Genomic DNA, 54,623 nt, shown 5'->3' with positions numbered 1-54,623 from the left:
GGTGCCGAAGTGGATCGGTCCGGCCTCGAGGGGCAGGGGGGCGGAGGCCATGGGCGGCGCGGAGGCGATGGAGGGGCAGGCCGGTCGTAGCAGGCCGGCCGCTCCGGATGGCCGCGGCGGGTGCCGGCCTGATGGCAGGCCACCGGTCCCCCTAGCCTGCACCCCATGCCCCAGACCCCGGACGCCGCCTCCCCCGGATCCCCCGTCCTCACCGACCGCCTGCTGCGCAGCTGGGTGCGCTGCCGGCGGCGGGCCTGGCTCGATCTCCACGGTGCACCCAGGGAGCGGCTGTGGAGTGCCCACCGCGCCCTGGCCCTCGATGACCAGCTGCGCAGCTTCCAGAGCCTGCTGCCCCAGCGCCCCGGCCATGGAGAGGCCGCCTGCCGCGACGGGGCGCCCGGTGTGGTGGGGCTCAGGCTCGCGGGAACCGGCCCCCGGGGCCTGCGCCTGGAGGCCCACCCGAGCCTGCTGGAACGGGTCGAGGAGCCCAGCCGCTGGGGGGCCCACGGCTACCGGCCGGTGCTGGCCCGCCAGGGCCGGCGCCTCACCCGGGAGCACCGCCTGCAGCTGGCCCTGTGGGGGCGGCTACTGGAGGAGCACCAGCGGGCCCCCGTGCCCCATGGGCTGGTGGTGGCCGGCGCCGACCGGGGGCTGGAGCGGGAACGACTCGCCCTCGGCCCTTCCCTGCAGCGCCAGCTCGACGAGAGCCTGGAGCGCCTGGCCCTCGACCTGGCCCGCAGCGAGCCGCCGCCCCTGGTCAGCGACCGCAAGAAATGCACCCTCTGCAGCTGGCGAGGGGCCTGCGATCGGGTCGCGGCTGCCGAGGGCCACCTCAGCGAGGTGAGCGGCATCGGCGGCAAGCGCCGCGAGCTGCTGCTGGAGCTGGGCATCACCAGCCTCGACCAGTTGGCGGCCGCCGATCCGGAGCGGCTGGCCGAGGACCTGGCCGTCCACAGCGAGCAGCACCGGGAGGTGGCCCCCCGGCTGGTGGCCCAGGCCAGGGTGCAGCGGGAGGGCAGCCCCCAGCGCAGCGGCGAGGGGGCCGGCCCCGCCCTGCCGGAGCTCGCGACGGCCCCCGGGGTGCTGCTCTACGACATCGAATCCGACCCCGATGCCCGCGACGACTTCCTCCACGGCCTGGTGCGGCTGGAGCGCGGCGCGGACGGCCATTGGCCCGGGGCGCCGGGGCCGGGGGAGAGCCTGGGGAGCTACCAGCCCCTGCTCGCCCTGCAGGAGCACGGCGAGGCCCTGCTCTGGCGGCGGCTGAGCACGCTGCTGGCCCGCTATCCCGACTGGCCCGTGCTGCACTACGGCGAGACCGAGTCGGTCGCCCTGCTGCGGCTGGCCGAGCGCCAGGGGGCCAGCGAGCGGGAGCGGGAACGGTTGCGGGCCCGGCTGGTGGACGTGCACCAGCGGCTGCGGCGCCACTGGCTGCTGCCGGTCAACAGCTACGGGCTCAAGGCCGTCGCCGGCTGGCGGGGTTTCAGCTGGAGCCAGAAGGGGGTCGACGGCGCCCGCTGCCTTCTGTGGTGGCGCCAGTGGCGGGAAGGCTCCGGCGGTCCGCGGCGCCCCAGCCGGCGGGCCCTGGGCCGCAAGCTCCAGCGGATCTTCCGTTACAACCAGGACGACAGCCTGGCCACCTGGGCGGTGGTCCGCTGGCTGCTGGATCAGGACGCGGCCTTGCCCCCCGGCCCCACCGGCGGCGGCTGAAACGCCTCCGGCAGCGAAAGGCACAGGGGCACCCCAGGGGCCGCCCCGGCCAGCAGCTGGCTCTCCTCCAGCCAGGCCTTGCGCACCAGGGCCAGGCCGATCCAGCCCCCGTCACCGGGGAGTTCCAGGCTGGAGGTGATCAGGCCGGCGCGGCCCCCGGCCCCGTCCAGCAGGGGCGTGCCCGCAGCCACGGCATCGGCGGGAACAGCCCCTTCCGGGACAGCCGTGGCCCACCAGCGGCGCAGCTGCTGCTTCACCCCGTCGTAGGTGGCCAGCTTGGCCAGGGTCTCCTGGCCCACGTAGCAGCCCTTGTTCAGGCTCACCCGCCCCGCCAGGCCCAACTCGAAGGGGTTCACCTCCTCGTTGATCTCCCCCGGCGCCGCCGGCAGACCCTGCCGGAGCCGCCAGCGTTCCGCCTCCAGCGGCTCCAGGGGGCGCCGTGCGGCCAGGGCGGGGGGCAAGGGGGCCTCGGCGGGCAGCAGCAGGGCCTCCCCCAGCCGCCAGCCCGGCGATCCCTCCAGCGGGGCCCAGGTGCCGGCCGGCAGGGCCTCCGGTTCCGGTGCCCCCAGCGGCTGGTGCAGGACGGCCGCCGTCACCGGACCCAGCCGCACCTTGTCGGCGGGGAACAGCACCCGGTCGAGGGCGGTGCGCACAGCCGCCGGATCCCCGTCGACGATCACCAGCCAGGCCCCGGCGGCGTCCACCAGCACCTCCGCCACCGCCCGCAGCCGGGCCGTGGGGCTGATGCAGCAGGTGCCGAGCCACTGGCCCGGGCGAGCCCCCTCCAGGGCCTGGCTGGTCTGGCCGTGCAGCACCCGCAGGGTGTCTGGGCCGTCGAGCCGCAGCAGCCCCACCGGCCGCGACCAGCGGCTCCCCTGCGGTGGCGTCCAGTGCCAGGGATCGGCCGCAGCCGGCGTCGGGTCGGGGGAGGGGGCCATGGCGGAGCGGGTGGCGGGGGTCAGCCTGTCGTGGGGTCAGCCTGCCGCGCCGTCCAGCCCGGCGGCCGTGGCAGCCACCTCCTCGAGCAGGAACAGGCTGCGCAGGTCGAGGCCCGCTTCCTCCATCGCCTCGGCTCCCCCCTCCTGGCGATCGACGATCGCCACCACCCGCTCCACGGCGTAGCCCGCCTCCTGCAGCTGGGCCACGGCCTTGAGGGCCGAGCCGCCGGTGGTGACCACGTCCTCCAGGACCGTGATCCGGCTCCCGGCCGGCGGCAGGGGGCCTTCGAGCCAGGCGCCGGTGCCATGGCCCTTGGCTTCCTTGCGCACGATCAGCGCATCGAGGTCGCGGCCGGCCAGGGCGGCCTGCAGGGCCACGGCGCTCACCAGGGGATCGGCCCCCAGGGTGAGCCCCGCCACTGCGGCGGCTTCGCCCTCCACCTGCTCCAGCATCAGGCGGCCCAGCAGGGCCAGGCCGATGCCGCTCAGGCTCACCGGCTTGCAGTTGACGTAATGCGGGCTGCGGCGGCCCGAGGCCAGGGTGAAGTCGCCCAGCCGGTAGGCACGCTCCGCCAGCAGGGCGAGCAGGGCGGAACGCTGTTGGCTGGGGCTGGAGGGCAGGGTGACCATCGACGTTGGGGGGGCGGCGTTGGGGGGGCGGCGTCGCAGAGGCGGCCGGTGCGGAAGCCCATGGATGGGCGAGAGCGTCAGAGGTCGCTAACCTGCGCTCACATCGCCCGGGAGCTGGGCCCGTAGACCCCATGACACCACCGATCCTGGCAGTGCCTGCCCCCCTCGCTGCGGGCCTCACCGCCCTGCTCCCCTTGGCCGTGCTGGCCCCCGCCCTGGCCGGGCCCGTGCTCTGCACCACGACCCTCGAAGCCCCCATGCCCGGCTCGGTCGGCACCGGGCCGGTGGAGGTCACCCGCTGCGGCGTGACGCGCTCCGCCCCCGAGCTGATGGAGCAGCGCTTCTACAGCTTCTCGGCCCCCTTCGCCCAGGGCGTCAACCTGCTGCACCAGATCACCGATCCCCTCGGCCTTTCGATCCCCGGCCGGGACGGCGGCAGGATCGTCGCCTTCGGCTTCCCCGACCAGAACATCGTCTGGGACGGCACCGCCATCGAGAACACCGCCTCGGTGATGCTCTCCGAGCAGAGCGGCCTGATGCCCCAGCGCACCGCCGACATCACCAACGGCTTCAGCACCAGCCTCGGGACGGGGGCCGCCACCCCCACCTACGTCCGGCCGCCCGCCGGCACCACCTGGACCCCGCCGATCCGGGGCCTCTGGTGAGGCCCTCGCCCGAGACGGCGCCGTCCCCGGGGGTCTAGCAATCTGGTGAATGCAGCGAACTCATAATTCGCCTTAGGCGAGTTCGATCCTCGCGACCCCCATCCCCTCACTCGCCCCACATCCGCAGCAGGTTGGTGTAGCTGCGGGTGAGCAGGTCGAAGATCTCGTCCTTGCCCTGCTTCTGGTAGAGGGAACGACGGGCGGTATCGAGTTCGAACAGGAGTTCGCGCCGGTCGCTGCGGCGGACCCGGCTCTGGATCCAGCCCAGGGCCACCAGCCGCTCGCCCCGGGTCACGGGATCGACCCGATGCAGCAGGGAGCTCGGATACACCAGGGCATGGCCGGCCGGCAGGCGCAGGGCGCTCTCGCCCCCCGGATCCTCCAGCACCAGCGCGCCGCCGTCGTACTGCTCGGGTTCGCTCAGGAACAGGGTGAAGGAGAGGTCGGAGCGGCCGCCGACCATGAAGGCATTGTCGACGTGGCGGCCGTAGCCCTCACCGACGCCGCAGCGGCTGAAGCGCAGGCTGTGCAGCCGCACCGGCAGGGCCGCCGCCTGCAGCAGCGGATGCTGTAGCAGGTGGTCGCTGAGGGCGGAAGCGAGGGTCTGGTTCAGGGAGGATGCCGGCTCCAGCTGGCGGTTGCGCTTCACCTCCCGGGCGTGCCATCCGGCCGTTTCGGCCCCGTCTCTCCAGGGGGCGTCCTCCGCCAGCAGGGCCAGGCGCAGCTCGCCGACCTGGCCGCTGCTCAGCAAAGGTTCAAGACGGAACTGCATCCTTCGGCACTCCGCTGCCCCAGAATTCTCGCCCCATCCATCACGGTGCAGGCCATGGCCCGATCGAGCATTGCCCTGTTCCTCGTCACCACCGGACTGATCACGGCCACCATGGGCTGCGCCCAGTCCCCCGGGTCGAAGGACCAGGAGGGCGGCGAGAACGGCGTCAGCGCACCGGCCCCGGAACGGCCGGCCGCCGGGGCACCGGAGGGGGCCGACAGGGACGGCGACCGGGATGGTGACGGTGACGCCGGCGAGGGAGGAGAGGGGGGTGAGGGCGGCGAAGGCTGAGCCGGGCGGCGGGGCCTAACCTTCAGCCACGACACCCCACCGATGCGCTTCCTGGTCCTGGCGATCCTGTTGGCCCTGCTGGCCTTCTTCGCTGCCGGGGAGCTTGCGCTGATCCGTCTCCGGCCCAGCCGCGTCCAGCAGCTCGAGGAGGCTGACGAGCCCGGCGCCCGTTCCGTCGCCCGGCTCCAGCACCGCATGCGCAGCGTCCTGGTGGCCACCCAGCTGGGCGTGGTGCTGGCGCTGCTGGCCATGGGCTGGCTGGCCAGGGGTCTGGCGGAGCAGGTGGCCGGCTGGATGGGCTCGGGGGAGCAGGCCTGGATCGATGCCGGGGTCTTCCTGGTGCTGGCCCTGCTGGCCACCCTCCTGGGCGGTCTGGTGCCCAAGGCCTGGGTGCTGCACCGTCCCGAGGGCTCGGCCCTGCGGCTGGCACCCCTGCTGGAGTCGCTCACCCGCACCCTGGCACCGTTGCTGCTGCTGATCGAGCGCTTCAGCGGTGGTCTGCTGCGGCTGCTGGGGCTGCCGCGCAACTGGGATGAGCTGGTGCCGGTGCTGTCGGCCGGGGAGCTGGAGACACTGATCGAGAGCGGCAGTGTCACCGGCCTGATGCCCGACGAGCGCAGCATCCTTGAGGGGGTCTTCTCCCTGCGGGACACCCTGGTGCGGGAGGTGATGATGCCGCGCTCCGGCATGGTCACCCTGCCGCTGGATGTCACCTTCGCGCAGATGATGGAAGCGGTGCATGCCAGCCAGCACGCCCGCTTCCCGGTGATCGGCAGCTCCCTCGACGACGTGCGCGGCATGCTCGACCTGCGGCGGCTGGCCGAGCCGATCGCCCGGGGCCTCCTCCACCCCGATACGGCCTTGGCCCCCTGGATCCTGCCGGTGGCGCAGGTGCAGGAAAGTGCGTCCCTGGCGGATCTTCTGCCGCTGATCCGCAGCGGCCAGCCCCTGCTGGTGGTGGTGGATGAGCACGGCGGCACCGAGGGGCTGGTCACCGTGGCCGACCTCACCGGCGAGATCGTCGGCGAGGACGACAACCCCCTGGAAACGGCCCAGGACCTGCTGCCCCTCGTCGACGGCACCTGGTCGGCGGCCGGGGATCTGGAGATCGTCGAACTCAATCGCCAGCTGGGCCTGCAGCTGCCCGAAGCGGACGGCCACCACACCCTGGCCGGCTTCGTGCTGGAGCGGCTGCAGCACATCCCCTCCCCCGGGGAAGGGCTGCGCTGGCAGGGCGTCCGCATCGACGTGCTCACCATGGACGGCCCCCGCATCGAGCGGGTTCAGATCACCCTCGCCAGCACGGACGGAACCTGATCATCGATAATGCGCCCACCTGCTCCGCCCCTGCCATGAACCCAGTGCGCGTGGGTGTCATCGGCATCGGCAACATGGGCTGGCACCACGCCCGGGTGCTGAGCCTGCTGCGCGATGCCGAACTGGTGGGCGTCGCCGACCCCGATGAGGCCCGCGGCCGGCTGGCGGTGGAGCAGTTCGACTGCCGCTGGTTCCCCGCCTACGAGGAGCTGCTCGGCGAGGTGGAGGCCGTCTGCATCGCCGTACCCACGCTCCTGCACCACCGGGTCGGCATGGCCTGTCTGCAGGCGGGGGTGCACGTGCTGATCGAGAAGCCGATCGCGGCGACCCAGGAGGAGGCCGCCGACCTGATCGGCGCCGCGGAGGCGGCGGGCCGCCTGCTGCAGGTGGGCCACATCGAGCGGTTCAACCCCGCTTTCCGGGAGCTGCTGCGGGTGGTGGCCAACGAGGAGGTGGTGGTGCTCGAGGCCCGGCGCCACAGCCCCAACGCCGACCGGGCCAATGACGTCTCGGTGGTGCTGGATCTGATGATCCACGACATCGACCTGGTGCTCGAGCTGGCCGCCTCCCCGGTGGTGCGGCTGGCGGCGGCCGGCGGCCGCAGCTCGGATGGCCCGATCGACTACGTCAATGCCACCCTCGGCTTCGCCAATGGCGTGGTGGCCAGCCTCACGGCCAGCAAGATGGCCCACCGCAAGATCCGCAGCCTCAGTGCCCACTGCCGCAGCAGCCTGATGGAGACGGATTTCCTCAACCGCAATCTGCGCATCCACCGCCGCTCCCACGAATCGGTCAGCGCCGACCACGGCGAGCTGCTCTACCGCAACGACGGCTTCATCGAAGAGGTGAGCACCACCTCGATCGAGCCCCTCTACGCCGAACTCGAGCACTTCCTCCAGTGCGTGCGCGGCCGGGAGACGCCGGCCGTGGATGGCCTGCAGGCCTCCCGGGCCCTGCAGCTGGCCGACCTGATCGAGCAGTGCGTCGAGCAGCCCAACCTCTGCATGGCCCTGGAAGCCCCGATCTAGACACCCGCCGCCGGGATCATCGCGGCAGGGGCCGCGTCCCTGTCGGCCAGCTCCTGCAGGGCCAGCAGCTGCCAGCGGCGGCAGTCGGCCGGGGAGGAGCGGTAGAAGAGATCCCAGGCCTCCGCCTTGTGGGGGCCGTAGGCCTCGCTCGGCACCTCGGGATGGCGCTGCTGCCAGCCCACCCGCACGGCGTGGCCGATCACCACGTCCAGGGCAAGATCGTCGTCGAACTGGACCTGGGGGTTGGCGGCCACGAAAGCCATCAGGGTGAGCAGGGTCTCGATGCAGAGCCGGCGGTACTCCGGCGCTTCGATCTTGCTGAGCAGGTGCTCCACCAGGATCGCGAAGTTCTTCTCCCCCGGCGTCTTCTCGCGCAGCAGGGGAGCGCTCTCCAGCCGGTTGCGCCGCTCCAGCTTGTCGCCGATCACCAGGCCCCGGCAATGGTGCAGCAGGTCCCAGATGCCGGGATAGAAGTCCTTCGGCACCCGCTGCAGGGCCCCGAGCCGCATGCGGTGCTGCAGCCAGCTGCCGTCCTTGGGCAGTTCCGCCAAGGGGTCGGGCACCTCCCAGCGCACCCGCCCGCGCAGGTGCAGCTGCTCCTTGCGCTGCAGGGAGGCGCGGGCGTGCTCCACGTCGGCCAGCACGGCCCGCAGCCGGCGGCGGATGGCATGGGGCGGCAGGGCGCAGAGGGCCTCGAAGGCCTCGCTGGGGCTGAGGTTGGCCTCCCCCGCCAGTTCGCCGGTGAGCAGCAGCAGGAACTGCCCGAGCTGCAGGGTGAGGCTGCCGCTGAGCAGATCCACGTCGGAGCGGGCCAGGGCGTCGATGGCCAGCAGCAGCTCCTGCTGCAGCATCCATTCCCGGCCGTCCTCACCGCTGAAGCGCCGCACCATCGCCGCGATCGCCAGGCTGCCCTCCGGATGGCTCAGCAGCGAATCGCGCGTGTAGTTGCGGCCCACCACCACCTGCTTCTGGCGCAGCAGCAGGTCGGTGAGGGCATCCTCCAGCTGGGGGTGCACCAGACCCATGGCACCGGCCGCCCGGCGCACCACGCTCCAGTCGGCGTCGGCCAGGCCGCGGCGGTAGACCTCCTCCAGCAGCACCATCAGCCGCACCCCGGGGCCGCTGCGCGGGCCCTGCAGGCGGGCATTGGGGCCGAGCCGGCGGCTCAGCAGCTCCAGCACCTCGGCCTGCTCCTCCAGGGAGCGGCTGGCCCAGAGCCTGTCCACCAGATGGGCCAGGGGCACGTCCTCCAGCTCCTGCTCCTGGCGGGCGGTGAGCGGCTGGTGGCTGGCGCTGGGCGGCAGCAGGGTGTGGCCGTCCGGCACCAGATCGCAGGCCGCCAGCGCCTGGGGCGGCAGGTCGACCAGGCTGGCCAGCGGCACCAGCTCCTCCAGCGACACCAGGCGTACCGGCACCGAGCCCAGCTGGCCCTGCTGCAGATCGCGGCCCAGGCTGAGGAAGGCGTCGGGGTCGCGGCGGAAGGGGCCGGCGGCGACCGGCACGAGCAGCACCGGGGCGCCGGAGCCCCGCCAGTGGCGCTGCAGCACCCGCACTTCGGTGGCCACCGTGTCCACCAGCACCTGGGCATCGTCGGCCAGATAGAAGGTGTCCTCCTCCAGGACCGCCGGCAGGAAGCCGATCAGCTCGCCGTCGTGGCGGTAGAGCCGGGCGGTGGCCTGGGTCTCCATGCGCACCGGCGGGTGACCCGATAGGCCCAGGCGGCCGTTGGCGCCCACCGTCGCCAGGCGCCGGGCCAGCTCGCGGGAACTGGCCACCCGCAGGGGGGCCGCCCCGTCCGAGGGCCGCCGCACCGGCAGGCCGGCCTCCGCGAGGGCCGCGGCAATGGCGTCGTCGGCCGGAGCCAGGGCCACCAGCACCTCCTCGGCCCCCGGCGGGCTGGGGTGGCGGCGCCCGCAGGGATCGAGATCCTCGGCGGTGATCAGGCCGTGCAGCAGCAGATCCGACAGCCAGGTGAGGCTCTGGGTCCAGAGCAGGGGGACGTTCTCGTTGGGGACACGGATCTGGGTGCCGGGCTGGCGCCGCTCGGCCTCGATCAGCCGCTCCGGCACCAGGTAGAGCTCCGGCAGCAGCGCCTCCCCGTCGACCGTCACGCTCAGCTCCTGGAGCTGCTCCCGCCAGCGGCGGGCTTCCTCCCAGCGGCCCTCGCAGCAGGCGGTGATCAGCTCGTAGGCCAGGAACAGGGGCCACTCGCACTCGATGTGCTCGAACTGGGCCAGTTCCTCCCGCTCGTAGTGGAGCCGGGTCACGTCCTCCAGCACCGTCTGGTGGCCGTCGCGCCGGAAGCGCTTGTAGCCGTAGGACCCGGCCAGCTCGCTGCGGATCTTCTCGCGGGTGCGCGCCACCAGCGCCGGATCCTCCACGGCCCAGGCGGGGTAGCCGATCACCGACAGGCAGGCGCTGTCGGCCTCCTTGCTGGCCGACTCCCGCGGCAGCAGGCCGCGCAGGGCACGCCGCAGCCGCACGATGGCGTCATGGGGGATGGTCAGGCAGCTGCTGCCGTCGCCGTGGGGGCCGTAGAGGTCCAGACCCACGAGGGTCTCCAGGGCGGCCTTCACCAGGCCGATCGAGCTGGCGTTCCGCTCCGGCTGGCCGTGGTTGCCCTTGTCGCCCCGCTCCCAGATGCCGTAGTCGGCCACCCGGTAGGCCCGGGCCACGTAGTAGACGAGGTTCTGGAGGAAATCGCGCTCGTGGCTGGTCTGCACGATCACCAGGCCCGAGCGGGTGAGCTGGGCGAGCTGCAGCAGGAACAGGGCCGTGGCGTCGAGCTGCAGATGGCCCCAGCCGTCGTCGGCCACCACCGGATCCCCCGTGGCGGTGTCGAACTTGGCGTGGATGGCGTCGAGGCGCTCGAGGCTGGTCTTGAAGCGCTCCACCTTCGCCGACTGGCGCATCATCGAGCGCATCAGCCCCCGCATCAGCTGCAGCACCCGCTGCTCGAGTTCGAAGCTGCGGCGGCAGGGTCCCGCCAGGCGCCGGTGGGCCAGGGACAGGCCCCAGACGCACTGGATGGAGTAGACGCAGTCCCGCACCCAGGCGTCGCCGTAGTTGCCGTGCACGGTGCTGGCGGTGCTGGCGGGCAGCAGACCGGTGATCGGATGCTGGCGCCGCAGGACGACGTGCTCGATGCCGCGGTCGAGCCGTTCGAGGAGCTCCCGGGCCTCCGCCGCGTCGGTGGGAGGGGCGGGCGGATCGCTCACGCCCCTGTCGCCATTGCTCGCCGTGCTCATCATGGTCGCGTCAGGACAGGGCGTGCCGGTGGCGGCGGCCGTGGAACCAGGCCATAGATTCTCCCCGCCGTCGTTCCTTCCCATGGCAGCCCTCGCGACCACGCCGGTCCGTGCCCGCGTCCTGGGCATCCCTGTGAATGTAAGCAACGACGTCTTCCGGGACGCCGTGGACCTGCACGCGGCCGGCGGCGGCCAGATCGTCACCCTCAATGCGGAGATGACCATGGCGGCCCGGGCGGACCCCGCCCTGGGGGCGGCGATCGAGGCGGCCCGGATGGTGATCCCCGATGGGGCCGGTGTGGTGTGGGCCCTGGGGCGCCAGTCGCACCGGGTGCGCCGCGCCCCGGGCATCGAGCTGGCCCGCCGCCTGCTCGACCATGCGGCCACCCATGGCTGGCGTGTGGCGCTGGTGGGGGCGAGTCCGGCGGTGATGGATCAGCTGCGCGACCGCCTGCTCCACGACCTTCCCGGGCTGAAGCTCGTCTTCAGCGTCCACGGCTACCAGAGCGAGGAGGCCTGGCCAGGGCTGGAGCGCCAGCTGCTGCAGTGCCGCCCCGATCTGGTGCTGGTGGCCCTGGGGGTGCCGCGCCAGGAGACCTGGATCCAGGCGATGCCCGAACCCCGCAGCGGCCTCTGGATGGGGGTGGGCGGCAGCTTCGACATCTGGGCCGGCACCAAAAAGCGGGCCCCCACCTGGATGGGGGCCCTGCATATCGAGTGGCTGTACCGCCTGATCAAGGAACCCAGCCGCTGGCGGCGGATGCTCTCACTGCCGGCCTTCGCCTGGGCGGTTCTGCGCGAGCGCCGCTGAACGGCTGGATTGCAGGAACGCCGCTGATCAGCGGAAGCCGACCGAGGCCTGCCAGACGAAGGCCAGCAGCAGGAAGAACAGGGGAATGATCGGCAGGATGTCCACCAGGGGGCCGAAGGCCTGGTAGGCCTCGGGCAGCTGGGCGAGGGTGTGGGGGGCGGAGCCGGCCAGCAGGGAGAGAGCCATGCCTGGAGGAAAAACCATTGCTATGGCCGGAACCTACCACGTGTGAGCGGCCGGGGAGCCGGGCTCCCAGGGAGCGAAATCCTCTGCAAAACAGCCTTCGCTGATCGCCCGCGCCATGGCCGACGTGAAACGCAGCAGGGTGGTGAGGTTGTGCAGGCTCAGCAGGGTGCGGCCCAGCAGTTCGTCGCTGCGGAACAGGTGGTGCAGGTAGCTGCGGCTGTGGTGCCGGCAGGCCAGACAGCCGCAGCTGGGATCCAGCGGGCCGTGGTCGTGGCGGAAGCGGGCGTTGCGCAGGTTCCAGCGCTCGCCCCCCACCAGGGCGGTGCCGTGCCGGCCCAGCCGGGTGGGCAGCACGCAGTCGAACAGGTCGAAGCCGTTGGCGACCGCGATCGCCATCTCCCGCAGGCTGCCCACCCCCATCAGGTAGTGGGGACGCTCCTGCGGCAGCAGGGGACCCACCTGGCGCACCACCCGGTGCATCTCCTCGGCGGGTTCGCCCACGCTCACCCCCCCCACGGCGATGCCGGGCAGGTCCATCGACGCCACCAGCCGCGCCGAGGCCTCGCGAAGATGGGGGAAGCAGCCCCCCTGCACGATCCCGAACAGGGCCTGGTCGCCGCCGCCGTGGCAGGCGACGCAGCGCTCCAGCCAGCGGTGGGTGCGCCGGCAGGCCTCGGCCACCGCCGCCTCCGTGGCGGGGTAGGGCGGGCACTGGTCGAAGGCCATCGCCACATCGGCCCCCAGGGCCCGCTGGATGGCCATCGAGCGCTCCGGGGTCAGGTCGATCCTTGAGCCGTCCCGGGGAGAGCGGAACACCACGCCGTCGTCGTCGATCCGGTTGATGGCATCAAGGCTGAACACCTGGAAGCCGCCCGAGTCGGTCAGGAGAGGGCCCTCCCAGCCCATGAAGCGGTGCAGCCCACCGGCCTCCGCCACCACCGTTTCTCCCGGCTGCAGATGCAGGTGGAAGGTGTTGGCCAGCACCATCTCGGCCCCGGTCTCCCCCAGCTGGGGCGTGCTGACCCCCTTGACGGTGGCGGCGGTGCCCACCGGCATGAACCGGGGGGTGTGGACGGTGCCGTGGGGGGTGGTGAAGCAGCCGCAGCGGGCCCGGGTGCGCGGGCAGCGGGCGGTGATCGTGAAGTCGAAGGCGATGAGGCCGCGGCGGCTCAGCGCAGACGCTAGGCGCCGCTGCTGCGACGCTGGCCGGGGTTCACGCCGCCACCCCCACCGCCGCCGCCCTGCCCATGCCCCGCCTCAGCGCTCCACCGTGGCTGCGGGATCTGGCCGGGGCCTGGATCTTCTATTCGGTGCTGCCGGCCTGGCCGGCGCCGGCGCCCCGGTTCGAGCGGATCGCCCGCTTCGCCCCCTGGATCGGCGCCGTGCTCGGTGCGCTCCAGGGCCTGCTCTGGTGGGCCCTTCAGGGGCGGGTGCCCCTGCTGGCCCAGGTCGTGCTGGTGCTGGCGCTCGGTCTGTGGCTGAGCGGCGGCCTGCACATGGACGGCGTGATGGACAGCGCCGATGGTCTGGCGGCGGGGGACCGCTGCCTGGAGGCGATGGCCGACAGCCGGGTGGGGGCGAGCGGCGTGCAGGCCCTTGTGCTGGTGCTGCTGCTGCGGGCCGGGGCCCTGGCGATGCTGGGGCCGGCGGCGCCGATGGCACTGGTGTGGGCCGCGGTCGGCGGGCGGGTGGCGCCCCTGCCCGCCATGGCCTGGTTCCCCTACCTGCGGCCGGGCGGCAGCGCCGGGTTCCATCGCGACCACGGGGCCGGCCTGGCGGTGGAACTGCGGCCCGCCCTGCTGCTGCTGCCGCCCCTGCTGCTGCTGCCCTGGCCGGGCCTGGCGACCTGGCCCGTGCCCGCCGGAGTGGTGGCCCTGATTCCGGCCCTGGTGGTGCCCCTGGTCCTGGGCCGGCGCCTCGGCGGCCACAGCGGCGACAGCTACGGGGCCTGCGTGGAGTGGAGCGAATCGCTGGGGCTGCTGTTCATTGCCGCGGTGCTGACGGCCTGGGCAGGCTGAGCCGGAAGGCGTTGCCCTGCTCCGGCAGCGCCCCATCCAGCTTCCGGGGCGGCACCACGAGCGCCAGCTCGCCCCCCAGGCTGCGGGCCAGATCACGGCCGAGGGCCAGGCCCAGGCCGGTGCCGGGCAGGTCCTGCCCCCGGGTTCCCCGCACCCCCCGCCCGAAGATCGCCTCCCGTTCGTCGCCGGCAATGGCCGGCCCCCCGTCCCAGACCGTGAGCTGGAGCCCCCCGGCGTCGCTGGTCCAGTGCAGGCCCACGGCGGCGCCCGGGGGGCTGTAGCGGAAGGCGTTCTCCAGCAGGTTGGCCAGGATCTCCGCCACGGCTCCACTGTCGCCGCTCCAGTCCGGCAGGGTCAGGGGACCGTGCCACTCGCGCCCCTGCAGGGTCGCGGTGGCGGCCGCCCGCTGCAGCAGCGGCTCGAGCGGTCCGGCCAGGGGCTGGCCCTCGGGGCCGCTCAGCAGGGGCGGCAGCAGCAGGGGCTGGGGGGAGACGGGGGCGGCGAGCCGTCCCTCCGGATGGACCAGGGCGCTGATGGCTTCGACATAACGGTTGATCTGGCGCTCCTCGGCCAGCAGGCCCTGCACCAGGGAACGGTCGTTGTGGTCGGGCCCGAGGCGCCGCAGCAGCAGCTGGCCGAAGGTGCGCAGGGCCGTGAGCGGGTTGCGCAGCTGGTGCAGCAGCAGGCCCAGCTGCTCTTCGCGCTCCGCGAGTCGCTGCCGCAGCTCCCCGCCCTCCAGATCCAGCCGCAGGGCCTCGGTGAGGGCCAGGGCCACGGCCTGGAGCCGCTGGGCCAGCGGCTCCGGCCAGGGGTTGCGGGCGGCCTCCACCTGCAGGGCACCGAGCAGGCGCTGGCCGTCCCGCAGGGGCAGCCAGCGCCGCTGCTCCGCCGGCACGCGCAGGCGGCTGACACTGTCCACCGCCGGCAGGGCCCGCTCGTCCGGGGGCCAGTGGCCGACCGGCAGCAGGGTGGGCTGGCCCGTTTCCCCCTGCTGGGTGACGTAGACCACCAGGGAGCGGACCTCGGGGCAGTCGATGAACTGTCCCAGCTGGAACCCCACCAGGGCCAGAAACCGTTCCGAGACAGGCATCACCGGCTGCGGACCGGATCCGTCCGGAAATTTTTCAGGAGAGGCGTGTCGAAACGCAAAAAAAGTTTTAAGATCTTGGTAACGACCACTACTTCGCGGTCCTCGGACGGGCGGAAAGTTGCAGTCGTAACGGCCAGCGTTGCGCTTTGCCCGCAACCAAGGCTACAGCAGAGGCAGCTGCGCACCGCCTCTGTCCCGGCCATGACCTCCTCCGGGAGCCGGCCGGCGTTACTGACGGTGATCCTCTCCGACCAGCCCCAGGTCGACAGTCGTATGGACGTGGACCCGCCACCTCTGGGTGGTCGGTCCTCCCTTTCGTTCGTCGCCGGCCCCCGCCGCCGTCGCGCGTCTGCAGCCCCCCCCCCCAACTCCACCTTTCGGTCTCCCTTCACCGGGATCCATGCCATGTCCAAGAAGCGCAAGCGGATCAGTCGCCGTCGTCTCGCAGGTCAGCGGGTCCTCGCCCATGTCCCGACCTTCAACCTCGAAACCGGCTCCCACAAACCGGTGACGGCAGCCCGCCGCTACATCGCCGAAACGGAGCTGACGGCTCCGGCGATCCTCAACGTGCGCCGCAACGAGCACACCACCGACCGCTTCTTCTGGGGGGAGAAGGGCCTGTTCAGCGCCCAGTACGCCGAAGAGAACCACTTCCTGTTCCCGTCCCTGCGCCTGATCGTCGACACCATCGGCGAGGAGGTGCTCTTCGAGGGCCTCGAGTCCCTCGCCTCCGACGACTGGGAGGAGATGGAGGAGTACGAGTACGCCTTCGTCTGATTCCCTCCCGGCGGCTTCTGGTCAGCGTCCCTGCCAGCCCCTGACCAGGAACTCCCGCATCGGGGCGATCAGCTCGGCATCGATGCTGTGACCGCCTGGGAAGGCGATCCGTTGCACCGATCCCCCGGCCTCGGCGAGCGATCGCTCCAGAGCCACACTGGCCGCGAACGGCACCACCGGATCCTGCTCGCCATGGGTGAGCAGGATTGCCGTGCATGGTGTCTGTGGCTGCCAGTCGGGATGGGGGTAGCCGCTGCAGGCCACGAGCCCCGCCAACGGCAGGGGATCGCCGTCGTCCGGGCCGCCGCCGGTGGCCACGTCGATGGCCATGGCCGCCCCCTGGGAGAACCCCAGCAGACAGGTGTGCTCGAGCGGCACCGACGTGCCCAGGGCCAGCAGCCGCTGGCGCAGGGCCCGACGGGCTTCGGGCAGCTGGGGCCACTCGGGCTGCTGCAGGTCGTACCACTGGCGGCCCAGGCCGGCCGGATGGGGCAGGGGGGCCCGCAGGGCCACCACGCTCAGGCCGATGCTGGCCGGATCGGCGCCCAGCAGCACCGGCCCCAGATCGAGCAGGTCATCGGCATCGGCCCCCCAGCCGTGCAGCAGCACCAGCCGGCTGGCGGCCTGGCGCGGGCCGGCGAACAGGGCGGTGCTGTCGTCTTCGCCGGGCGGCAGGTCGGCGAGGGGATCCGTGGGCACGGTGGGGGTCGGCGATTGCTGCGTAGGTTGGCTCCTCCCCCGCCCTTTCCGCCGTCATGGCTCCCACGGCCCTTCTGAGCGTGTCCGACAAGCGGGACCTGGTGCCGCTGGCGGAGGGGCTGCTGGCTCAGGGCTATGGGCTGCTCTCCAGTGGCGGCACGGCCGCGGCCCTGGCCGCCGCCGGCCTGCCGGTGACCAAGGTGGCGGAGCACACCGGCGCCCCGGAGATCCTCGGCGGCCGGGTCAAGACCCTCCATCCCCGCATCCACGGCGGCATCCTGGCCCGCCGGGATGACCCGTCCCACCAGGCTGACCTCGAGGCCCAGGGGATCACCACGATCGATGTGGTGGTGGTCAATCTCTATCCCTTCCGCGCCACCGTGGCCGACCCCGCCGTGAGCTGGGAGACGGCCATCGAGACCATCGACATCGGCGGCCCGGCCATGGTGCGGGCCGCCGCCAAGAACCACGCCGATGTGGCGGTACTCACCGATCCCGACCAGTACCCGGGCTTCCTGGAGGCCCTGGCGGCCGGCCAGGTCGACGCCACCCTGCGGCGCCGGCTGGCCCTGGCGGCCTTCGCCCACACCGCCGGCTACGACGCCGCCATCGCCGCCTGGATCGACGGGCGCCTGGCCGACGGGTCGGGGCAGCCCCTGCGGCTGGAGCTGCCCCTGCGGCAGGTGCTCCGTTACGGCGAGAACCCCCACCAGGGGGCCCGCTGGTTCGGCGAGTCGGGCGTGGGCTGGGGGGCGGCCCGCCAGCTCCAGGGCAAGGAGCTCAGCTACAACAACCTGATCGACCTGGAGGCGGCCCTCACCACGGTGGCGGCCTTCGGCTATGGCCCCGGCGCCGAGCCGGCGGCGGTGGTGATCAAGCACACCAACCCCTGTGGCGTCGCCATCGGCGCCGATACCGCCGAGGCCCTGCTGCGGGCCCTCGATGCCGACCGGGTCTCCGCCTTCGGGGGCATCGTCGCCCTCAACGGGCCGGTGGATCTGGCGGCCGCCGAGCACCTGGCGGGGCTGTTCCTGGAATGCGTGGTGGCGCCGTCCTTTGCCGAAGAGGCCCGCCAGAGGCTGGCGGCGAAAGCCAACCTGCGCCTGCTGGAGCTCGACCCCGCCGCCGTGGCCGGGGCCGCCGGAGCCCTGCAGCTGCGCAGCGTGCTGGGGGGGGTGCTGGCCCAGCAGGCCGATGACGGCCCCGCCGATCCCGACAGCTGGGAGGTGGTGAGCGAGCGCCAGCCCAGCGCCCAGGAATGGCGGGATCTGCGCTTCGCCTGGCAGGTGGTGCGCCATGTGCGCTCCAACGCCATCCTGGTGGCCCGGGAGGGCCGCACGCTCGGGGTCGGGGCGGGCCAGATGAACCGGGTGGGCTCGGCCCGGCTGGCCCTGGAGGCGGCCGGTGAGGCTGCCCGGGGGGCCGTGCTGGCCAGCGACGGCTTCTTCCCCTTCGATGACACCGTGCTGCTGGCGGCGGAGCACGGCATCCGGGCGGTGATTCAACCCGGCGGCAGCAAGCGCGACGCCGATTCGATCGCCGCCTGCAACGCCAACGACATGGTGATGGTGATCACCGGCCGTCGTCACTTTCTGCACTGAGGGCACGGAGAAGTTGTAACTTCGATGCACTCGCAGCCGGCCCTGGCCCGGTGGAGTTCCAACGCGTCATGTTCGCCGCCCTTCCCGCTTCGATCGCCTTCGCCCTCAACTTCGCCCACCCCGTGCTGATGTGGGTGCTGCTGGGTCTGGCCGGCTACGCCATGGTCCTGGGGATCAAGGCCAAGAAGACCCGCACAGCCACCGCCGAGGACCGCAAGGAGCTGATCAAGGGGCAGTTCGCCAAACGCCATTTCCAGTTCGGCAGCCTCGTTCTGGCGCTGATGGTGCTGGGCTGCATCGGCGGCATGGCGGTCACCTACATCAACAACGGCAAGTTGTTCGTCAGCCCGCACCTGCTGGTGGGGCTCGGCATGCTCTCGCTGATCGCCCTGGCGGCCTCCCTCTCGCCCCTGATGCAGGCCGGCAACCTGATGGCCCGCAAGGTGCACGTGGGACTCAACATGACCCTGATGACCCTGTTCCTGTGGCAGGCCGTCAGCGGCATGCAGATCGTCAACAAGATCCTCACCGCCCCCGCTCCCTGAGCCCCCGCCCCCTCAGCTCCGCTCACTCAGGGAGGGCGGCTCAGAACTGGGCCCGGCGCCGCGGCGGGCAGGGGATGCCGTGGCTGGCATGGAAGTCCTCCTGCACCTTCCAGGTGAGGCGGCGGGAGATCTGCCGCACGATCTGACGCAGCAGATGGTCGCCGCTGCTCTGGATCAGATGCTCCGGCAGCAGGGAGAGCATGCCGGGCAGACGCAGCCAGACCGCCAGGTCGAGCTGCCAGCGCACCAGGGTGTGCAGCATCACCCCGTCCACCTCCTCATGGGAGACCTCGGAACCGCTGGCCTCGTCGAGGCGCAGGGAGGCCGCGAACTCGACGTCGTAGAGCCCCCTCAGGGCCGCGTCGGAGTCCGGCAGGGGCACGGTGACGATGCGGTAGACCCCGGCGGCCTGGGGGAGCAGTTCGAGGCCGATGGTGGGCTCCACTTCGAAGCCGAAGTTGCCGAAGCGGCCGAGGGTCAGCACATACCCCTGGCTGCCGATGGGCTCCACCGTCATCGGGGCGGCACAACGGCGGAACCAGCCCTCATGGCGGTCGAGGTAGGCGCCCACCACGGTGGCCGGAGCCCGCATCTCCATCAGGTCGGCGAAGGCGCTGGCGTAGCGGCGGATGGCAGGGTCCGCCCTGTCGCGCAGCGGCTCGCTGGGGGTGGCCCCGGTGTCGTCGGGACCCTGGTGCAGGGAGGAGCCTGCCGCCATCGTGGTCTGGGGCGTGCGGTGGGTCAGAGGGGAACGGCCAGAAAGGACGGGGGTTCTGATCTCCCGGGCGGCCCTGGGGGGAGGAAAACCTTTCGTGAATGTAAAGCCACCCGATCGGCCCGGACCCGCGCCGTTGCCGGTCCGGGGTGGGGCTCACTCCTCGCTGAGGCCCACCAGGCGTTCGATCACGTCCTCCACGACCCGGTCCGGGGTGGAGGCGCCGGAGGTGATGCCCACCCGCACCGGCCCCTCCGGCAGGAAGGGCTCCAGGATCTCGAGCTCACCGCCCAGGGGCTTGTGCTCGATGCGGTTGCCCGGCCCGATGCGCTCGGGAGTGTCGATGTGGAAGGAGCGGATGCCGCGGCTGACGGCGATCTCCTGCAGGTGGGTGGTGTTGGAGGAGTTGTAGCCGCCGATGACCACCATCAGGTCGAGGGGCTCGTCCACCAGGGCGAACATGGCGTCCTGGCGCTCCTGGGTGGCATCGCAGATGGTGTTGAAGGCGAGGAAGTGCTCGTCGAGCTCGGCGGGGCCGTAGCGCTGCATCATGGTCCGCTCGAACAGGCGGCCGATCTCCTCGGTCTCGCTCTTGAGCATGGTGGTCTGGTTGGCGACGCCCACCCGCACCAGATCCCGGTCGGGATCGAAGCCGGGGGAGCAGGCGTTGGCGAAATGGCTCATGAAGGCCTCGCGATCGGTGGCCCCCTGGCCCCGCTCGAGGATGAAGTCGCTGACCATGCGGGCCTCGGCCAGGTCCAGCACCACCAGGTAAGTGCCGGCGAAGGAACTCGTGGCCAGGGTCTCCTCGTGCTTCACCTTGCCGTGGATGATCGAGGTGAAGGCATGCTTCTTGTGCTTCTCGACGGTGTTCCACACCTTCGAGACCCAGGGGCAGGTGGTGTCGACGATGTGGCAGCCCCGCTCGTTGAGCAGCTGCATCTCCTGCACGGTGGCGCCGAAGGCCGGCAGGATCACCACATCCCCGGTGCCCACCTCGGAGAAGTCCTTGACGTCGTCGTCGACCGGGATGAAGCGGACGTCCATCTGGCGCAGATGGGCGTTGACCGAGGGGTTGTGGATGATCTCGTTGGTGATCCAGATCCGCTCGCTGGGGTAGTGGCGGCGGGTTTCGTAGGCCATCGCCACCGCCCGCTCCACGCCCCAGCAGAAGCCGAAGGCCTCCGCCAGGCGGATCTTGAGCCGTCCGCGCTGCAGGACGTGGCCGTTCTCCCGCAGGCTGGCGATCAGGTTGCTCTGGTAGGCCTGCTCGAGGCTGCCCGCGACCTCGTCGCCCAGGCCGAAGCCGCGGCGGTTGTAGCGATCCGAGTGGTGGAGGGAGCGCTTGAAGGCACGGGTGTCCACAGGCAGGTACCGGGTTGTGCCGACTCTATGGGGGTCGGCGGTGGGACGGGCGAAAAAAAACCGCGGCGTGAGCCGCGGTCGGTTGCGGGAGCAGGCCCCGGGAGTCAGTTGGTGGAGGCGACGAAGTCGGGATAGGCCTCCATGCCGTGCTCGCCGATGTCGAGACCCTGCACCTCTTCATGCTCTTCGACGCGGATGCCGCCGGAGACCGCACCGAGCACGCTCCACACGATCCAGGCGGTGATGATCGTGAAGATGGAGAAGACGAAGGACCCCAGGATCTGGATGCCGAGCTGGCTGAAGCCCCCGCCGAGCAGCAGACCCTTGTCGGCGTTGAACAGGCCCACCGCGAGGGTGCCCCAGATGCCGCCGATGCCGTGGACGGAGAAGGCACCCACGGGGTCGTCGATGCCGATCGAATCGACGAAGCTGACGGCGTAGACGACGATGGCGCCGCCGATGAAGCCCACGACCCAGGCGGCCCACATCGGGAAGCCGTCGCAACCGGCGGTGACAGCCACCAGGCCCGCCAGGATGCCGTTGATGGTCATCGTGAGGTCCGGCTTGCCGGAGTGGATCTGGGAGAACAGGGTGCCGGCGATGCCGCCGCCGGCGGCGCCCAGGGTGGTGGTGACGGCGATGTAGGGCACCAACTCATTCATCGCCAGGACGGAGCCGGGGTTGAAGCCGTACCAGCCGAGCCAGAGGATCAGGCAGCCGAGGGTGGCGATGGCCAGGTTGTGGCCGGGAATGGCCTGCGGCTTGCCGTCGATGTATTTGCCGATGCGGGGGCCGAGGATCATGGCGCCCACAAGGCCGGCCCAGGCGCCGACGGTGTGGACCACGGTGGATCCGGCGAAGTCGATGAAGCCGAGTTTGTTGAGCCAGCCTTCACCCACATTCCACTGCCAGGAACCGGCGATCGGGTAAAGAACGCCGACCAGCACCAGGGAGAAGATGACGAACTCGTTGAACTTGATGCGTTCGGCCACCAGACCGGAGACGATCGTGGCGGCGGTGCCGGCGAATGCCACCTGGAAGAGGAAGTCGACGCTGGGAACGAGCTTGCCTTCGGTCACCATCTCGGCGGTGACGGTGGGGTCAAAGAAGAACCCGCCGAACTTGAAGACCCCTGGGATGACCCAGGAGGCGTTGTACATGATCTTGTAGCCGATGAACCAGTACGCCGTGGCGGCCAGGGCGAAGACGATCAGGTTCTTGGCCAGGATGTTGACGGCGTTCTTCTGGCGGCAGAGCCCGGCTTCCACCATGGCGAAGCCGGCGTTCATGAAGATCACCAGGAAGGCCGCGATGGACAGCCAGAGGTTGTTGATCAGGAAGGCGGGAGTGAGCTCGGGCAGTTCGGCCGCGTGGGCCGACAGGTTGAACACGCCCAGGATGAACAGGGCCAGAGGCACACAGGCGAACCAGGTGAGGCCGGTCCGGGAGGAGAGACCACGTACCTTGCGCATTAACAGGGCCGGGGCCTCCAGCAGGCTGGCCTCGCTGAGACTTCTCGGCGGTCGAACCTTGTGCGGGTGACTTGAATCGATCATGGGAACGTGGTGAAGAGAACGTTCGACTTCTGACGCCGGAGTAGGCATCAACAAGCTCCGACTATCCATGACGGACACCCGTTCCAATGTCTGATTCGCTACCAAATCAACCGGAGGCCGCCGCGCCCTCCGGCAGGCCGGGACAGGGCCAATCCTTAAAGGATGCAAAGAAATCCTAGAAATGTTCAGAATGGACAGTGCAGAGGCGCTAGAAATGCATCAGGGAAGCCCCAGCGGTCTCCCCGTCTCCGCCTTTGTCCCCATGGCCCGTTCCGCCCTCTGCTACCGCGGTCTCCGCTACGACCACACCCACGACGAGCTCCCCTCGCCCGCCCCGATCGACCACGTCTACCGCGGTCATCACTACGACGCGCCGCTGCGGCACCAGCCGTCGCCGGTGGATGGGGCCCTCGACCTCATCTATCGCGGCACCCACTACCACCATCACCAGGCCTGAGCGGCCAGGCCCAGCCAGGTCACGGCCGCGGCATCGAAGCTGAAGCGGCAGGGCAGCACGTCCACCCCGGCCGCCGCGGCGGCCCGGAACAGCTCCCCGTAGCGGGGGTCGGCGCTGTCCCCCGGCGCGAAGCGCGTCACGTCGCCGCGGCTCAGGCATGGCACCAGCACCGCCCGGGCCCCGGGCACCAGGGCGGTGAGCTCCACCAGGTGCTTCTGGCCCCGTTCGGTGACCGTGTCGGGGAACAGGGCCAGGTCGCCGTCGCTCCAGGTGGTGTTCTTCACCTCCAGGTAGATGGGCCGCGGGTCGGCGGCGCCCTCCGCCGGTGTCAGCAGCAGGTCGATCCGGCTGCGGCGCCCCTCGCCGTAGGGCACTTCGGCACGGATGCTGCCGATGGGGCCCAGCCAGGGCTCCAGGCAGCCTGCCTCGATCGTGGCCCGCACCAGCCGGTTGGGCAGGGCCGTGTTGACGCCCACCCAGACCGGGTTGCCGCCGTGGCCGGGCACCTCGGCCTGCTCCCAGGTCCAGGCCAGCTTGCGGCTGGGTGAGGGGTCGTGGCGCAGGCGGACCCGTCCGCCCGGCCGCAGCACCCCGGTCATCGGCCCGGTGTTGGGGCAGTGGGCCGTCACTGTGCGGCCATCGTCCAGTTCCACGTCGGCCAGGAAGCGCTTGTAGCGCTTCAGGAGCACCCCCTCCACCAGCGGACCGGTGGACAGCACGGGCACGGCATCGGTCGCTGGGGCCATGGGGTCGAGTGCCCGGGGGGAGCCGGCCATACTGCCGTGCGTTCCGATGGGCAGTGCCCCGCCGCCATGGCCCGATCCCTGCGCCGCATCGCCCTGATCGTGGGGGCGGCCACGGCCCTGAGCAAGGTGGCCGGCCTGCTGCGCCAGCAGGTGATCGCCGCGGCCTTCGGTGTGGGCGCGGCCTACGACGCCTACAACTACGCCTATGTGCTGCCGGGGTTCCTGCTGATCCTGCTCGGCGGCATCAACGGCCCGTTCCACAGCGCCATGGTCAGCGTGCTGGCCCGGCGGCCGCGCCACGAGGGCGCCCACGTGCTGGCCAGCATCAACACCCTGGTGGGGGCGGGGCTGATTGTCGTCACCCTGCTGCTGCTGGTGGCCGCCGATCCGCTCATCGATCTGGTGGGGCCTGGCCTGGACGCCGAGCGCCATGCCCTGGCCGTGCTGCAGTTGCGCTGGATGGCGCCGATGGCCCTGTTCGCCGGTCTGATCGGCCTCGGCTTCGGCGCCCTCAACGCCGCAGACGTGTTCTGGCTGCCCTCGGTCAGTCCCCTGCTCTCCAGCGTCGCCGTCATCGGCGGCATCGGCCTGCTCTGGTGGCAGCTGGGCAGCACCATCACCCTGCCCGCCACGGCCGTGATCGGCGGGGTGGTGCTGGCCGCCAGCACCACGGTGGGGGCGATCCTGCAGTGGCTGATCCAGCTGCCGGCCCTGGCCAAGGAGGGTCTCAACCGGCTGCAGCTGGTCTGGGACTGGCGCGACCCGGGGGTGCGGGAGGTGCTGCAGGTGATGGGTCCGGCCACCCTCTCCTCCGGCATGCTGCAGATCAACGTGTTCGTGTCCCTGTTCTTCGCCTCGGGGATGCCGGCGGCGGCGGCGGGCCTGGGCTACGCCAACCTGCTGGTGCAGACGCCCCTGGGCCTGCTCTCCAACGTGCTGCTGGTGCCGCTGCTGCCGGTGTTCGCCCGGCTGACGGCGCCGGAGGACCGGCCCGAACTGGTGGCCCGGATCCGCCAGGGCCTGATGCTCTCCAACGCCACCATGCTGCCCCTGGGGGCACTGATGGTGGCCCTGGCGGTGCCGATCGTGGCCCTGATCTACCAGCGCGGCGCCTTCGACCGCGGCGCGGCCGATCTGGTGGGCCAGCTGCTGATGGCCTACGGCATCGGCATGCCGGCCTACCTGGGCCGCGACGTGCTGGTGCGGGTCTTCTATGCCCTTGGCGACGGCAATACCCCCTTCCGCTGGTCCCTGGCCGGCATCGGCCTCAACGCCGTGTTCTGCTGGGCCTTCACCGGTGGCCCCACGCCGGGCTGGGGGCTCCAGCTGCCCATGCTCAACGCCGGCGCCGCCGGCCTGGTGCTGGCCACCGTGGCGGTGAACCTGATCACCTGCGCCGGCCTGCTGCTGGCCCTGAGCCGCCGGCTGGGGGGCCTGCCGCTGCGGCTCTGGGCCGCCGACAGCGGCAAGCTGCTGCTGGCCGCCCTGGCGGGCGGGGCGGCCTGCTGGTGGCTGTCGCTGGAGGTGGCCTGGCCCCCGGGGCTGGGGGGGCTGCTGCTCCAGAACACCCTCTGTGCCGCCCTGGCGGTGGGCCTCTACGGACTGTTGGCCAGCCTCGCCGGCGTGCCCGAGGCGGGCCAGCTGCTGCGGATGGTGCGCCGCCGGGCCTAGGGAAGCCGCACCTGGCGCTCCTCGCGCACCTGGACCGGAATCTCAAGATGGGAGCGGCCGATCATCTGGGGGCCGTCGATGGAGAAGATGCGGGCCTCGATGCCGAAATCGCGGAAGGCGCTCTCCAGCTCCTGGATCAGGGCCTTCTCCACCTGGGCCTCCGCATCGACCACCTTGCCGATCAGACGCCCGCCGAGCCGGCCGATGCGCTGGCGGACCACGTCACGGGCATTGGTGACTTCGATGACCAGCACGACCCGCCTGCGTGGGGCGTTACCCTATCGGTAGAACGGGCGTCTGGCCGCGGGCGTCAGCAAAAGGGTTGCAGCACGTCTTCGAGATCGCGCAGCTGGCCGGCGGGCACCAGGCGGGCCAGGGGCAGGCGCGTCGCCCCGCCGCCGATGGGCACCTGCACCGCCTCCAGGGCCTGGCGCGCGCAGACCTCGGCGCCCTGGTCGAGCCGGGCGGCGCATTCGATCGCCAGGATCTGGGCCAGGCCCGCATCGCCCAGATAGAGGTGCCAGCCGGCCACCTGCACATACAGCCGGTCGGCGATGGCCCGTGTCAGTTCCTCGAGATCGGCGGCGGCAAGCGTCATGGCTGGGTCTCGGGGCGTTGCACCACCACCACGCTGCCATGGACCAGCAGCAGGACAGCCCAGCCGATTGTCAGCCAGCCGAGGTGGGACCAGGGGTGGCGCAGGCCCTGGACGAACCAGAGGCCGCTGTTGACGGCGGCGAACAGGGCGGCATGGAGGGTCAGGTTCACGATCCGCTCGAAGTGCCGATAGGTGGGATCGTCGGGATCGGCGGGGCCGTACCAGCGGATCGGCATGGTGGTGAAGACCGCCGCAGGCGGTGGTTGGGCTCTGCTGCGGACCCTATCGGGCCGGGGGCGGCGGGGGCGTTGTTGACGGATCGGCACCCCGTGGGGTGAGAATGACCAGGCAGGCGCTTGTAGCTCAGCGGATTAGAGCATCTGACTACGGATCAGAGGGTCGGGAGTTCGAATCTCTCCAGGCGCGTTCCTTCCCACACCGCCCCCCGGGGCGGTTTTTTTCTGCCCGCGGGTGCTTCCGGGGCCTGTGGGCCGGGCCCGGCCAGGCCAGCGGCGTTTGCCTACGATCGGTTTCTCACCGAGTAGCCCCATGGCGGACCGAGCGGATCACGGCCCTGCGCACCCAGCTGCGTCCATCGACAGCCCCCTGGCCAGCGGCGATCCGGCCATCGCCGCCCTGATCGAGAAGGAGCTGCGGCGTCAGCAGACCCACCTGGAGCTGATCGCCAGTGAGAACTTCGCCTCCCGGGCGGTGATGGAGGCCCAGGGCTCCGTGCTCACCAACAAGTACGCCGAGGGCCTGCCCCACAAGCGCTACTACGGCGGCTGCGAGCACGTCGACATCATCGAGGACCTGGCCATCGCGCGGGCCAAGCAGCTGTTCGGTGCGGCCTGGGCCAACGTCCAGCCCCACAGCGGCGCCCAGGCCAACTTCGCCGTGTTCCTGGCCCTGCTGCAGCCCGGCGACACGATCCTGGGGATGGACCTCTCCCATGGCGGCCACCTCACCCACGGCTCGCCGGTGAACGTGTCGGGCAAGTGGTTCAAGGCCGTCCACTACGGCGTCGACCCCGAGACCCACCAGCTCAACTTCGACACCATCCGCCAGCTGGCCCTCGAGCACCGGCCGAAGCTGATCATCTGCGGCTATTCCGCCTACCCCCGCACGATCGACTTCGCCGCCTTCCGGGCCATCGCCGACGAGGTGGGGGCCTACCTGCTGGCCGACATGGCCCACATCGCCGGCCTGGTGGCCTCGGGCGTGCACCCCAGCCCGGTGCCCCACTGCCACGTCGTCACCACCACCACCCACAAGACCCTGCGGGGCCCCCGGGGCGGGCTGATCCTCTGCAACGACGAGACCTTCGGCCGCCAGTTCGACAAGGCCGTCTTCCCGGGGTCCCAGGGGGGGCCGCTGGAGCACGTCATCGCTGCCAAGGCCGTGGCCTTCGGTGAGGCGCTGCAGCCCAGCTTCCGCACCTACAGCCAGCAGGTGGTGCGCAATGCCCAGGCCCTGGCCGAGCGGATTCAGGAGCGGGGCATCGCCGTGGTCTCCGGCGGCACCGACAACCACCTGGTGCTGCTCGACCTGCGCTCCATCGGCCTGACCGGCAAGCTGGCCGACCGCCTGGTGAGCGACGTCAACATCACCGCCAACAAGAACACGGTGCCCTTCGACCCGGAGTCGCCGTTCGTGACCAGCGGCCTGCGCCTGGGCAGCGCCGCCCTCACCACCCGCGGCTTCGATGCCGAGGCCTTCCGCGAGGTGGCCGACGTCATCGCCGACCGGCTGCTCCACCCGGAGGATGCCGCAGCGGAACTGCGCTGCCGCGAACGGGTGGCCTCCCTCTGCGGCCGCTTTCCCCTCTATGGACGACAACGTGAGCTCCAGCACGCCTGACGGCCCCGTTCACCCGTAACGTGTCGCCTTCAGGACCGCACTCTTCCGGCCCGCCGTTGTGACCCTCGCCTACAGCCCCAACGCGGCGGCCCTGCTCACAGCCACCGCGGCGGCCCTGCTCACGGCGCTGATCGTGCCTGTGGTGCGGAGGCTCGGTCTGCGCTGGGGGCTCGTCGACCCCCCCGACGACCGCAAGCAGCACACCGGCCCCATGGTGCGGCTCGGCGGCATCGGCATCGTGGCCGGCTTCAGCCTCTCGCTGGCTTGCACCTGGACCTTCGGCGGCTTCGCCGACCTGCCGCCGGACAAGGACCAGCTGATCTGGACCACCCTGGCGGGGGCCCTCTGCTTTTTCGTGATCGGCCTGGCGGACGACCTGTTCGCCCTGCCCCCCCTGCCCCGCCTCTGCGGCCAGGTGCTCGTGGCCGCGGCGGTGTGGAACCAGGGGGTGCGCATCGGCAGCATCGACCTGCCCTTCGGCCTGGGGAGCTCGGTCGCCGGTCTGCCCCTGCCGGAGGGGCTGAGCCTGCTGGCCACGGTGGTCTGGCTGGTGGGGATCACCAACGCGATCAACTGGCTGGATGGCCTCGACGGGCTGGCGGCGGGGGTGAGCGGCATCGCCGCCGTCGGGCTGCTCTCGGTGAGCTTCAGCCTCAGCCAGCCCGCCGCCGGCCTGCTGGCGGCGGCCCTGGCCGGCAGCTGCCTGGGCTTCCTGCGCCACAACTTCAACCCGGCCCGCATCTTCATGGGGGACGGGGGTTCCTACTTCCTCGGCTTCGCCCTGGCGGCGATCAGCATCGTCGGCCCGGCCAAGCGGCTCACCAGCGTCAGCCTGCTGCTGCCCCTGATGATCCTGTCCCTGCCCCTGGCTGACATGTCGGCGGTGATCATGGGCCGCCTCCGGGCCGGCCGCTCCCCCTTCTACCCGGATCGCCGCCACCTGCACCACCGCCTGCTGCGGGCCGGCTTCAGCCATCGCCGCACCGTGGTGCTGATCTATGCCTTCACCCAGTGGCTGGCGTCCATCGCCCTGGTGCTGGCCAACGCCGAGATGCGCTTCCTCTGGCTGGCGCTGGCCACGGCGGTGCTGATCGCCGTGCTGGTGGTCTGCCGCCGCCAGATGCAGGAGGAGGCCAAGTGAGCGGGGCCCCCGGCGACGCCGGGGTGGAGGTGCTCTGCATCGGCACCGAGCTGCTGCTGGGCAACATCGTCAACGGCAATGCCCGCTGGCTGGCGGAACAGCTGGCGGCCCTCGGGGTGGTGCACCACCGCCAGCAGGTGGTGGGCGACAACCGGGAGCGGCTGATCGAGGCGGTGCGGCAGGCGGCGGGGCGCTGCCGGGTGCTGGTCACCACCGGCGGCCTGGGGCCCACCCCCGATGACCTCACCACCGAGGCGATCGCGGCGGCCTTCGGCGCCGACCTGGTGGAGCACGGCGAGATCTGGGCGGCGATCCAGGCCCGGATCACGGCCCGGGGCCGCACCGTGGCCCCCTCCAACCGCAAGCAGGCCCTGCTGCCGCGGGGGGCCCAGGTGCTGCCGAACCCCACCGGCACGGCGCCCGGGATGATCTGGACCCCGGTGCCGGGGTTCACCGTGCTCACCTTCCCGGGTGTGCCCAGCGAGCTGCGGGCCATGTGGCACGCCACCGCGGCCCCCTGGCTGCGGCAGGCGGGCCTGGCGGGCGGGGTGTTCGCCAGCCGCATGCTGCGCTTCTGGGGGGTGGCCGAGTCCGACCTGGCCGAGCGGGTGCACGACCTGCTGGCGCTGGAGAACCCCACCGTGGCCCCCTACGCCGGTGCCGGGGAGGTGAAGCTGCGGGTCACGGCCCGGGCCGCCGATGCGGCCGCCGCCACCGCCCTGCTGGCCCCGGTGGAGGAGGAGCTGCGCCGCCGCACCGGCAGCAGCTGCTTCGGCGCCGACGGCGACAGCCTGGCCTCGGTGGTGCTGGCGGCCCTGCGGCGCCGGGGCGAGACCCTGGCGGTGGCGGAGTCGTGCACCGGCGGGGGCCTCGGGGCCGCCCTGGTGGCGGTGCCGGGGGCGTCGGAGGTGTTCCTCGGTGGGGTGATCGCCTACGCCAACGCCGTCAAGCAGGCCCTGCTGGGGGTGCCGGCGGCGGTGCTCGAACGCCATGGGGCGGTGAGCGACCCGGTGGCCGAGGCGATGGCGGAGGGGGTGCGCCACCTCACGGGGGCCACCTGGGCCGTGGCGGTGACGGGCATCGCCGGACCCGGCGGCGGCAGCGACGGGAAGCCGGTGGGGCTGGTGCACATCGCCGTGGCCGGGCCCGATGGCTGCCGCAGCGAAGCGGTGCGTTTCGGCAGCGGCCGCGAGCGCGGCTGGATCCAGACGCTGACGGTGGGGGAAAGCCTGAACCGTCTGCGGTTACGGCTGAACACTGGGGCGATCTGAGCCGGCCTGATCGGAACATCTGCTGCCGCGGCCGCCATCGATCACGAATCCTGAGGCATGGACTTTTCCCCCCGGCCTGGCCCTTTTCCCCCGAAAGCAGGGACGTTTTCCACAGGTGGCGGCGGTCGGGCCGAGCTGCCGGAGGGGTCCTGGCTCCGGGCTGCGGGAAAGGCCTCCCCCCCTTGACCATGTCCCCCGGCAGGTACCGCCGCGGCGGCCACCCCCGGGCGGCGGCCGGGAAGCCGCCCCGCGCCGGGATTCTCAGCGGCGGTCCCTTGGGACCGGCCCGGTGTGGGGCGCTTTGACGCGGGGGGCGGCCCCATGGCCTGATGGGGGGGACCGACGACCAGCGCCGCATGAGCCAGATTCCCGACCACGCTCCCCGCACCGTGAGCATCGAGAACCAGATGCCGGAGGACCTGTTCGAGGCGATGCGGGAGTTCATCCGGGTGCACCCCCAGTGGGACCAGTACCGGCTCATGCAGGCCGCCCTCGCCGGTTTCCTGGTCCAGCACGGCAGCCACGACCGCGCCGTGGCCCGCCACTACCTCAACGGCCTGTTCCGCCGGGAGCCCGCCCCGGTGGATCACCCTCCTTCTAGGGTGGTTTCTGACCGTTCAGATCCTTCCTCTTGAGCGCCGGCACCCTCTACGACAAGGTCTGGGAGCTGCACCGCGTCGCCGATCTTCCGGGCGGGGCCACCCAGCTGTTCATCGGGCTGCACCTGATCCACGAGGTCACCAGCCCCCAGGCCTTCGCCGCCCTCGATGATCTGGGCCTGTCGGTGCGCCATCCCGAGCGCACGGTCGCCACGGTCGACCACATCGTGCCCACCACCTCCCAGGCCCGGCCGTTCGCCGACCCCCTGGCCGAGGAGATGCTCGCCACCCTGGAGGCCAACTGCGCCCGGCATGGCATCACCCTCCACGGCCTCGGCAGTGGCCGCCAGGGGATCGTGCACGTGATCGCCCCGGAGCTGGGGCTCACCCAGCCCGGCATGACCGTGGCCTGCGGCGATTCCCACACCTCCACCCACGGCGCCTTCGGTGCCATCGCCTTCGGCATCGGCACCAGCCAGGTGCGTGACGTGCTCGCCAGCCAGAGTCTGGCGATGGGCAAGCTCAAGGTGCGCCGGATCCGGGTGGAGGGGACCCTGCAGAGCGGGGTCTACGCCAAGGATCTGGTGCTGCACGTGATCCGCACCCTGGGGGTGAAGGGCGGCGTGGGCTACGCCTACGAGTTCGCCGGCCCGGCCATCGAGGCCCTTTCGATGGAGGAGCGGATGACGCTCTGCAACATGGCCATCGAGGGCGGGGCGCGCTGCGGCTACGTCAACCCCGATGCCGTCACCTTCGCCTATCTCAAGGGGCGGCCCCATGCCCCCGCCGGCGAGGCCTGGGAGCGGGCCGTCGCCTGGTGGAGCGCCCTGGCCTCCGGTCCCGACGCCGTCTTCGACGACGAGGTGGTGTTCGATGCGGCCACGATCGCGCCCACCGTCACCTGGGGCATCACGCCGGGGCAGGCCATCGGCGTCGACGAGGCCGTGCCCACCCTCGAGCAGACCGACAGCGATGAGCGGCCGATCGCCGAGGAGGCCTACCGCTACATGGACCTGCGCCCCGGGGCGCCGATCGAGGGACTGCCGGTGGATGTCTGCTTCATCGGCAGCTGCACCAACGGCCGCCTCAGCGACCTGCGGGCCGCCGCCGCCGTCGCCCGCGGCCGGCAGGTGGCGGCGGGCATCAAGGCCTTCGTGGTGCCGGGCAGTGAGCAGGTGGCGGCCGCCGCCGAGGCCGAGGGTCTCGATGCGGTGTTCCGCGAGGCCGGCTTCGAATGGCGCGAGCCGGGTTGCTCGATGTGCCTGGCCATGAACCCCGACCGGCTGGAGGGGCGCCAGATCAGCGCCAGTTCCAGCAACCGCAACTTCAAGGGGCGCCAGGGTTCCGCCACCGGCCGCACCCTGCTGATGAGCCCTGCCATGGTGGCCGCGGCGGCGGTGAGCGGCCACGTGGCCGACGTGCGCCGCTTGATCGCCACCCCGTCCTCCCCTGAGCCCGCCGCCACCCCAGCATGAGCGCCACCCCCTTCCCGGCCGGACCGATCCAGCAGTGCCAGGGCCGTGCCGTCGTCGTGCCCGGCGACGACATCGACACCGACCGGATCATTCCGGCCCGCTATCTCAAGTGCGTCACCTTTGACGGGCTGGCCGAGGGGGTCTTCGCCGATGACCGCCGCGAGCGGGCCGGCGACCACCCCTTCGATCGGGCCGACAACCAGGGCGCCGCGATCCTGGTGGTCAACCGCAACTTCGGCTGCGGCTCCAGCCGGGAGCACGCCCCCCAGGCGCTGATGCGCTGGGGCATCCGGGCGGTGATCGGCGAGAGCTTCGCGGAGATCTTCTTCGGCAACTGCCTGGCCCTGGGCATCCCCTGCCTCACTGCCGACCATGCCACGGTGCTGGCCCTCCAGGCCGCCATCGCCGCCCATCCCGGTGCCCGGCTGCAGCTCGATCTCGAGCCGCCGCGGGTGGTGCTGGAGGCCGATGGCGAGTGTCTGGAATGGCCCCTGGAGCTGGCCCCCGGCCCGCGTCGCATGCTGGTGAGCGGCGAGTGGAACGGCACGGCCCAGCTCGTGGCCCACGACGCCGAGCTGCGGGCCACCGCCGGCCGGCTCCCCTACCTGGACGGCTTCGTCGCCGCCTAGAAGGGGCGCTGCAGGACCCCCTGGGTGGGGTGGTAGGGGATGAAGGGCGTGCCCGGCCCTTGGAAGTTGAAGTCGTTGAGCCGCACGCGGATGCCGCCCAGGCCGTCGTAGGGGCTGTAGTACACGCCGATCTCGTAGGAGCGGCGCTGCCAGCGCAGCTCCAGGTAGGAGCCGGTGACATCGCCGTAGAAGCCGGAGTTGGGATCGACGTTGAAGCCGATACCGCCGCTGAAGACGAGCGGCCCCACGATCTGCTGCGACAGGCCGATGCCGACCGTGCCCAGGTCGACGGCCCGGTCGAAGTTCAGCGGGCTCTGGCCCTGCCGCAGGGTGATGCCCCCGGTGATGGTCAGCTGGGTGTAGTCGAAGAACGGCTTCTCGAAGCGCCCCAGGGTCAGGGTGGGCCCGCCGGAGAGTCCGATCGTGTTCTGGTTGGTGCCGTCACTGAAGTAGGCGGCCACCCCGAGCAGGTTGGCGTTGAAGCGCAGGCCTGGAACGATCGGCACCGGTGAATTGGCCAGCGAGACCACCGGCGGACTGGTGGTGGGCTTGCCGGTCCAGATCGGGTAGGAGAAGTTGAACGAGCCGATGGCGTTGGCGCGCCACACCTGCAGCAGATCGGTGCCGGTGGTCGGGTTGGCCTGGAAGTTGCCGACCCCCATCCGCCAGTAGTAGCTGCGGGCCAGTTTCCCCCAGCTGGGCAGGCTTCCCTGCTGCTCCAGCGAGACGCCGTAGGCGGAGTAGACGTCCTGCTCGCCGAGGGAGCCGTTCCAGGTGCGGAAGCGGTAGGCCCCGAAGAGGCGCATGGTGCTGAAGCCCAGCACGGGCACCTTCACCAGACGGGACAGGTCGCCGAAGCTGCGGGTGCCGTTGGCGAAGTTGTCGGGATTGAAGGTGGAGATGGAGAGGCGGGCATCGGCGTTGAAGCCGAGCACCGGCCCGGTGAGGCGGGCGTCGAAGCCGAAGTAGTCGCCGGTCTTGGCCGGCTGCTCGACGATGTTGGTGGAGCCCGGTGGCGATCCCGGCAGCGGGTAGGCGTCGGTGTTGCCGGTGTAGAGGCGCTGGACCATCACCTGCGGCTGCAGGTTGAGGAGCCCCTTCTCGCCGATCTTGATCGGGATGTTGTAGCCGAGGAAGAAGCCGTCCCGGTCCTCGCGGTCGTTGCCGATCACGAGGGGATTGCTCACCTCGTCCTGCTTCTGGATGCGGCGCTGGCGCGCCACCCGGATCGGCAGGCGATCCTCCAGGCGCAGCGTGTTGCGGCGCGCCTTCACCAGGGTGTCGCCGTTGGGCAGCAGGGTGATGACCACCTTCTCCGAATCCATCCACGACTGGGCCGGCGTGAACGGGTCGTTGGTGAAGCCCACCCGATCCCCGGAGAGGGTGTTGGGGGTGATCTTGAGGCGCCGGGCCTGGATGCGCCAGCGGCTCACGGTGCCCTTGATCAGCTCCTGGTTGCCTTCGGTGGTCTGGTCCTTGAGCTGCTCGGGGCGGGTGGTGCCGAAGTCGTTGGCCACCTCCGGCGTGGTGAACTCCCGCGGAAAGCCGAAGCGCCGCTCCGCCTTGAGGCTGCGCTCGAAGGTCACGTTCTCGACCCGCTGGGGGATCCGGCCGATGGCCTCGCGGCGCAGCCGTTCCTGATGCCGGGCGTTGCGCCACACCCCGCCCTTGTCTTCCGGCGGTTTGACGGGTGGGGTCGGGGCCGGCTGGCCGCTGGTGCCGGTCCAGCCCGGACCCATCGTCACCTGCTCGAGCTGCTGGGCCAGCCCGTCGGGCTGCTCGCTGGCCAGGGGCGGGGCCTCCGGACAACCCTGGGCGGGCGGCACCGGCATCGGCTGGCTGGCGGGCTTGTCGGTGCCGAAGCGGTAGCGCAGGCCCACCAGATAGGCGTTGCTGCCCTCGCTCACGCCGCTGAAGGTGCCGTAGGCCCCGGAGCGGTGGTGGATGCGGCCGACGGCCGACCAGCGGGGCGTGACCAGGGCCTCCACCTCGAAGGCCAGATAGTTGAGCAGGCGCGCCGAGTTCTGGCGGAAGGTCTGCTCGTAGTTGCTCTTGGCGGTGAGGACGCTCAGGCCCTCCACGAAGTAGACGTTGAGCCAGGGCCGCAGCCACAGGCGCAGGCCGAGGCCGCCGGTGAACTCGCCGAAGCTCTGGCCGGGGGTGTCGGAGAAGGGGACGGCCTGGTTGAAGCCGCCCCCCGGCTGGGCGCTGGCCCGGTGACCCAGCAGGTTGGCATCGAACTCCAGCGACAGGGGCCCGGCCTGGAAGAGGCGACGCTGCAGGCCGATGCCGCCGAGGTATTCGGGCCGGAAACGGCCGCTGAAGGTGAAAGTGTCGCCGAATTCACCCGCATACATCTGGCCGGCCCAGGTGGTGACGGCCCAGGGGTAGGGATGCCACACGGGCACCGCCGGATAGGAGGGGGTGCAGCTGATCGGCTCCGGCGGCGGCAGGGGCTGGGAGGCCTCGGCCTCGAGGTCGAAGTCCTCCTTGGTGCTGTCGAGATCGATGACGCCATAGACGTCGTCGATCTCCCCCACCCCCTCCAGCAGGGCATAGCGGAGGCGGCTGCCCTGCAGGTACTGCTGGCCGCGCTGGAAGCGCACGTTGCCCACCGCATAGAGGGTGCGGGTGGTGGCCTCGAACTCCAGCCGGTCGGCCAGCAGGCGGCCACCGGCCAGGCGGGCCATGACGCTGCCGGTGGCCACGAAGCGCTGCAGCTGACCGTCATAACCCTGCTGGTTGGCGGTGAGCTCCAGCTCCAGGGGCATGGCGTCGCCGGCCGGTGCGGCCTCCAGACCCAGAACAGGTGCTGGTGGGGCGGCGGGGTCGGCCGGGGTGGGCTCCGCTGCGGGATCGGGCTGGGGCGTGACCGCCAGGGGGCGACGCCTCGGGGACGGAGGCGCAACGGCGGGTGCCGGATCGGCGGGGGCCTCGACGCCGGCCTGGGGATCGGCGCCAGGCGCGACCTGGGGCTCGTCGTCGAAGGGATCCGGGGTGGAAGCGGCGCCGGGGGTGGCGGGCGCCGCCGAAGGGAGCTGGGCCTGGGCGGCCTGAAGCCTGGAGGGTGCGTCCGGCCGTGCCTGGGCCGGTGCGGCCGTCAGCGTCAGCCCAGCGGAGATGCCCAGCCACAGGACCAGCCCGGGGGTCAGGCCTGCAGGGGCCTGGGGACGTCCCGAGCGGGGATGGAGCACCACAGGCAGCGCATGAGCGGCAAGAACGCGGCCGATCCTGCCATGGGAGTTCGGGGGCGTCCCCCGCGGCGGTCCGGTTGTCCGGACGGGTGGCGGGCGGAGCCGCCGCCGAAGGGGTCAGTCCTCCAGGTCCTTGCGGCTGGGGGAACGGGTGGGATCGCTGGCCAGGAAGCCGAAGACGAAGATCCCGATGAAGAAGAAGACGACGGAGTAAACCGAGATCTTGAGAGCGAGCATGGTCTGTCCGGCGGGTGACAGGGAGTGACAGGCGCCGGTACGGGTCTCGATGACCCCTCGGCAGCCGCATCATCTTATGGGTGGTGGTTGGCCATCCAGGCTGTCCGATGCCGTTTGGCGGGGGCAACCGGCTCCGATTGAAACGTTTCGGTCACGTTCCCCATGCCCCGGCCCCTGGATCTCCAACCCCTCTGGCAGGCCGACCAGCCCGGGGGCGGAAGCGGTCCGGCGCTGGGGGGGGAGTGGGGGCTGCGGCATCGCCCCGACTGGGCGGCCCGGGGCCTGATCATCTGGCCGCGGGGCGGCCAGTGGTGCCGTCTGCGCCTGCGCTGCCCGTGCCCGGAGGGCTGGGTCCCCCTGGCGGCGGGGGCCCGGGCGCGACTGGCGCTGCGCTGGTGGGCCGACAGCGCCGAGCTGTGGGTGGATGGCCAGCGCATCCACAGCGGCGATCTGTTCGACACCGCCTGCCGCTGGCCCCTGCCCGAGCGCTGGTGGCGGGGGGAGGTCCTGGATCTGGAGCTGCGGCTGCGCAGCCCCCTGCACGACGACGGCGCCCTGATCAGCAGCCGCATCGAGCTGGAGCCCCTGGATCCGGCCGATCCCCTCGGCCTGCTGGCGGCCACCGCCGCCGAGCTGCGGGAGCTGCGCCGTGAGCACCGCCGCGACGGGGCGCCGGGGGAGGGGGTGCTCCAGGTGCTGGGCCACGCCCACCTCGATCTGGCCTGGCTGTGGCCGGTGGCCGACACCTGGCAGGCGGCGGAGCGCACCTTCGCCTCCGCCCTCGATCTGATGGAGCGCTTCGAGACGCTCCACTTCGGCCACTCCACCCCGGCCCTCTACGCCTGGCTGGAGCGGCACCGCCCGGCCCTGTTCGCCCGCGTCCGCCGGGCGATGCAGGCGGGTCGCTTCGAGCCGCTCAACGGCCCGTGGGTGGAGAGCGACTGCGTGCTGCTCTCCACCACCTCGCTGCTGCGCCAGTTCCAGGAGGGCCAGGCCTACAGCCTGCGCACGTTCCCGGAGTGGAGCCACCGGCTGGCCTGGCTGCCGGACAGCTTCGGCTTCGCCGCCGGCCTGCCGGCGCTGGCGGCCGCCACCGGGGTGCGCTGGTTCTGCACCCACAAGCTGGCCTGGAACGCCACCAACCCCTTCCCCCACCGGCTGTTCCGCTGGCGCAGCCGCTGCGGGGCCGAGGTGCTGGCCCTGATGACGGCGCCGATCGGCACCGACGGCGACCCGGTGGCGATGGAGCGCTACCGGCTGCAGTGGCAGCGGGCGAGCGGCTGCGCCGACGCCCTCTGGCTGCCCGGGGTCGGCGACCACGGCGGTGGCCCGACCGCCGAGATGCTGGAGCAGCTGGCGCTCTGGCAGGACCAGCCGGCGGCGGCCGGCCAGCGCCACGGCACCCTGCGCGCCTATCTGGAGCCGTTGGAATCGCTGGCGGGGCAGCTGCCGGTCTGGCGCGACGAGCTCTACCTGGAGCTGCACCGCGGCTGCCCCACCAGCCGGCCCGACCAGAAGCGCCACAACCGCAGCCTGGAGCGGCTGCTGCGGGAGGCGGATCTGGCCGCGGCGCTGTTCGGCCGGCCGGCACCGGCCGCCAGCGACGACTGGCGCACCCTGCTGTTCCAGCAGTTCCACGACATCCTGCCGGGCACGGCGATCCCGGAGGTGTTCGAGCAGGCCGAGCCCCAGTGGCGGGGCGCCCGCCGCCGGGCCGCCCGCCGGCGCGACCGGACCCTGCGGCGGGGCCTGGCGGCCGCGGCGACCAGCGGTGGGACGGCCGCGGCGACCAGCGGTGGGACGGCCGCGGCGCCCGCCAGCGCCGCCGAGCCCTGGTGTGTCGTGCAGCTGCAGCCGCTGCCGGCCCAGTCCCGCACCCTGCGGCTGCCGGCCGGCGACTGGTGGCTGGCGGCGGCGGACGGCGAACGGCGCCTGGCCGGCCAGCCGGCCCCCGGGGGTGGCCAATGGCTGCAGATCCCCGCCCTCGAGGGGGTGGAGGTGCGGCACTTGCGGCGACACCCGGCGTCCGCCGGCAGCGGCGGCGCTGCGGCGACCGGGGCGGTGGCGGCGCCCGTGGTGGGGGCGGTGCGGCTGGAGCGGGTCACCGGCGGCGAGCCGGACCGCTGGCGGCTGGGCAACGGTCTGGTGTCGGCGCTGATCGGCCCGGCGGGGGTGGAGCAGCTCTTCGATCGGGACGGCATGCCCCAGCTGGCGGGGCCGCTGGCCTGGTGCCGCTGGCGCGACCGGGGCGAGTTCTGGGATGCCTGGGACCTGGCCGCCGACTACCGCGAGCACCCGCTGGCCTGGATCTGGGAGGGGGTGCCGCAGTGGCTGGAGACGGGGCCGCTCTGCGCCCGGTTCGTCTGGCGCGGGCGCTGCGGCCAGAGCCCGGTGCGCCTCGATGGCCGCCTGCTGGCGGGCAGCCCCTGGCTCGAGCTGGTGCTGGGCACCCAGTGGCGGCAGCGCCACGAGCTGCTGCGGCTGGAGATTCCCCTGGCCGACCCGGCCTGCCGCTGGGCGGCCGACACGGCCGGCGGGGTGATCGAGCGGCCGGCCACGGCCCGCACCGCCCGGGAGCGGGCCCGCTGGGAGGTGAGCGCCGTCAGCTGGATGGCCGCGGTGGGCCCGGGCCGCGGCGACGGGCTGGCGGTGTTGCTCGACGGCCCCCAGGGGGTGTCGGCGACGGCGGAGCGCCTGGGGGTGTCGCTGCTGCGGGCACCCACCTGGCCCGATCCCGGCGCCGACAACGGCTGGCAGCGGCAGCGGCTGGCCCTGCTGCCCTGTCCCGGCGGCTGGCGGGCGGCCGCGGCGCCCCAGCAGGCCACCCGGCTGCGGGAGCCCCTCTGGTGTCGGCCGATGGAGCCGCCCTCCGCAGCAGGCGCCGAGGCCGGGGGGGCGGCCGACACGCTGTTCCCGTCCCTCGGCGAGGACCTGCAGCTGGTGGCCCTGCGGCCCCTGCCGGCGGAAGGAAGCGCAACGGACGACGGGGCCGAAGCGGGCGGGGTGCTGCTCAGCGTCCAGAACCTGGGGCCCTGCCGGCGGCGCTTCTCAGCCGGACCCGACTGGACCGTGCTCGGGCCCTGTGACGCCCTGGGCCAGCCCCAGGCGGCCGGCGAAGGGAGTCCGCACCCGGACGAACAGGGGACCCAGCCGCTGGCCCTCGGCCCCTGGCAGCTGGGGCACTGGCGCCTGCGGCGAGGGCCGGCGGGGAGCGCGGCGGCTCAGTCGTCGTGATCGTCGAAGGGGTCGGTGAGGCCCTTGGACGGCGGCCCGAAGGCGGTGTACACCCCGAAACCGGTCAGGGCCAGCAGCACGGCGAGGACCGCGAGGGCCACGGAGAGGGCGGGGGAGGTGCTGGCGGCGGGATCCATGGAGGGGTCTCAGGCGGGGGAGGGGTCGCGGGGCCGGGGGGCTTCCGTCACAACTCTCGACAGCCCAACTCGGTGCGGCCGGCAAGACCCTTACAGTAAGCACCGCGATTCCGTGCCCGAGAGGTCCGAGCTGCCATGGCCCAACGCACCCGTCTGGGAAACCTGCTGCGCCCCCTGAACTCCGAGTACGGAAAGGTGGTGCCCGGCTGGGGCACCACCCCCGTGATGGGCGTGTTCATGCTGCTGTTCCTGGTGTTCCTGCTGGTGATCCTGCAGCTGTACAACAAGTCCCTGCTGCTCGAGGGCATCAACGTCAACTGGAACGGCGTCGGCTGATTCCTCTCGCCCCCTGTCCATGAACATCTTCGGCATCGGTCTGCCCGAGATGGCGGTGATCGCCGCCATCGGGTTGCTGGTCTTCGGACCCAAGCGGCTGCCCGAGCTCGGCAAGACCCTGGGGCGCACCCTGCGCGGCTTCCAGTCGGCCTCGCAGGAATTCGAGAAGGAGTTCCGCACGGCGGTGGGCACCGAGCAGCCGATCGACATCTCCGGTCCCCCCGCCGCCATCACGCCGGCCGCTGAAGCTCCTGCCGGCGTGACACCTGTCGTCACCGAAACGGCAACGCCGGCGGCGGCGGCCGAGGAGAGCGCCGCCCCCTCCACCGGCCCCTCCAGCTGAGGGCGGCCATCCGTTGGATCTGCAACTGCTGGTGGGCCTGGGCAATCCCGGCCCCCGCTACGCCGACACCCGCCACAACGTCGGCTTCATGGTGCTGGAGCGGCTGGCCCGCGCCGGTGGCGCCAGCTTCCGCAACCAGGGCCGTCTGCATGGGCTGCTGGCCGAGACCGGCCAGGGGGACAGGCGGCTGCGGCTGCTGATGCCCCAGACCTTCATGAACGACAGCGGCCGCTCGATCCGCGCCGCCCTCGACTGGTTCCGGCTCGAGCCCGCCCAGATGCTGGTGCTGGTGGACGACATGGACCTGCCCCTGGGGCGCCTGCGGGTGCGGGCCGCGGGCGGCGCCGGGGGGCACAACGGCCTGCGCAGCACGATCGCCCACCTGGGCAGTGAGTCTTTCGCGCGGCTGCGGATCGGCATCGGCGCGCCGGGCGAGACGCCCGAGGAGCGCCGGGCCCGCACCGTGTCGCACGTGCTGGGCAAGTTCTCCGCCGCCGACCGGCCGGTGCTGGAGACGGTGCTGGAGGAGGTGGAGGCGGGCATCGACCTGATCCGCCGGGTGGGGCTGGAGAAGGCCGCCAACCGTCTGAACAGTTTTCGTGCCGATCCGCCGCCATCCTGAGAGCATCGACCGCGTCCCGTGAGCCGCCTTCCCGCCACCACCGCCCAGCTGCGGGTGCTGCGCCAGAGCTTCAGCCCCTGCCTGCTGGAGGGGGAGATCAGTGCCGGCGGCTTCCAGTGGCGCTTCCGCTGGGCCTTTGATCGGGGCGAGCTGCAGGTGGAGCCGTCCCTGGGGCGGGCCCTGATCCAGGACGCCCTGCTGCGCTTCCTGCTCAAGGCCGACTACCAGCTCGAACCCGGCGGCGACTACGTGTTCACGGTGCGGGCGTCGTTCTGATTCAGGGCCCCGCGGCCGCCAGGCACCGCGGCAGATCCCGCCCCAGCCGGCGCTCCAGCAGCAGCTGGGCCACCACGTCGTCGTAGTCGCGGGGGGGCTGGCGCAGGCCCAGGGGGAGGAGCCGCCGCCAGCCCCGGGCGGGGAACAGCTCCCAGTAGCGGCGCCGCGCCGCCAGGGTGGTGCCCCGCTCATCCACCAGCTCCACCGGCAGCAGGGGCTCCAGACGCCGCCGCCAGGGGCCGCTGCCGGTGCCATCGCCGATCACCACGGCAGCCAGGGCCTGCTGGCGGTGCCACTGCTCCAGCCGTTCCCAGGCCGCCTCCGGGGGCAGCACCAGGGCTTCACGGATCTCGCGGCGTTCGGGGTCGGTGAGCACCAGGCCGCACTTGCTGCGGCCGGGATCGAGGCCCGCCAGGGGGCCGGGGGCCCCCAGGGGTCCCGCGCTCACGGCCGCCCCGGCCGGGTGGCGCCGGCGCCGCCCGGCCGGAGCCAGCGCAGCTCCACGCTGATGGGGTCGGGGGTGTCGGCGTTCTGGAGGGCCACCGCCTCGAGATTGGCGGTCACGCCGGCGGGGCGTTCGCTGAGTTCCCGGGCCAGGGCGTTGATGCTGGCGGCATCGAACTGGAGGCCGTTGGCCAGGGTGCCCTGGCGCTGGACCTTGGCGAAGGCGGCGGCCAGCAGCAGGTTGAGGCGGCTGCGGACGGCTTCGGGATCGCGCACGTCGGGCTCGAGGGAGGTGCGGGAGAGCACCTCCCCCTGCTCGACCACCTGACGGTTGGGGCGCAGGTCTGGGAAGGCCAGCACCTGGGCCTCGCCCCGCAGCACGTTGGCGGCCGAGCGGATGCTGACCACCCAGGTGCCGGGGGTGGCGAGCAGCGATTCCAGCCGGGTGATGTCGCTGCGGGGCACCAGCAGGATCTGGCGGTTGGGGGGCTGGCCGGGCAGCAGCAGCTGGAAGGCGGCCCGGTTCGACTCCTGCAGCAGGGCATCGATCACCTGCTTGGCCTGGTCGGGGCGCTGCAGCTGCACCTTGGCGGTGGCCAGGGGCTGGCCGCTGGCGATCACCACGTCGCCGCGGCGCAGGGCGATGACGTTGGTCTCCAGGTCCTTGAGTTCCTTGGCGCCGGCGGCGATGCGGCGGCGGACGCTGGCCAGTTCGGCCTCGGTGCGGCGGATCTCGGCGTCCCGGCCCTGCACCTCCCGGCTGAGCCGGGCCCGCTCGGCCTCCAGCCGGGCGCGCTCCGCCTGCAGGGGCTGGAGTTCACGGCGCAGGGTGTCGACGCGGCGCTCGGCGGCCAGCAGCTGGTCGCGGGCGCGGCGCTGGCTGGCCAGGGCCTGGTCGCGGCGGCGCTCGGCGGTGATCAGATCGAGGCGGCTGCGCTCCAGTTCGCCCCGGGTGCGGGACAGTTCCCCTTCATTGCGCTTGAGGGCGGCGCGGCTGTCCCGCAGGCGGTCCTGGATCTGGTCGAGCTCGAAGAGCCCCACCCGCAGGCGCTCGCTCACCAGCAGCATCAGCCCCAGCGATACGGCACTGATCAGGCTGCCGGTGAGCACCGTGATGACCACGGCGGTCTTGCGGGGCCGCAGGTTGAACAGGCTGAGGCGCGCCTTGCCGACGCGGCTGCCGAGCCGGTCGCCCAGGGTGGAGAGCACTCCGCCGAGCACCAGGAGCGCGAGGATCAGCAGCCAACCCGACACCGTCTGCGCCTCGGTTTTGCGGTCCACCAAGTATCCCTGCTGGTGGCCTCGCGGCACCCGGCGGCGACCGCCCGATCAGCTGAACCGCTTGGCCAGGGCGATGGGATCGAAGACGGTGATCTTCTTGCGGTCGATCTGGACCAGGCCGTCGTTGCGCAGGTCGCCCAGCAGGCGGGTGATGGTGACGCGGGTGGAGCCGATCGCCTCGGCAATGGCCTGGTGGGAGAGGCGCAGGTCGATGGTGATGCCCTCGGTGCCGGGGACGCCGAAGTCGCGGCAGAGGACGAGCAGGAAGCTCACCAGCCGGGAGGACATGTCCCGGTGGGTGAGGGTCTCGATCATGGTCTCGGTCTGGAGGATGCGGGAGGAGAGGCCCTGGAGCAGCAGCAGGCCGACGCTGGCGTCCTGCTCGATGGCCCGCCGCACCGAGGTGGCCGGGGCCGTGACCATCTCGACCCGGGTGAAGGCGATGGCGTGATAGAAGCGGTCGGAGCGCTGGCCGGTGAGCAGGGAGAGCACCCCGAACAGGCTGTTCTCGCGCAGCAGGGCCACGGTGATCTCCTCGCCCGACTCGTAGACGCGCGAGAGGCGCACGGCACCGCGCCGCAGCAGGTAGACGCGCTCGGCCGGGTCGCCGGGGAAGAAGATCGTCTTGCCGCGCTCGATGGTCTCGACGCTGCTGCCGGCCAGGCCGCGGATCACGTCCAGCAGGGTGGTGGCCATGGTGCCGGGGGCGCCCATGGGGGTCACGGAGCCGGGGGATCCGCTGGATGGGCTGCTGGGGTAGCGGCTGAAGCCACGCGTAGCGCCGACCATCAAGGCGTGGCGATTGGTGATGAACCTATGGATCGGTCTGGCCGATCCATGTAGCCAATGACACTCTTTAGCCGGTCGTCCGTGCGGCTGCAACCACGCTGGGCCCGGCCGGCGCCCCAGCCAGGGCCTGGCGCTGGGCCTCCTGCAGGTCCCGCAGGCCCGGTTCGGCCAGATCCAGCAGGGCGTCGAGGCGGGAGCGGGAGAAGGGGGCGCCCTCGGCGGTGCCCTGGATCTCCAGCAGCCGGCCCTGCTCGTCCATCACCACGTTGAGGTCGACCTCGGCGCGGGAATCCTCGGAGTAGTCCAGATCCAGCAGGGCCCGGCCATCCACCAGGCCCACCGACACGGCCGACACCTGCTGGCGCAGGGGCGAGGCGGCCAGCACGCCCTGGTGCTGGAGGCGCTCCAGGGCGGCGGCCAGGGCGATCCAGGCGCCGGTGATCGAGGCGGTGCGGGTGCCGGCGTCGGCCTGGAGCACGTCGCAGTCGACCAGCAGGGTGCGCTCGCCGAGGGCCTCCAGGTCGAGGGCGGCCCGCAGGCTGCGGCCGATGAGGCGCTGGATCTCCTGGGTGCGGCCGGAGAGCTTCATCAGTTCGCGGCCCTGGCGGCTGGGGGTGGAGGCCGGCAGCAGGCGGTATTCGGCGCTGAGCCAGCCGCTGCCGGAGCCCTTGCGCCAGCGGGGCACCTCGGGATCGAGGCAGACGCTGCAGAGCACGCGGGTGCGGCCGGCGGCGAAGAGCACCGAGCTGAGGGCGAAGCCCATCGGGTCCCAGTCGACGGCCACCGGGCGCAGGGCATCGGCGGTGCGGCCGTCGTTGCGGGGGGCGTCGGCGGGAGTGGTCACGCGGCCTTTGGCGGAGCCGGGCCAGCGTAGGTGGCGCCGGTGGTACGTCTGTTCCCAGCCACTACCGATGGTGTGCCGGGCTGGCGAGGGCCGCTACATTCGGGAGGTGAGCGGCCGGGGCGATCCGTCCGGACCTTTCACACCAACGCTTCCGTGGGGTGTCCATGACCGCCAGCCTCATCGACCCCGGCCACCCCCGGCGCACGGCCGCCCCGGCGCGCACCGAGCCGCTGGCCCTGGTGCCGCCCCTGCGGCTGGTGAGCCAGCCGGAGGGGCTGCTGCAGATCCACACGGCGCCTTTCCGGGGCAGCTTCGCGGCGGTGTTCAGCCAGGCCCTGCGCAGCGCCGGGCTGGGCAGCCGGGTGCTGGTGAGCCAGTTCCTCAAGGGGGGCGTGGAGCAGGGGCCGGCGGGCAGCCTGCGGCTGTGCGGCCGGCTGGAGTGGCTGCGGCCGGGCACGCCCCACTGCCTCGATGGGCCGCCGGGCTCGCAAGGGGAGGAGGGGGCCACGGCCGAGGAGGCGCTCGAAGCGGTGGCCGAGGTGTGGGAGGTGAGCCGCGAGCGGCTGCTGAAGGGGGATCTGGATCTGCTGGTGCTCGATGAACTGGGCCTGGCGATCGCCCTGGGGTATCTGCCGGCCCCATCGGTGATCGAGGCGCTTGAACAGCGGCCAGCCCATCTGGATGTCATCCTGACGGGCCCCTCGATGCCGGCCAGCCTGATGGCGATGGCCGATCAGGTCACCCAGTTGCGCCGCGGCGGCTGACGCCATGCTCAAGAACGACCACTGGATCAACGAACAGGCCGCGGCCGGGATGCTGGAGCCGTTCCAGCCGACGCTGGTGCGCCACCTGGATCCGGAGGGCCGAACCGGTCCGGTGCTGAGCTTCGGGTGCTCGTCCTACGGGTACGACCTGCGGCTGTCGCCGAAGGAGTTCCTGATCTTCCGCCACGTGCCCGGCACGGTGATGAACCCGAAGCGGTTCAACCCGGCGAACCTGGAGCCGGCGCCGATGCACAGCGATGAGGACGGCGATTACTTCATCCTGCCGGCCCATTCCTACGGGCTGGGGGTGGCGCTGGAAAAGATGAAGGTGCCGTCGAATATCACCGTGATCTGCCTGGGCAAGAGCACCTACGCGCGGCTGGGCATCATCGTGAACACCACCCCGGCCGAAGCTGGCTGGGAGGGCCACCTCACCCTGGAGTTCAGCAATTCCTCCGGCGCCGACTGCCGCATCTACGCCGGCGAAGGCATCTGCCAGCTGCTGTTCTTCGAGGGCGACCCCTGTGCCACCACCTACAACGACCGCCAGGGCAAGTACCAGCACCAGCCTGAGCGGGTGACGCTGGCGAAGGTTTGAGGGAATTGGAGGATGGATCGGATAGGAGAGGGAAGGAGACTCTGTAGCGAAGCGGACAGTTGGTTATCGGGTCCGTCTAAGTCGCTTGCTTGGGTCGGGGCTCATGGGCTAATTGGTTGTGGCGAGGGTGGTTTGGCAGGATGGCCTGCTAAAGATCAACTTCTTATGCGGCTGCGGGCCTGGGGTGAAGGTGGTTATCGGAACCGCCCAATAACGGGTTAGGCATCTATGGCGAGCACGGACGACCAGTGGGAACGGTTTCTCGATCCTGATGTGGTTCGACCGTCCTTGTTTCTGGCAACGATGTTCATCACGACGTTCGAGATCCTCAAAGACTCAATCGTGGAGGATGTTCGCGGCTTCTACACAAACGTCGTCATTGAGCGTGGGCCCACGATCTCGGATGAGTACCAATCAAAAGTTCTTTCTAAGAACAAGAGCCCGCTGTATGCGTCGCTTCAATGGCTGCGTGAGAACGATGCCATTGACGAAGAAGACTTGACCACCTTTGAAAAGCTGAAGAGCACGCGCAATCAACTGGCGCACCAGCTTTTCGCTGTAGTAACTGGTCAGGTCGAGTCAGCGCACGAAACGCAGTTCGAAGAACTGGTGGCGCTGCTGCGGAAGATTGGCGTATGGTGGGTGGTGAATGTCGAAATCCCGACCAATCCAGACTTCGATGGGGAGGAGATTGACGAGGCGGGCATCGTTCCCGGTTCTGTCCTTTCGCTGCAAATGCTTATCCAGGTGGCATCAGGAAACACTGAGCTTCTGGAGCATTGGCGAAAAGAGCGGAAGAGAGTTGAGTAGATGCCTAACCATTCCATCGAGGGGAAGTCCAACCGGCAGTGCCGGTCGGCCACCCTCATGTCAAACGTTGGGCGTCACGATCAAGCCCTCATTCCCACAAGCGCAAAGACGATTACCAACTGTAATGAATGACCCCATCGGACCGCATTCAAACACAAACTACCTCAAATCCGCAGTTGCAAAGCTCTATGGCGACGAAGACGATTTCATACTTTTTGGTCTAACAGGCCGTACAGGTAGTGGATGCAGCACCGCGGCGAGGCTAATTCAGTCGCCGAAGAACCAGATCAAGCACAGTCTGTTTAACGGCAACGCCCCTGAGTCAAACGAGCAGCGGAAGGAGCGGATTGTTTTTCGGCACTTTGCCGCGACTTGGACCCCGTTTCTCTTAATCCAGGTCAGATCGATCATAACAACGTTCCTGCTTGACGAAGAGATCGCCAAAGTAAGCGAACACTTCTCCCATCTTTTGGTTAATGACGAACTCAAGGCCAAGTTCGAAAAACTGCTTTCGGAACTTCAAGAATCCTACAAGGCACTCTCAACTCAACAGGACACTGGAGACCCGACTAAGTACTACACTCACACGCTTCCAGAGCAATGCGAAGTTCTTAAGTCTGCCCTTGGGGAAAGCGCGTTTGTTAGGCTATATCAAGAAGTGGGCCAGAATCTTCGCCTTTCAGGCAGTCCATGTACACGCGAGATGGTTGAGGGCAAGTTTTTCACAATCGCGGAACGTATTAATTTCGTTGTCAAGCAAGTACACGCGTTTCAACAGCAACGAGGAGACAAGACATTTATCGTTATCGACGCTATCCGCAATCCTCTTGAGGCCATCTTTTTTCAGGATCGGTATGCATCCTTCTTCCTAGTCGCAGTGTCGGCTCCAGAGGGAGACCGCATCAGGCGACTGCGCGCACAGCACTACTCGGAAGAAGACATCGCGTCATTGGACAGGACAGAGTACACGCCGCACGATCTGCACGAACCCGACTTCTACTCAGTTCAAGACATTCAGGCATGCCTTCAGCGCGCAGATCTGTACATCAGCAATCCTGACGTATCGTCAGAGGTCAATAAATATCAAACCCTGGCGAATCAACTGATTCGCTTTGTATCACTCATCCGGCGACCCGGAATAACGACGCCTAGTGCGGTGGAACGGTGTATGCAAATCGCCTACACTGCGAAACTTAACTCTGGCTGCATATCACGCCAAGTCGGCGCAGTGGTCACAGACAAGAATTACTCAGTGCGCGCAGTAGGCTGGAATGACGCGCCTCATGGTCAAGTACCGTGCAATCTCCGTAACCGCGATGACCTGATTGGCGGGGTCGATTCAATAGCCTACAGCCAGTTCGAACGGACTGACGGTAAGTACTTGGATCACTTCAAGGAGAGTACCGCGAGATTCGCCGGCATCGAGCTTAACGGCAGAAACAATTCGTTCTGCTTTAAGTCTGAGTATAATTCGTATACTGGTGACAAGAATCAGGTACACACAAGATCTCTGCACGCCGAAGAGAACGCTTTTCTTCAGATTTCAAAGTATGGCCTCGCTGCGATTGAGGGAGGAATACTATTTACCACCGCAAGTCCATGTGAGCTGTGCGCCAAGAAAGCCTATCAACTTGGCATCACCGACATCGTCTACATTGACCCGTACCCAGGAATCGCGCTTACCCATATTCTGAATGGTGGGGTTAATAACCCTAAACTGACTCTTTTTTCGGGCGCCATCGGCCGAGCATTTCACAAGCTCTACTCGCCAATAGTCGCTTACAAAGATGAGCTTAACGCACTCATCCAATCGTCCAGTGATGCCTAACCTCAAGATGCAGAAGACGGGAGCTCGGGGTGGGGGCGATGCAGGAATTCTCGCCCGCTTCTGATCTTGGCGTTAGGCATCAGAACCGACGCGCAGCGTTGCCTCAACCCAGAAGGCGGCCTCACCTTCCCGACACCAGCCAGCCTCGCAACTGGTTCCCCGCGGCGGGTAGCTAATCGACTATGCCTGTGGGAACAACGGAGACAGCGCCTCGGTAGCGTTCGCTCCAGATCACAGCACATCAGAACAGTTTGTGAAGCGCACAATTTTCTATTCTTGGCAGTCAGATCTGCAGGGCCGCACCAATCGAAATTTGATTGAGGATGCCCTTAAGCGTGCCATTCGAGCTATTGCTCGCGACCAAGATGCGGGCGTCGAACCTGTTCTAGATCGCGATACTGCGAACCTTGCGGGAACCCCCGACATCGCTCAAAGTATCCTCGCGAAAATCGCTACCGCCGACATCTTTGTAGCTGATGTAAGCATTGTCAGCGAACACCAACAAGGGCGGCCCACCCCTAATCCGAATGTATTGATCGAACTTGGCTATGCAGTGGCTGAGCTAGGCTGGGAAAATGTAGTCCTTGTGATGAACAGCGCATACGGTGGCCCCGAGCAACTGCCGTTTGATCTGCGAGGAAGAAGAACGGTTGTCTACGAGATGCGCGACGACGAAGCGCCCGCTGAAGCACGTGGACTACTGCAGGGTCGTCTTGAGTCATGCCTTAGGGGCACCCTCAGTGCTGGCGTCGCCCACAGTTTACCCACGGGCCCAGACGCTGCCTTGTGGTGGGGTCGGTGGCACTTCGATCCCGCGCATGCAACTGGGGGGCGGCTGTTCATCCGAGAGACTGGCGCTACCGGCTTTTTGTTTGAGCTTGACGTGTTCAACGGAGCTCATCAGGGCCGCATTTCCTCCTACGCTCGCATCCTGTCTGCAGATTTAGCTTATTGCCGTGTGCCTAACGGTCCTGAGCAACCCGATGGAGAACTTGTGTTCCGGCGCGGATGGCAACAGGGTGCGAGAACGATCTCCATCGAAGAGGCGGCGAGATGTTCCTACTGGGGCGGTATGCGCGCGAACTTTAGTGGGGAATTTCGGTGGCAGTTGGAGCCATGGTTTCAGCGTGGATATCTCAATGAACTGGAGTTGGCGAGGTTATATGGCTTGGTTGGCGAAGGTTGGGACACACTGAAAGGATGCACTGCGGATATGCATGAAGAGCAATTCGGCGCTGATGAGTCAGTCCGTGTTATTCGTGGAGGCGTGGCAGGCCTGTACACCATCATGGAAAGCATCGTCATGCTTGGTGACGCAGGGCGCATGTGGGTCGCTTACATCGATGACACAGTTGTTCGGTATTTCACCAATGTCTTCGAGGACAAGCACAAATTGCCGGCAGCGATCGAGGCTTGGCGTGTGAACCTCCAGAATAAGGAGGTCAGATATTGTGAGCCCGCCAAACTGACAATCGGTGATGATCACTCTGCTGGCATAGAAGACGATTTAGGAGATCTAGAGCCACCGACGAGAACTGTGTCATCTAAGTGGAGGCACTGGATCAATCACAGGTTTCGGCGACGCCGCTAGGCACCAGTGTCCGCATTCTCACGAAGCCATCGCAGCCGCGCCACAGTGCGGCTGCGATGGCTTCGCGTTAAACGCCAAGCAATTTGTGAATCGCAAAATACTAGAAGTTTCTGGGCCGCACACTGATGCCTACCCCTCGCTCAACCGGACCCATTTCGGGATGCGGCTAAAGACCCGCCATTTCATTCTGGACCTTTAGCCACATGCCGCAACGGTTCGGTTAGCGCAAACGGTTAGGCACTTATGCTGGGAAATAGCCTGAGTCAAGTCAGGTTGAACAACATGACCTTCATTCTTAATGGATTCTAGGTCTCTTGACGACTTAACAATAGAAGAACTTGCAGCGCTCCCGAAATGGGCAGTTCCACCAAGGCTTCAGAAAAGGTTGGAGGATGCTTTGGCCGCTGAGAATCGGGATCGAATCATAAACGCTGATGATGAAGTAGTGCCTGAAACCTTTCATGATCCCAGGGGCTATTGGTCGGCTAGAACAAGAGATACAAAAGGAAGCCAGGATGCGCCATTCGATCAAACTACCAACAGCGATGATGGCTCTCAAGTCGGGCCAAGGGGCGGCAGATATCGAATTCGCTTCAATTCTGATGGCAAGCCCTATCGCCAGTACTTCTGATTATTTGCCTCATTGCTTCTTTCTGAATGAGGTGGGCAATGTTTAGACTCGAGAAATCCCTTGAGTTGCGATTCTAAGATGAATTGCTGACTATCTGCGATCTAAGGTGTGATGGTGAAAGCTTGGCCATCTACTCAGGAGTTGCAGTATGAACCGTGACATGAATCTTGCCCGTGAGATACTTGTTTGGGCCATAGAGCAACCACACGGTTACGTCGATGGCAATCCGGAGATCCCCGGACACACGGAAGAAGAGGTGGCGTATGATATCTACCTTCTGCGTCAAACTGGAATTGTAGACGCAGCCGTTAGAACTGTCATCGGTCTTCCAAGCCCCAAGGCCATACTGAATTCGGTAACATGGTCTGCGAATGACTCTGCAGACGCCCCACGCGATGATGTCATATGGAAGAAAGCCACCAGAACTGTGCTTGAAGAGAGGGCCTCTTTTACGTTTGATCCACTAAATTACTGGCTTAGGATCGAGGCCCAACAGCCTCTTGGTCTACCTCTTGGACTATAGGTTCAGCGATTAATGCCCAACAAGCCCCTGGAGTGGACAGGCCGCCGTCGAGTCTGCTTCGATAGCAATAGCCTCTTGCCTGCCACTCAGGGGCAGCTTTAGTAGCATCTGAACTTGACAATTCTGGGCGGTGCAGGCAAGCTGCTAATAGAAGCTGCTTTTCTGTGCTTTATTTGTTATGGGAGTTCATTCAATGGATCCTGGGGTTATGGGGAAATCTTCCGCAGCCAGTCAAAGATAAAATCATTGATCTTGTTGTCGAAAGTTTCGATCAGATTCTCCGAGCATTCTATCGCAGTCAAAACAATGACGATCAAGCCTAAAAGCTTCAAGGAGTTCTACGAGTCGCAAGAGAATCCAGATCTCACTGCACCCCCTGGCATCGGTTCAATCGCAATGGCCGCTTCAGGAATTGCAGCATGCTTGGCCGGTACAGTACTGACCACTGGTGAACAGTTTCCAGATGAGTCTAGAGATGAGTTTGGGAACAAGGTCAGTGAAATTGCACATTCTCAGGAGTTCATTGCTCAGTTTAGTAACGAGGTCGGCGTACCTCTTGCCAGTGAGTCAGAGGACCAGTTCGTGCAAAGGGCTAAATCAGCCATGGCAGATTTGCTTCGCAAAAAACTCAGATAGAGATAGTATCTTTTGCTTGGTTAAAATGCTTCTAGCATCCACATGCAGAAGGCGGGAGCAAGTGATACGCACTTTGCAAAGATGTTCTTCCCGCTTCTGATCTGGAGGGTTATCCAGATGGGAGCCATTTAGCAATGAACCTTGGGCGAATCGAAACTGAGCGTAAGAGCGGGGCAGAGCAGCTGCACGTGAATGGCGCACCGCTGGGTGTCTCCTTGCAGCAGTTCTGGCAATGGTCAGGATCTGATCTCATCAGCAACTCGCAACGCGGGATCCTTGCTGAGTTTCTTGTGGCACATGCGCTGGGCGTCGATGACGGTGTACGTACAGAGTGGGATGCCTATGATCTGCGAACAGACTCCGGCATCAAGGTTGAGGTCAAGGCTTCGGGCTACGTCCAGTCCTGGGCGCAGGAAAAGCTCTCCAGCGTTGGCTTCGACATGGCTCCCAAGCTCAGCTGGGATGCCTCCACGAACACTTCTGCAAAAGAACCAGCCAGGCCAGCGGACGTCTACGTTTTCGCCATTCATGCTCACATCGACCAGGCATCGATCGATCTGCTCAACGTGAATCAGTGGGAGTTTTACGTGCTAGGCACGCCCCTTCTCAACCAAGCGTGCAGTAGCCAAAAGAGAATTTCCCTAGGCGCTCTTCAGAGCCTCTGCTCAAAGGCGGTGCCATTTGGGGACCTCGGCGACGCCGTTGAACAGGCAGCTGGTCGTTAGCCATCTATTCTAGAGGGCACTGCCTCACATCAAGATCCAGCGGGTGGGTCTGATACTGCAAGCTGCACGTAGGGTGCTTCTCCCCGCTGCTGATCTTGAGCGATAGCTCGGCTGTCGAGACGATAGATTGTTTTGCTTAGATATTCAGTAAGGGATCCCTCGAATGGCCTTGAAACGCAACAATATCTTGCTGGCAGTGACTCAGGTGGATATTGCAACTTGGTGAGTGTGCCGACCTCGATCTCAAATTACATCCACACACCTTGAAAGCCCGAAATCCATGCGCGGATGAGTCCTGAGCACAGGACGCACGGCAGCTTCGCAGCAATGGGCAACTTCGTTCATCCGCGCGGAGGACTGCTGAAGACCGCTTCCAACCAGTCGTAAGCACGCTGATGGAACAGTGAACGCGCCGTCTCCTCGCAATGGCCGCCGGCGCCTTCGGCTGTGGTGAAGCGCACCAGGGTCCGGGGACACTGCAGCGCGGCATGCAGCTGCTGCGCGAAGCGCGCGATCGGATCGCCTTCCGCCCAGGCCACCAGCGTGGGGCAGCGGATCTGTTCCGCGCGCCCCCTGAGGCTGTAGTCGCCGGCGATCCGGACGTAATCGGCGACGGAATCGAGGCCATGCATCCAGAGGGCCCGCTGGAAGGTCCAGTGCAGGGATGGATTGGAGCGGATCTGGCCCTGCAGGGCTTCGAGATCGGCGGGGGCGATCTCTGGCAGGCGTTCGCGCACGGCAGGCGGGAGCGGCAGGTTCGCCCGCAAGGCCTCGAGGAGATCCCACTGGCCGGGGTCGGCGATGCAGGCCGCCAGGCGGTGCTCCCCGCTGGCTGCTCGGGGCGCCAGATAGCCGCCGAAACTCCAGCCGATCAGCGCCATCCGCTGCGGGTCCACCTCCGGGCGGGAGAGCGCGTAGTCGACAACCGGGCGCACCACGTTCTCCCAGTCGGGGCGGAACACCAGGCCCTGGTGGATGAGGGGGCGGCCCTGGCCGGGGCCGTCGAAGGTGAGGCAGTGGTAGCCGCGGCGCACGGCGGCCACGGCATGGGCAAAGTGCGCCTCATGCACGGTGGCGTCGTAGCCGTTGGTGGCGATCACCGTGGGGCGCGGCTGGCCCGAGTCATCGGCACGGTGGAAGTAGCCGGGCGGCGGCTCTGGCAAACGCCTCAGCCTCACGGTCGAAGGCCTACACCAGCCGGTCGTCCACCGGCGCACCGAAGAGCGGCAGATAGGACGTGCGGTAGTCGTTGCTGGCCCGCAGGTAGGCCTCGCGTGCACTTACCGCGTGGCCGGCCGCGGCACAGGATTCGGCGATGCGAAACACACGGTTGCCGGTGGCGGTCCAGGCCCGATACCAGCTGTCCGGATCCGCGGGCGTGATCTCCGCAGCCGTGACGAAGCACTCGCCGAAATCAGCACCCCCATAGAGCGCGTGCGACAGGGCTCGGACGGCTAACTGTGTAGTGCCACCAGGTTGTTCCGGCTGACAAAGGGGTGTGAGGCCGACAGGGTTGTGGTGCGACCCAACAGTCCAAGACCTCAGACCCTATGCATACACACCCCAATGCCCGCCTGACACCGATCGGTCGTGAACGCCTGATCCGGCAGCACCTCGATGAGGGCAGGAGCCTTGCCCAGCTGGCCACTGATCACGGGATCAGTGAACGGACGGCCCGCAAGTGGCTCGCTCGTTTCCGTTCAGGCGGGCCAGCGGCACTGGCGGATCGACGCAGCGTGCGCCGCAGCCAGCGGCGGACGCTCGATCCGCAGCAACTGCAGCAGCCCGTAGAGCTCAGGCAGCAGCGCTGCACCCTCAGGAGGATCGCCCGGCTGCTGTTGGTACCGATCAGCACCCTGGCCCGGGCGATGCGGCGCCTGGGGCTGAACCGGCTGCGCAACCTCGATCCCCTAGCGCTTGCGCTTCTGCTAAGCAGTAGCCACCGGTGCAGCGGTACCAGTGGGAGCAGCCCGGCGACATGATCCATGTCGACATCAAGCAGCTGGCCCGCTTTGAGCGTGTTGGCCACCGGATCACCGGTGATCCGCGTAAGGGCTCCTCACCCGGCGCTGGCTACGAGAAGGTTCACGTGGCGATCGACGACGCCACCCGTCTGTCCTACGTCGAGGTCCTGCCCGACGAGAAGGGCCCGACCACAGTGGGCTTCCTGAGCCGTGCGGTGGCCTGGTTCAACGGCCAGGGAATCGAGTGCCGACGGGTGCTCAGCGACAACGGCTCGGCCTACTGTCCGACGACAATCTGGTTGAGGGGTCGCGCCAAACAGGTTGACCGCTCTTGAGGGGCTGCGCTGAATCCGGTTGCCATGCGCAGGGCACCGGGCCATGCCTGCTCCCCTCACCGCTCAACAGAT

Annotated in this window: 58 protein-coding genes and 2 tRNA genes (1 of these 60 running past the window's edge); 35 read left to right on the top strand and 25 right to left on the bottom strand. The window is 69.3% G+C overall.

The genetic code is table 11. From position 1 onward, the window contains the following. A protein-coding gene (locus tag KBZ08_RS14765) for a phosphoglucomutase/phosphomannomutase family protein (RefSeq protein ID WP_254973920.1) crosses the window boundary here: on the bottom strand, positions 1-51 show its 5' portion. 1,419 nt of this gene lie to the left of the window's left edge; the window shows 51 of its 1,470 coding nt (coding positions 1-51); it begins with the start codon at positions 49-51; its stop codon lies off the left edge, out of view. A 114-nt stretch (positions 52-165) separates the two neighbouring features. On the opposite strand from KBZ08_RS14765, the gene KBZ08_RS14760 reads away from it, so the two are divergent. Further along, positions 166-1,710: a TM0106 family RecB-like putative nuclease gene (locus KBZ08_RS14760; protein ID WP_254973919.1), complete on the top strand. Its 1,545-nt coding sequence runs from the start codon at positions 166-168 to the stop codon at positions 1,708-1,710. On the opposite strand, the gene KBZ08_RS14755 is transcribed toward KBZ08_RS14760, so the two are convergent. Together KBZ08_RS14755 and pyrE are read right to left on the bottom strand one after the other, a co-directional pair. Then, entirely contained in the window at positions 1,668-2,648 is a 981-nt protein-coding gene (locus KBZ08_RS14755; protein ID WP_106220996.1) for a folate-binding protein YgfZ, read from the bottom strand. The two genes, KBZ08_RS14760 and KBZ08_RS14755, sit on opposite strands and share 43 nt — an antisense overlap. Before the next feature lie 36 nt (positions 2,649-2,684). After that, a complete protein-coding gene (gene pyrE / locus KBZ08_RS14750) occupies positions 2,685-3,278 on the bottom strand; it encodes an orotate phosphoribosyltransferase (protein ID WP_254973918.1) in 594 nt (197 codons plus the stop codon). A 131-nt stretch (positions 3,279-3,409) separates the two neighbouring features. Here pyrE and KBZ08_RS14745 point away from each other — a divergent pair, with 131 nt between their 5' ends. Together KBZ08_RS14745 and KBZ08_RS14740 are read left to right on the top strand one after the other, a co-directional pair. Continuing rightward, on the top strand, positions 3,410-3,943 hold the full coding sequence (locus KBZ08_RS14745) for an Occludin/ELL family protein (RefSeq protein WP_254973917.1): 534 nt from the start codon (positions 3,410-3,412) through the stop codon (positions 3,941-3,943). A gap of 28 nt (positions 3,944-3,971) precedes the next feature. Beyond that, positions 3,972-4,044 (top strand) — tRNA-Ile (locus KBZ08_RS14740). A 5-nt stretch (positions 4,045-4,049) separates the two neighbouring features. Here the strand turns inward: KBZ08_RS14740 and KBZ08_RS14735 are convergent. Next, positions 4,050-4,715 carry a Fe2+-dependent dioxygenase gene (locus KBZ08_RS14735; protein WP_254973916.1) on the bottom strand — a complete coding sequence of 222 codons (666 nt, stop codon included), beginning with the start codon at positions 4,713-4,715 and terminating at the stop codon, positions 4,050-4,052. A 54-nt stretch (positions 4,716-4,769) separates the two neighbouring features. On the opposite strand from KBZ08_RS14735, the gene KBZ08_RS14730 reads away from it, so the two are divergent. Genes KBZ08_RS14730 through KBZ08_RS14720 form a run of 3 tightly spaced genes read left to right on the top strand, consistent with a single transcriptional unit; the run spans position 4,770 to position 7,351 of the window. Beyond that, entirely contained in the window at positions 4,770-5,006 is a 237-nt protein-coding gene (locus KBZ08_RS14730) for a hypothetical protein (RefSeq protein ID WP_146134600.1), read from the top strand. 42 nt (positions 5,007-5,048) lie between these two features. Next, a complete protein-coding gene (locus KBZ08_RS14725) occupies positions 5,049-6,323 on the top strand; it encodes a hemolysin family protein (protein ID WP_106220985.1) in 1,275 nt (424 codons plus the stop codon). A 35-nt stretch (positions 6,324-6,358) separates the two neighbouring features. Further along, positions 6,359-7,351 carry a Gfo/Idh/MocA family protein gene (locus tag KBZ08_RS14720; protein WP_015109659.1) on the top strand — a complete coding sequence of 331 codons (993 nt, stop codon included), beginning with the start codon at positions 6,359-6,361 and terminating at the stop codon, positions 7,349-7,351. Here KBZ08_RS14720 and KBZ08_RS14715 read toward each other — a convergent pair. Further along, a complete protein-coding gene (locus KBZ08_RS14715) occupies positions 7,348-10,602 on the bottom strand; it encodes a glycoside hydrolase family 15 protein (protein WP_106221153.1) in 3,255 nt (1,084 codons plus the stop codon). The two genes, KBZ08_RS14720 and KBZ08_RS14715, sit on opposite strands and share 4 nt — an antisense overlap. A 79-nt stretch (positions 10,603-10,681) precedes the next feature. Here KBZ08_RS14715 and KBZ08_RS14710 point away from each other — a divergent pair, with 79 nt between their 5' ends. Beyond that, positions 10,682-11,410: a WecB/TagA/CpsF family glycosyltransferase gene (locus tag KBZ08_RS14710; protein WP_254973912.1), complete on the top strand. Its 729-nt coding sequence runs from the start codon at positions 10,682-10,684 to the stop codon at positions 11,408-11,410. Between the two features lie 27 nt (positions 11,411-11,437). Here KBZ08_RS14710 and KBZ08_RS14705 read toward each other — a convergent pair whose 3' ends face one another. Both KBZ08_RS14705 and tgt read right to left on the bottom strand, forming a co-directional pair. Beyond that, entirely contained in the window at positions 11,438-11,596 is a 159-nt protein-coding gene (locus KBZ08_RS14705) for a photosystem II reaction center protein K (protein ID WP_106220981.1), read from the bottom strand. Positions 11,597-11,629: 33 nt separating this feature from the next. Beyond that, entirely contained in the window at positions 11,630-12,751 is a 1,122-nt protein-coding gene (gene tgt, locus KBZ08_RS14700; RefSeq protein ID WP_106220979.1) for a tRNA guanosine(34) transglycosylase Tgt, read from the bottom strand. Positions 12,752-12,843: 92 nt separating this feature from the next. Here tgt and KBZ08_RS14695 point away from each other — a divergent pair, with 92 nt between their 5' ends. Then, positions 12,844-13,614, top strand: a complete 771-nt coding sequence (locus KBZ08_RS14695; protein WP_254973910.1) for an adenosylcobinamide-GDP ribazoletransferase — start codon at positions 12,844-12,846, stop codon at positions 13,612-13,614. Here the strand turns inward: KBZ08_RS14695 and KBZ08_RS14690 are convergent. Then, complete coding sequence (locus KBZ08_RS14690) at positions 13,580-14,704, bottom strand: sensor histidine kinase KdpD (protein ID WP_106220976.1); 1,125 nt, start codon at positions 14,702-14,704, stop codon at positions 13,580-13,582. The genes KBZ08_RS14695 and KBZ08_RS14690 overlap by 35 nt on opposite strands. Positions 14,705-15,109: 405 nt before the next feature. Here KBZ08_RS14690 and KBZ08_RS14685 point away from each other — a divergent pair, with 405 nt between their 5' ends. Beyond that, positions 15,110-15,481, top strand: coding sequence for a DUF3155 domain-containing protein (locus KBZ08_RS14685; RefSeq protein WP_106220974.1), 372 nt, complete (start codon positions 15,110-15,112; stop codon positions 15,479-15,481). A 21-nt stretch (positions 15,482-15,502) separates the two neighbouring features. Here the strand turns inward: KBZ08_RS14685 and KBZ08_RS14680 are convergent, their stop codons facing one another. Further along, a complete protein-coding gene (locus tag KBZ08_RS14680) occupies positions 15,503-16,180 on the bottom strand; it encodes an alpha/beta hydrolase (protein ID WP_254973907.1) in 678 nt (225 codons plus the stop codon). Positions 16,181-16,236: 56 nt separating this feature from the next. On the opposite strand from KBZ08_RS14680, the gene purH reads away from it, so the two are divergent. Both purH and KBZ08_RS14670 read left to right on the top strand, forming a co-directional pair. Then, entirely contained in the window at positions 16,237-17,781 is a 1,545-nt protein-coding gene (gene purH, locus KBZ08_RS14675; RefSeq protein WP_254973906.1) for a bifunctional phosphoribosylaminoimidazolecarboxamide formyltransferase/IMP cyclohydrolase, read from the top strand. 68 nt (positions 17,782-17,849) lie between these two features. Beyond that, on the top strand, positions 17,850-18,326 hold the full coding sequence (locus KBZ08_RS14670) for a DUF4079 domain-containing protein (RefSeq protein ID WP_106221150.1): 477 nt from the start codon (positions 17,850-17,852) through the stop codon (positions 18,324-18,326). A 40-nt stretch (positions 18,327-18,366) separates the two neighbouring features. Here the strand turns inward: KBZ08_RS14670 and KBZ08_RS14665 are convergent, their stop codons facing one another. The 3 genes from KBZ08_RS14665 to KBZ08_RS14655 form a co-directional block, all read right to left on the bottom strand. Then, on the bottom strand, positions 18,367-19,044 hold the full coding sequence (locus KBZ08_RS14665; protein ID WP_106220968.1) for a DUF1997 domain-containing protein: 678 nt from the start codon (positions 19,042-19,044) through the stop codon (positions 18,367-18,369). A gap of 153 nt (positions 19,045-19,197) precedes the next feature. Further along, positions 19,198-20,406 (bottom strand): 4-hydroxy-3-methylbut-2-enyl diphosphate reductase, encoded by a 1,209-nt coding sequence (locus KBZ08_RS14660; protein WP_106220966.1) that lies wholly within the window; start codon positions 20,404-20,406, stop codon positions 19,198-19,200. A gap of 104 nt (positions 20,407-20,510) precedes the next feature. Next, positions 20,511-21,962 (bottom strand): ammonium transporter, encoded by a 1,452-nt coding sequence (locus tag KBZ08_RS14655; protein WP_106220964.1) that lies wholly within the window; start codon positions 21,960-21,962, stop codon positions 20,511-20,513. 262 nt (positions 21,963-22,224) lie between these two features. Between KBZ08_RS14655 and KBZ08_RS14650 the strand changes: the two genes are divergently transcribed. Next, a complete protein-coding gene (locus tag KBZ08_RS14650; protein ID WP_106220962.1) occupies positions 22,225-22,419 on the top strand; it encodes a DUF4278 domain-containing protein in 195 nt (64 codons plus the stop codon). On the opposite strand, the gene sfsA is transcribed toward KBZ08_RS14650, so the two are convergent. Then, on the bottom strand, positions 22,407-23,165 hold the full coding sequence (gene sfsA / locus KBZ08_RS14645; protein WP_254973902.1) for a DNA/RNA nuclease SfsA: 759 nt from the start codon (positions 23,163-23,165) through the stop codon (positions 22,407-22,409). The genes KBZ08_RS14650 and sfsA overlap by 13 nt on opposite strands. A gap of 66 nt (positions 23,166-23,231) precedes the next feature. Between sfsA and murJ the strand changes: the two genes are divergently transcribed. After that, a complete protein-coding gene (gene murJ, locus KBZ08_RS14640) occupies positions 23,232-24,836 on the top strand; it encodes a murein biosynthesis integral membrane protein MurJ (RefSeq protein WP_106220960.1) in 1,605 nt (534 codons plus the stop codon). Here murJ and KBZ08_RS14635 read toward each other — a convergent pair. From KBZ08_RS14635 to KBZ08_RS14625, 3 genes are read right to left on the bottom strand one after another with little or no spacing between them, the layout of a single operon-like run. Then, positions 24,833-25,090 (bottom strand): hypothetical protein, encoded by a 258-nt coding sequence (locus tag KBZ08_RS14635; protein WP_015109642.1) that lies wholly within the window; start codon positions 25,088-25,090, stop codon positions 24,833-24,835. The two genes, murJ and KBZ08_RS14635, sit on opposite strands and share 4 nt — an antisense overlap. A 56-nt stretch (positions 25,091-25,146) precedes the next feature. Then, positions 25,147-25,434 (bottom strand): DUF3181 family protein, encoded by a 288-nt coding sequence (locus tag KBZ08_RS14630; protein ID WP_015109641.1) that lies wholly within the window; start codon positions 25,432-25,434, stop codon positions 25,147-25,149. Then, positions 25,431-25,670: a 2TM domain-containing protein gene (locus tag KBZ08_RS14625; protein ID WP_106220958.1), complete on the bottom strand. Its 240-nt coding sequence runs from the start codon at positions 25,668-25,670 to the stop codon at positions 25,431-25,433. The genes KBZ08_RS14630 and KBZ08_RS14625 overlap by 4 nt, the downstream gene beginning before the upstream one ends. 116 nt (positions 25,671-25,786) lie before the next feature. Here KBZ08_RS14625 and KBZ08_RS14620 point away from each other — a divergent pair. The 7 genes from KBZ08_RS14620 to KBZ08_RS14590 all read left to right on the top strand — a co-directional run bounded on the left by KBZ08_RS14620 (position 25,787) and on the right by KBZ08_RS14590 (position 32,409). Further along, positions 25,787-25,860 (top strand) — tRNA-Arg (locus tag KBZ08_RS14620). 123 nt (positions 25,861-25,983) lie between these two features. Continuing rightward, the gene (glyA, locus tag KBZ08_RS14615; protein WP_106220956.1) at positions 25,984-27,294 is read left to right on the top strand and encodes a serine hydroxymethyltransferase; all 1,311 of its coding nucleotides are present in this window, start codon (positions 25,984-25,986) and stop codon (positions 27,292-27,294) included. A 58-nt stretch (positions 27,295-27,352) separates the two neighbouring features. Next, positions 27,353-28,435, top strand: coding sequence for an MraY family glycosyltransferase (locus KBZ08_RS14610; protein ID WP_254973900.1), 1,083 nt, complete (start codon positions 27,353-27,355; stop codon positions 28,433-28,435). After that, a complete protein-coding gene (locus tag KBZ08_RS14605; protein ID WP_254973899.1) occupies positions 28,432-29,706 on the top strand; it encodes a competence/damage-inducible protein A in 1,275 nt (424 codons plus the stop codon). The genes KBZ08_RS14610 and KBZ08_RS14605 overlap by 4 nt, the downstream gene beginning before the upstream one ends. 329 nt (positions 29,707-30,035) lie before the next feature. Continuing rightward, on the top strand, positions 30,036-30,341 hold the full coding sequence (locus KBZ08_RS14600) for a DUF2811 domain-containing protein (RefSeq protein ID WP_286160964.1): 306 nt from the start codon (positions 30,036-30,038) through the stop codon (positions 30,339-30,341). Next, positions 30,338-31,780, top strand: a complete 1,443-nt coding sequence (leuC, locus tag KBZ08_RS14595; protein WP_254973896.1) for a 3-isopropylmalate dehydratase large subunit — start codon at positions 30,338-30,340, stop codon at positions 31,778-31,780. The genes KBZ08_RS14600 and leuC overlap by 4 nt, the downstream gene beginning before the upstream one ends. Further along, positions 31,777-32,409 (top strand): 3-isopropylmalate dehydratase small subunit 2, encoded by a 633-nt coding sequence (locus KBZ08_RS14590; RefSeq protein ID WP_106220950.1) that lies wholly within the window; start codon positions 31,777-31,779, stop codon positions 32,407-32,409. The genes leuC and KBZ08_RS14590 overlap by 4 nt, the downstream gene beginning before the upstream one ends. Here KBZ08_RS14590 and KBZ08_RS16410 read toward each other — a convergent pair. Further along, positions 32,406-35,603, bottom strand: a complete 3,198-nt coding sequence (locus tag KBZ08_RS16410; RefSeq protein ID WP_315861265.1) for a DUF3769 domain-containing protein — start codon at positions 35,601-35,603, stop codon at positions 32,406-32,408. The two genes, KBZ08_RS14590 and KBZ08_RS16410, sit on opposite strands and share 4 nt — an antisense overlap. Positions 35,604-35,720: 117 nt before the next feature. Then, entirely contained in the window at positions 35,721-35,840 is a 120-nt protein-coding gene (locus KBZ08_RS14580) for a photosystem II reaction center protein I (protein ID WP_015109632.1), read from the bottom strand. A gap of 162 nt (positions 35,841-36,002) precedes the next feature. On the opposite strand from KBZ08_RS14580, the gene KBZ08_RS14575 reads away from it, so the two are divergent. Then, on the top strand, positions 36,003-39,074 hold the full coding sequence (locus KBZ08_RS14575) for an alpha-mannosidase (RefSeq protein WP_254973895.1): 3,072 nt from the start codon (positions 36,003-36,005) through the stop codon (positions 39,072-39,074). On the opposite strand, the gene psbN is transcribed toward KBZ08_RS14575, so the two are convergent. After that, positions 39,062-39,211, bottom strand: a complete 150-nt coding sequence (gene psbN / locus KBZ08_RS14570; RefSeq protein ID WP_015109630.1) for a photosystem II reaction center protein PsbN — start codon at positions 39,209-39,211, stop codon at positions 39,062-39,064. The two genes, KBZ08_RS14575 and psbN, sit on opposite strands and share 13 nt — an antisense overlap. Before the next feature lie 135 nt (positions 39,212-39,346). Here psbN and psbH point away from each other — a divergent pair, with 135 nt between their 5' ends. The 4 genes from psbH to KBZ08_RS14550 are packed head-to-tail and all read left to right on the top strand — an operon-like array spanning position 39,347 to position 40,788. Then, positions 39,347-39,547, top strand: a complete 201-nt coding sequence (gene psbH / locus KBZ08_RS14565) for a photosystem II reaction center phosphoprotein PsbH (RefSeq protein ID WP_015109629.1) — start codon at positions 39,347-39,349, stop codon at positions 39,545-39,547. A 19-nt stretch (positions 39,548-39,566) separates the two neighbouring features. Further along, entirely contained in the window at positions 39,567-39,890 is a 324-nt protein-coding gene (locus tag KBZ08_RS14560) for a TatA/E family twin arginine-targeting protein translocase (protein ID WP_254973894.1), read from the top strand. A 13-nt stretch (positions 39,891-39,903) separates the two neighbouring features. Beyond that, complete coding sequence (pth, locus tag KBZ08_RS14555) at positions 39,904-40,512, top strand: aminoacyl-tRNA hydrolase (RefSeq protein ID WP_106220941.1); 609 nt, start codon at positions 39,904-39,906, stop codon at positions 40,510-40,512. An 18-nt stretch (positions 40,513-40,530) separates the two neighbouring features. Further along, entirely contained in the window at positions 40,531-40,788 is a 258-nt protein-coding gene (locus KBZ08_RS14550; RefSeq protein ID WP_015109626.1) for a DUF3146 family protein, read from the top strand. Between the two features lies 1 nt (position 40,789). Here the strand turns inward: KBZ08_RS14550 and KBZ08_RS14545 are convergent, their stop codons facing one another. From KBZ08_RS14545 to rph, 4 genes are all read right to left on the bottom strand, one after another. Further along, on the bottom strand, positions 40,790-41,236 hold the full coding sequence (locus KBZ08_RS14545; RefSeq protein ID WP_254973892.1) for a resolvase: 447 nt from the start codon (positions 41,234-41,236) through the stop codon (positions 40,790-40,792). Then, positions 41,233-42,486, bottom strand: coding sequence for a DUF3084 domain-containing protein (locus KBZ08_RS14540; RefSeq protein WP_254973935.1), 1,254 nt, complete (start codon positions 42,484-42,486; stop codon positions 41,233-41,235). Before KBZ08_RS14540 ends, KBZ08_RS14545 begins: the two co-directional genes overlap by 4 nt. A 75-nt stretch (positions 42,487-42,561) precedes the next feature. Beyond that, on the bottom strand, positions 42,562-43,227 hold the full coding sequence (gene ntcA / locus KBZ08_RS14535) for a global nitrogen regulator NtcA (protein WP_219904212.1): 666 nt from the start codon (positions 43,225-43,227) through the stop codon (positions 42,562-42,564). A gap of 142 nt (positions 43,228-43,369) precedes the next feature. Further along, positions 43,370-44,146 (bottom strand): ribonuclease PH, encoded by a 777-nt coding sequence (gene rph, locus KBZ08_RS14530; RefSeq protein ID WP_254973890.1) that lies wholly within the window; start codon positions 44,144-44,146, stop codon positions 43,370-43,372. Positions 44,147-44,310: 164 nt separating this feature from the next. On the opposite strand from rph, the gene KBZ08_RS14525 reads away from it, so the two are divergent. The 8 genes from KBZ08_RS14525 (at position 44,311) to KBZ08_RS14490 (ending at position 52,252) form a co-directional block, all read left to right on the top strand. After that, positions 44,311-44,910: a cob(I)yrinic acid a,c-diamide adenosyltransferase gene (locus KBZ08_RS14525; protein WP_254973889.1), complete on the top strand. Its 600-nt coding sequence runs from the start codon at positions 44,311-44,313 to the stop codon at positions 44,908-44,910. Between the two features lie 4 nt (positions 44,911-44,914). Then, on the top strand, positions 44,915-45,508 hold the full coding sequence (gene dcd, locus KBZ08_RS14520; RefSeq protein WP_094584423.1) for a dCTP deaminase: 594 nt from the start codon (positions 44,915-44,917) through the stop codon (positions 45,506-45,508). Between the two features lie 228 nt (positions 45,509-45,736). Next, positions 45,737-46,318, top strand: coding sequence for a hypothetical protein (locus KBZ08_RS14515; protein ID WP_254973888.1), 582 nt, complete (start codon positions 45,737-45,739; stop codon positions 46,316-46,318). A gap of 67 nt (positions 46,319-46,385) precedes the next feature. Further along, the gene (locus KBZ08_RS14510; RefSeq protein ID WP_254973887.1) at positions 46,386-48,146 is read left to right on the top strand and encodes a hypothetical protein; all 1,761 of its coding nucleotides are present in this window, start codon (positions 46,386-46,388) and stop codon (positions 48,144-48,146) included. Between the two features lie 253 nt (positions 48,147-48,399). Further along, a complete protein-coding gene (locus KBZ08_RS14505; RefSeq protein WP_254973886.1) occupies positions 48,400-49,737 on the top strand; it encodes a TIR domain-containing protein in 1,338 nt (445 codons plus the stop codon). Positions 49,738-50,528: 791 nt separating this feature from the next. Then, the gene (locus KBZ08_RS14500; protein WP_254973884.1) at positions 50,529-50,891 is read left to right on the top strand and encodes a DUF2513 domain-containing protein; all 363 of its coding nucleotides are present in this window, start codon (positions 50,529-50,531) and stop codon (positions 50,889-50,891) included. A 114-nt stretch (positions 50,892-51,005) separates the two neighbouring features. Then, the gene (locus tag KBZ08_RS14495; protein WP_254973882.1) at positions 51,006-51,527 is read left to right on the top strand and encodes a hypothetical protein; all 522 of its coding nucleotides are present in this window, start codon (positions 51,006-51,008) and stop codon (positions 51,525-51,527) included. 215 nt (positions 51,528-51,742) lie between these two features. After that, a complete protein-coding gene (locus tag KBZ08_RS14490) occupies positions 51,743-52,252 on the top strand; it encodes a hypothetical protein (RefSeq protein ID WP_254973880.1) in 510 nt (169 codons plus the stop codon). A gap of 341 nt (positions 52,253-52,593) precedes the next feature. Here KBZ08_RS14490 and KBZ08_RS14485 read toward each other — a convergent pair whose 3' ends face one another. Continuing rightward, positions 52,594-53,415, bottom strand: coding sequence for a S9 family peptidase (locus KBZ08_RS14485; protein ID WP_254973878.1), 822 nt, complete (start codon positions 53,413-53,415; stop codon positions 52,594-52,596). A gap of 25 nt (positions 53,416-53,440) precedes the next feature. Beyond that, complete coding sequence (locus KBZ08_RS14480) at positions 53,441-53,578, bottom strand: hypothetical protein (protein WP_254973876.1); 138 nt, start codon at positions 53,576-53,578, stop codon at positions 53,441-53,443. Positions 53,579-53,802: 224 nt separating this feature from the next. Here KBZ08_RS14480 and KBZ08_RS14475 point away from each other — a divergent pair, with 224 nt between their 5' ends. Then, complete coding sequence (locus tag KBZ08_RS14475) at positions 53,803-54,234, top strand: helix-turn-helix domain-containing protein (protein WP_254973875.1); 432 nt, start codon at positions 53,803-53,805, stop codon at positions 54,232-54,234. Further along, a complete protein-coding gene (locus tag KBZ08_RS14470) occupies positions 54,231-54,551 on the top strand; it encodes a DDE-type integrase/transposase/recombinase (RefSeq protein ID WP_254973874.1) in 321 nt (106 codons plus the stop codon). Before KBZ08_RS14475 ends, KBZ08_RS14470 begins: the two co-directional genes overlap by 4 nt. Positions 54,552-54,623 lie beyond the last annotated feature (72 nt).

This window comes from Cyanobium sp. Candia 9D4, assembly GCF_024346155.1.
Taxonomy (GTDB): Bacteria; Cyanobacteriota; Cyanobacteriia; order PCC-6307; family Cyanobiaceae; genus Cyanobium; species Cyanobium minutissimum.
Note: the sequence above shows the minus strand (reverse complement) of the source record. Positions and strands in the feature narration are given on the sequence as shown.

Excerpts from the sequence above, each read along its gene's own strand:
- KBZ08_RS14655 (WP_106220964.1), bottom strand. The coding sequence starts at position 21,962 with ATGATCGATTCAAGTCACCCGCACAAGGTTCGACCGCCGAGAAGTCTC.
- KBZ08_RS14670 (WP_106221150.1), top strand. The coding sequence starts at position 17,850 with ATGTTCGCCGCCCTTCCCGCTTCGATCGCCTTCGCCCTCAACTTCGCC.
- psbN (WP_015109630.1), bottom strand. The coding sequence starts at position 39,211 with ATGGATCCCGCCGCCAGCACCTCCCCCGCCCTCTCCGTGGCCCTCGCG.
- KBZ08_RS14735 (WP_254973916.1), bottom strand. The coding sequence starts at position 4,715 with ATGCAGTTCCGTCTTGAACCTTTGCTGAGCAGCGGCCAGGTCGGCGAG.
- KBZ08_RS14580 (WP_015109632.1), bottom strand. The coding sequence starts at position 35,840 with ATGCTCGCTCTCAAGATCTCGGTTTACTCCGTCGTCTTCTTCTTCATC.
- KBZ08_RS14715 (WP_106221153.1), bottom strand. The coding sequence starts at position 10,602 with ATGATGAGCACGGCGAGCAATGGCGACAGGGGCGTGAGCGATCCGCCC.
- KBZ08_RS14575 (WP_254973895.1), top strand. The coding sequence starts at position 36,003 with ATGCCCCGGCCCCTGGATCTCCAACCCCTCTGGCAGGCCGACCAGCCC.
- KBZ08_RS14525 (WP_254973889.1), top strand. The coding sequence starts at position 44,311 with ATGACCGCCAGCCTCATCGACCCCGGCCACCCCCGGCGCACGGCCGCC.
- KBZ08_RS14665 (WP_106220968.1), bottom strand. The coding sequence starts at position 19,044 with ATGGCGGCAGGCTCCTCCCTGCACCAGGGTCCCGACGACACCGGGGCC.
- murJ (WP_106220960.1), top strand. The coding sequence starts at position 23,232 with ATGGCCCGATCCCTGCGCCGCATCGCCCTGATCGTGGGGGCGGCCACG.
- pyrE (WP_254973918.1), bottom strand. The coding sequence starts at position 3,278 with ATGGTCACCCTGCCCTCCAGCCCCAGCCAACAGCGTTCCGCCCTGCTC.
- KBZ08_RS14630 (WP_015109641.1), bottom strand. The coding sequence starts at position 25,434 with ATGACGCTTGCCGCCGCCGATCTCGAGGAACTGACACGGGCCATCGCC.
- KBZ08_RS14725 (WP_106220985.1), top strand. The coding sequence starts at position 5,049 with ATGCGCTTCCTGGTCCTGGCGATCCTGTTGGCCCTGCTGGCCTTCTTC.
- KBZ08_RS14560 (WP_254973894.1), top strand. The coding sequence starts at position 39,567 with ATGAACATCTTCGGCATCGGTCTGCCCGAGATGGCGGTGATCGCCGCC.
- purH (WP_254973906.1), top strand. The coding sequence starts at position 16,237 with ATGGCTCCCACGGCCCTTCTGAGCGTGTCCGACAAGCGGGACCTGGTG.
- KBZ08_RS14600 (WP_286160964.1), top strand. The coding sequence starts at position 30,036 with ATGGGGGGGACCGACGACCAGCGCCGCATGAGCCAGATTCCCGACCAC.
- KBZ08_RS14745 (WP_254973917.1), top strand. The coding sequence starts at position 3,410 with ATGACACCACCGATCCTGGCAGTGCCTGCCCCCCTCGCTGCGGGCCTC.
- KBZ08_RS14500 (WP_254973884.1), top strand. The coding sequence starts at position 50,529 with ATGAATCTTGCCCGTGAGATACTTGTTTGGGCCATAGAGCAACCACAC.
- KBZ08_RS14475 (WP_254973875.1), top strand. The coding sequence starts at position 53,803 with ATGCATACACACCCCAATGCCCGCCTGACACCGATCGGTCGTGAACGC.
- KBZ08_RS14695 (WP_254973910.1), top strand. The coding sequence starts at position 12,844 with ATGCCCCGCCTCAGCGCTCCACCGTGGCTGCGGGATCTGGCCGGGGCC.
- KBZ08_RS14685 (WP_106220974.1), top strand. The coding sequence starts at position 15,110 with ATGTCCAAGAAGCGCAAGCGGATCAGTCGCCGTCGTCTCGCAGGTCAG.
- glyA (WP_106220956.1), top strand. The coding sequence starts at position 25,984 with ATGGCGGACCGAGCGGATCACGGCCCTGCGCACCCAGCTGCGTCCATC.
- KBZ08_RS14650 (WP_106220962.1), top strand. The coding sequence starts at position 22,225 with ATGGCCCGTTCCGCCCTCTGCTACCGCGGTCTCCGCTACGACCACACC.
- KBZ08_RS14710 (WP_254973912.1), top strand. The coding sequence starts at position 10,682 with ATGGCAGCCCTCGCGACCACGCCGGTCCGTGCCCGCGTCCTGGGCATC.
- KBZ08_RS14590 (WP_106220950.1), top strand. The coding sequence starts at position 31,777 with ATGAGCGCCACCCCCTTCCCGGCCGGACCGATCCAGCAGTGCCAGGGC.
- psbH (WP_015109629.1), top strand. The coding sequence starts at position 39,347 with ATGGCCCAACGCACCCGTCTGGGAAACCTGCTGCGCCCCCTGAACTCC.
- ntcA (WP_219904212.1), bottom strand. The coding sequence starts at position 43,227 with ATGGGCGCCCCCGGCACCATGGCCACCACCCTGCTGGACGTGATCCGC.
- dcd (WP_094584423.1), top strand. The coding sequence starts at position 44,915 with ATGCTCAAGAACGACCACTGGATCAACGAACAGGCCGCGGCCGGGATG.
- KBZ08_RS14470 (WP_254973874.1), top strand. The coding sequence starts at position 54,231 with ATGATCCATGTCGACATCAAGCAGCTGGCCCGCTTTGAGCGTGTTGGC.
- KBZ08_RS14625 (WP_106220958.1), bottom strand. The coding sequence starts at position 25,670 with ATGCCGATCCGCTGGTACGGCCCCGCCGATCCCGACGATCCCACCTAT.
- sfsA (WP_254973902.1), bottom strand. The coding sequence starts at position 23,165 with ATGGCCCCAGCGACCGATGCCGTGCCCGTGCTGTCCACCGGTCCGCTG.
- KBZ08_RS14515 (WP_254973888.1), top strand. The coding sequence starts at position 45,737 with ATGGCGAGCACGGACGACCAGTGGGAACGGTTTCTCGATCCTGATGTG.
- KBZ08_RS14760 (WP_254973919.1), top strand. The coding sequence starts at position 166 with ATGCCCCAGACCCCGGACGCCGCCTCCCCCGGATCCCCCGTCCTCACC.
- KBZ08_RS14690 (WP_106220976.1), bottom strand. The coding sequence starts at position 14,704 with ATGCCTGTCTCGGAACGGTTTCTGGCCCTGGTGGGGTTCCAGCTGGGA.
- KBZ08_RS14730 (WP_146134600.1), top strand. The coding sequence starts at position 4,770 with ATGGCCCGATCGAGCATTGCCCTGTTCCTCGTCACCACCGGACTGATC.
- KBZ08_RS14720 (WP_015109659.1), top strand. The coding sequence starts at position 6,359 with ATGAACCCAGTGCGCGTGGGTGTCATCGGCATCGGCAACATGGGCTGG.
- KBZ08_RS14705 (WP_106220981.1), bottom strand. The coding sequence starts at position 11,596 with ATGGCTCTCTCCCTGCTGGCCGGCTCCGCCCCCCACACCCTCGCCCAG.
- KBZ08_RS14755 (WP_106220996.1), bottom strand. The coding sequence starts at position 2,648 with ATGGCCCCCTCCCCCGACCCGACGCCGGCTGCGGCCGATCCCTGGCAC.